Origin of the sequence: Sphingobacterium sp. lm-10 (genome assembly GCF_023554555.1) — a bacterium.
Lineage (GTDB): Bacteria > Bacteroidota > Bacteroidia > Sphingobacteriales > Sphingobacteriaceae > Sphingobacterium.
Genome location: NZ_JAMJWC010000001.1, coordinates 1499459 through 1557129, shown reverse-complemented (window position 1 = coordinate 1557129; position 57671 = coordinate 1499459). Strand labels below are relative to the sequence as shown.

The 57671-nt window shown below is 42.6% G+C and carries 52 protein-coding genes, 5 tRNA genes and 1 riboswitch (2 of these 58 running past the window's edge); of the genes, 30 read left to right on the top strand and 27 right to left on the bottom strand.

Annotated elements, in window-relative coordinates; translation table 11 throughout:
• Positions 1-719: the 5' portion of a 3-methyl-2-oxobutanoate hydroxymethyltransferase gene (panB, locus tag M8998_RS06215; RefSeq protein ID WP_249991413.1), read on the bottom strand. It extends 97 nt beyond the left edge of the window; 719 of the gene's 816 nt are visible here — the first part of the coding sequence; it begins with the start codon at positions 717-719; its stop codon lies beyond the left edge, outside the window.
• Positions 720-836: 117 nt separating this feature from the next.
• Here panB and M8998_RS06210 point away from each other — a divergent pair, with 117 nt between their 5' ends.
• The 4 genes from M8998_RS06210 (at position 837) to M8998_RS06195 (ending at position 3837) form a co-directional block, all read left to right on the top strand.
• Positions 837-1580 carry an RluA family pseudouridine synthase gene (locus M8998_RS06210; protein ID WP_249991412.1) on the top strand — a complete coding sequence of 248 codons (744 nt, stop codon included), beginning with the start codon at positions 837-839 and terminating at the stop codon, positions 1578-1580.
• A 14-nt stretch (positions 1581-1594) separates the two neighbouring features.
• Positions 1595-2200, top strand: a complete 606-nt coding sequence (locus tag M8998_RS06205) for a TlpA family protein disulfide reductase (RefSeq protein WP_249991409.1) — start codon at positions 1595-1597, stop codon at positions 2198-2200.
• 5 nt (positions 2201-2205) lie between these two features.
• A complete protein-coding gene (gene pyrF / locus M8998_RS06200) occupies positions 2206-3039 on the top strand; it encodes an orotidine-5'-phosphate decarboxylase (protein ID WP_249991405.1) in 834 nt (277 codons plus the stop codon).
• Between the two features lie 69 nt (positions 3040-3108).
• The gene (locus M8998_RS06195; protein WP_249991404.1) at positions 3109-3837 is read left to right on the top strand and encodes a hypothetical protein; all 729 of its coding nucleotides are present in this window, start codon (positions 3109-3111) and stop codon (positions 3835-3837) included.
• A 4-nt stretch (positions 3838-3841) separates the two neighbouring features.
• Here the strand turns inward: M8998_RS06195 and M8998_RS06190 are convergent, their stop codons facing one another.
• The 5 genes from M8998_RS06190 to M8998_RS06170 form a co-directional block, all read right to left on the bottom strand.
• Positions 3842-5176, bottom strand: a complete 1335-nt coding sequence (locus tag M8998_RS06190) for a hemolysin family protein (RefSeq protein ID WP_249991403.1) — start codon at positions 5174-5176, stop codon at positions 3842-3844.
• 367 nt (positions 5177-5543) lie between these two features.
• Positions 5544-6128: a hypothetical protein gene (locus M8998_RS06185; RefSeq protein WP_249991402.1), complete on the bottom strand. Its 585-nt coding sequence runs from the start codon at positions 6126-6128 to the stop codon at positions 5544-5546.
• A 71-nt stretch (positions 6129-6199) separates the two neighbouring features.
• Positions 6200-6796 (bottom strand): Crp/Fnr family transcriptional regulator, encoded by a 597-nt coding sequence (locus tag M8998_RS06180; protein WP_249991400.1) that lies wholly within the window; start codon positions 6794-6796, stop codon positions 6200-6202.
• Positions 6797-7034: 238 nt separating this feature from the next.
• On the bottom strand, positions 7035-7772 hold the full coding sequence (locus M8998_RS06175) for a 3-keto-disaccharide hydrolase (protein ID WP_249991398.1): 738 nt from the start codon (positions 7770-7772) through the stop codon (positions 7035-7037).
• A 55-nt stretch (positions 7773-7827) separates the two neighbouring features.
• Entirely contained in the window at positions 7828-9114 is a 1287-nt protein-coding gene (locus M8998_RS06170; RefSeq protein WP_249991396.1) for a Gfo/Idh/MocA family protein, read from the bottom strand.
• 260 nt (positions 9115-9374) lie between these two features.
• On the opposite strand from M8998_RS06170, the gene M8998_RS06165 reads away from it, so the two are divergent.
• From M8998_RS06165 to M8998_RS06155, 3 genes are read left to right on the top strand one after another with little or no spacing between them, the layout of a single operon-like run.
• Entirely contained in the window at positions 9375-10355 is a 981-nt protein-coding gene (locus M8998_RS06165) for a formylglycine-generating enzyme family protein (protein ID WP_249991394.1), read from the top strand.
• Between the two features lie 27 nt (positions 10356-10382).
• Entirely contained in the window at positions 10383-11699 is a 1317-nt protein-coding gene (locus tag M8998_RS06160; protein WP_249991392.1) for a Gfo/Idh/MocA family protein, read from the top strand.
• A gap of 3 nt (positions 11700-11702) precedes the next feature.
• Entirely contained in the window at positions 11703-12692 is a 990-nt protein-coding gene (locus M8998_RS06155; protein WP_249991390.1) for an FAD:protein FMN transferase, read from the top strand.
• Positions 12693-12793: 101 nt separating this feature from the next.
• Here the strand turns inward: M8998_RS06155 and M8998_RS06150 are convergent, their stop codons facing one another.
• Both M8998_RS06150 and M8998_RS06145 read right to left on the bottom strand, forming a co-directional pair.
• Positions 12794-14674 (bottom strand): RagB/SusD family nutrient uptake outer membrane protein, encoded by a 1881-nt coding sequence (locus M8998_RS06150; RefSeq protein WP_249991387.1) that lies wholly within the window; start codon positions 14672-14674, stop codon positions 12794-12796.
• Between the two features lie 10 nt (positions 14675-14684).
• Positions 14685-17912 (bottom strand): SusC/RagA family TonB-linked outer membrane protein, encoded by a 3228-nt coding sequence (locus M8998_RS06145; protein ID WP_249991385.1) that lies wholly within the window; start codon positions 17910-17912, stop codon positions 14685-14687.
• A gap of 760 nt (positions 17913-18672) precedes the next feature.
• Here M8998_RS06145 and M8998_RS06140 point away from each other — a divergent pair.
• Positions 18673-19788, top strand: a complete 1116-nt coding sequence (locus M8998_RS06140) for a phosphotransferase enzyme family protein (protein ID WP_249991383.1) — start codon at positions 18673-18675, stop codon at positions 19786-19788.
• Positions 19789-19793: 5 nt separating this feature from the next.
• The gene (locus M8998_RS06135; protein WP_249991381.1) at positions 19794-20429 is read left to right on the top strand and encodes a carbohydrate-binding family 9-like protein; all 636 of its coding nucleotides are present in this window, start codon (positions 19794-19796) and stop codon (positions 20427-20429) included.
• Between the two features lies 1 nt (position 20430).
• On the opposite strand, the gene M8998_RS06130 is transcribed toward M8998_RS06135, so the two are convergent.
• Complete coding sequence (locus M8998_RS06130; protein WP_249991379.1) at positions 20431-20778, bottom strand: hypothetical protein; 348 nt, start codon at positions 20776-20778, stop codon at positions 20431-20433.
• A gap of 116 nt (positions 20779-20894) precedes the next feature.
• Here M8998_RS06130 and M8998_RS06125 point away from each other — a divergent pair, with 116 nt between their 5' ends.
• The gene (locus M8998_RS06125) at positions 20895-21776 is read left to right on the top strand and encodes a tyrosine-type recombinase/integrase (protein WP_249991377.1); all 882 of its coding nucleotides are present in this window, start codon (positions 20895-20897) and stop codon (positions 21774-21776) included.
• Positions 21777-21790: 14 nt separating this feature from the next.
• On the top strand, positions 21791-22132 hold the full coding sequence (gene hpf / locus M8998_RS06120) for a ribosome hibernation-promoting factor, HPF/YfiA family (protein WP_249991375.1): 342 nt from the start codon (positions 21791-21793) through the stop codon (positions 22130-22132).
• 92 nt (positions 22133-22224) lie between these two features.
• Here the strand turns inward: hpf and M8998_RS06115 are convergent, their stop codons facing one another.
• Positions 22225-22572 carry a hypothetical protein gene (locus M8998_RS06115; protein ID WP_249991373.1) on the bottom strand — a complete coding sequence of 116 codons (348 nt, stop codon included), beginning with the start codon at positions 22570-22572 and terminating at the stop codon, positions 22225-22227.
• Positions 22573-22743: 171 nt separating this feature from the next.
• Here M8998_RS06115 and M8998_RS06110 point away from each other — a divergent pair, with 171 nt between their 5' ends.
• Positions 22744-23394, top strand: a complete 651-nt coding sequence (locus M8998_RS06110) for a DUF4136 domain-containing protein (protein ID WP_249991371.1) — start codon at positions 22744-22746, stop codon at positions 23392-23394.
• An 85-nt stretch (positions 23395-23479) separates the two neighbouring features.
• The gene (locus tag M8998_RS06105; RefSeq protein ID WP_249991369.1) at positions 23480-23620 is read left to right on the top strand and encodes a hypothetical protein; all 141 of its coding nucleotides are present in this window, start codon (positions 23480-23482) and stop codon (positions 23618-23620) included.
• 642 nt (positions 23621-24262) lie between these two features.
• Here the strand turns inward: M8998_RS06105 and M8998_RS06100 are convergent.
• Together M8998_RS06100 and M8998_RS06095 are read right to left on the bottom strand one after the other, a co-directional pair.
• A tRNA-Val gene (locus M8998_RS06100) sits at positions 24263-24337 on the bottom strand.
• A gap of 44 nt (positions 24338-24381) precedes the next feature.
• Positions 24382-24454: transfer RNA gene (locus tag M8998_RS06095), tRNA-Phe, on the bottom strand.
• 309 nt (positions 24455-24763) lie between these two features.
• On the opposite strand from M8998_RS06095, the gene M8998_RS06090 reads away from it, so the two are divergent.
• The 3 genes from M8998_RS06090 (at position 24764) to M8998_RS06080 (ending at position 26450) form a co-directional block, all read left to right on the top strand.
• Positions 24764-25303, top strand: coding sequence for a DUF1572 domain-containing protein (locus M8998_RS06090; RefSeq protein WP_249991367.1), 540 nt, complete (start codon positions 24764-24766; stop codon positions 25301-25303).
• Between the two features lie 53 nt (positions 25304-25356).
• Positions 25357-25818: a GNAT family N-acetyltransferase gene (locus M8998_RS06085; RefSeq protein ID WP_249991365.1), complete on the top strand. Its 462-nt coding sequence runs from the start codon at positions 25357-25359 to the stop codon at positions 25816-25818.
• Between the two features lie 71 nt (positions 25819-25889).
• A complete protein-coding gene (locus tag M8998_RS06080) occupies positions 25890-26450 on the top strand; it encodes a GNAT family N-acetyltransferase (RefSeq protein WP_249991363.1) in 561 nt (186 codons plus the stop codon).
• A gap of 316 nt (positions 26451-26766) precedes the next feature.
• On the opposite strand, the gene M8998_RS06075 is transcribed toward M8998_RS06080, so the two are convergent.
• A tRNA-Phe gene (locus tag M8998_RS06075) sits at positions 26767-26839 on the bottom strand.
• Between the two features lie 189 nt (positions 26840-27028).
• On the opposite strand from M8998_RS06075, the gene mnmA reads away from it, so the two are divergent.
• Positions 27029-28120 carry a tRNA 2-thiouridine(34) synthase MnmA gene (mnmA, locus tag M8998_RS06070; protein ID WP_249991361.1) on the top strand — a complete coding sequence of 364 codons (1092 nt, stop codon included), beginning with the start codon at positions 27029-27031 and terminating at the stop codon, positions 28118-28120.
• A gap of 116 nt (positions 28121-28236) precedes the next feature.
• Here the strand turns inward: mnmA and hisD are convergent, their stop codons facing one another.
• Together hisD and hisG are read right to left on the bottom strand one after the other, a co-directional pair.
• Positions 28237-29535: a histidinol dehydrogenase gene (gene hisD / locus M8998_RS06065; protein ID WP_249991359.1), complete on the bottom strand. Its 1299-nt coding sequence runs from the start codon at positions 29533-29535 to the stop codon at positions 28237-28239.
• Positions 29536-29537: 2 nt separating this feature from the next.
• Positions 29538-30389 (bottom strand): ATP phosphoribosyltransferase, encoded by an 852-nt coding sequence (gene hisG / locus M8998_RS06060; RefSeq protein WP_249991357.1) that lies wholly within the window; start codon positions 30387-30389, stop codon positions 29538-29540.
• Between the two features lie 352 nt (positions 30390-30741).
• Between hisG and M8998_RS06055 the strand changes: the two genes are divergently transcribed.
• Positions 30742-31656: a carbohydrate kinase family protein gene (locus M8998_RS06055; protein WP_249991355.1), complete on the top strand. Its 915-nt coding sequence runs from the start codon at positions 30742-30744 to the stop codon at positions 31654-31656.
• Here M8998_RS06055 and M8998_RS06050 read toward each other — a convergent pair.
• The gene (locus M8998_RS06050; protein ID WP_249991353.1) at positions 31653-32249 is read right to left on the bottom strand and encodes a sugar O-acetyltransferase; all 597 of its coding nucleotides are present in this window, start codon (positions 32247-32249) and stop codon (positions 31653-31655) included. The two genes, M8998_RS06055 and M8998_RS06050, sit on opposite strands and share 4 nt — an antisense overlap.
• Before the next feature lie 119 nt (positions 32250-32368).
• Here M8998_RS06050 and M8998_RS06045 point away from each other — a divergent pair, with 119 nt between their 5' ends.
• Positions 32369-33823 (top strand): aminoacyl-histidine dipeptidase, encoded by a 1455-nt coding sequence (locus M8998_RS06045; protein ID WP_249991351.1) that lies wholly within the window; start codon positions 32369-32371, stop codon positions 33821-33823.
• A gap of 80 nt (positions 33824-33903) precedes the next feature.
• Here M8998_RS06045 and M8998_RS06040 read toward each other — a convergent pair whose 3' ends face one another.
• The gene (locus M8998_RS06040; RefSeq protein ID WP_249991349.1) at positions 33904-34536 is read right to left on the bottom strand and encodes a nitroreductase family protein; all 633 of its coding nucleotides are present in this window, start codon (positions 34534-34536) and stop codon (positions 33904-33906) included.
• A 118-nt stretch (positions 34537-34654) separates the two neighbouring features.
• Between M8998_RS06040 and M8998_RS06035 the strand changes: the two genes are divergently transcribed.
• Positions 34655-35488 carry a patatin-like phospholipase family protein gene (locus M8998_RS06035; protein WP_249991348.1) on the top strand — a complete coding sequence of 278 codons (834 nt, stop codon included), beginning with the start codon at positions 34655-34657 and terminating at the stop codon, positions 35486-35488.
• On the opposite strand, the gene M8998_RS06030 is transcribed toward M8998_RS06035, so the two are convergent.
• Positions 35478-36245, bottom strand: a complete 768-nt coding sequence (locus M8998_RS06030; protein WP_249991346.1) for an alpha/beta fold hydrolase — start codon at positions 36243-36245, stop codon at positions 35478-35480. The two genes, M8998_RS06035 and M8998_RS06030, sit on opposite strands and share 11 nt — an antisense overlap.
• A 224-nt stretch (positions 36246-36469) precedes the next feature.
• On the opposite strand from M8998_RS06030, the gene M8998_RS06025 reads away from it, so the two are divergent.
• Positions 36470-36543 (top strand) — tRNA-Arg (locus M8998_RS06025).
• A 143-nt stretch (positions 36544-36686) separates the two neighbouring features.
• Here the strand turns inward: M8998_RS06025 and M8998_RS06020 are convergent.
• Together M8998_RS06020 and M8998_RS06015 are read right to left on the bottom strand one after the other, a co-directional pair.
• The gene (locus M8998_RS06020) at positions 36687-37865 is read right to left on the bottom strand and encodes a homoserine dehydrogenase (protein WP_249991344.1); all 1179 of its coding nucleotides are present in this window, start codon (positions 37863-37865) and stop codon (positions 36687-36689) included.
• A 32-nt stretch (positions 37866-37897) separates the two neighbouring features.
• Positions 37898-39202 carry an O-acetylhomoserine aminocarboxypropyltransferase/cysteine synthase family protein gene (locus M8998_RS06015; protein ID WP_249991343.1) on the bottom strand — a complete coding sequence of 435 codons (1305 nt, stop codon included), beginning with the start codon at positions 39200-39202 and terminating at the stop codon, positions 37898-37900.
• A gap of 245 nt (positions 39203-39447) precedes the next feature.
• Positions 39448-39559, bottom strand: a riboswitch (SAM riboswitch).
• Between the two features lie 388 nt (positions 39560-39947).
• Here M8998_RS06015 and pckA point away from each other — a divergent pair.
• Positions 39948-41498 carry a phosphoenolpyruvate carboxykinase (ATP) gene (pckA, locus tag M8998_RS06010; protein WP_249991341.1) on the top strand — a complete coding sequence of 517 codons (1551 nt, stop codon included), beginning with the start codon at positions 39948-39950 and terminating at the stop codon, positions 41496-41498.
• A 16-nt stretch (positions 41499-41514) separates the two neighbouring features.
• A complete protein-coding gene (gene fbp / locus M8998_RS06005) occupies positions 41515-42525 on the top strand; it encodes a class 1 fructose-bisphosphatase (RefSeq protein ID WP_249992428.1) in 1011 nt (336 codons plus the stop codon).
• A gap of 61 nt (positions 42526-42586) precedes the next feature.
• Here the strand turns inward: fbp and M8998_RS06000 are convergent, their stop codons facing one another.
• Positions 42587-43129 carry a porin family protein gene (locus tag M8998_RS06000; protein ID WP_249991339.1) on the bottom strand — a complete coding sequence of 181 codons (543 nt, stop codon included), beginning with the start codon at positions 43127-43129 and terminating at the stop codon, positions 42587-42589.
• 349 nt (positions 43130-43478) lie between these two features.
• Here M8998_RS06000 and M8998_RS05995 point away from each other — a divergent pair, with 349 nt between their 5' ends.
• The 4 genes from M8998_RS05995 to M8998_RS05980 all read left to right on the top strand — a co-directional run bounded on the left by M8998_RS05995 (position 43479) and on the right by M8998_RS05980 (position 47030).
• Positions 43479-44969, top strand: a complete 1491-nt coding sequence (locus M8998_RS05995) for an amino acid permease (RefSeq protein WP_249991337.1) — start codon at positions 43479-43481, stop codon at positions 44967-44969.
• Positions 44970-45087: 118 nt separating this feature from the next.
• Positions 45088-46338, top strand: coding sequence for a DEAD/DEAH box helicase (locus tag M8998_RS05990; RefSeq protein ID WP_249991335.1), 1251 nt, complete (start codon positions 45088-45090; stop codon positions 46336-46338).
• Between the two features lie 139 nt (positions 46339-46477).
• Positions 46478-46747 (top strand): hypothetical protein, encoded by a 270-nt coding sequence (locus M8998_RS05985; RefSeq protein ID WP_249991333.1) that lies wholly within the window; start codon positions 46478-46480, stop codon positions 46745-46747.
• A 46-nt stretch (positions 46748-46793) separates the two neighbouring features.
• Positions 46794-47030 carry a hypothetical protein gene (locus M8998_RS05980; RefSeq protein WP_249991332.1) on the top strand — a complete coding sequence of 79 codons (237 nt, stop codon included), beginning with the start codon at positions 46794-46796 and terminating at the stop codon, positions 47028-47030.
• Positions 47031-47233: 203 nt separating this feature from the next.
• Here M8998_RS05980 and M8998_RS05975 read toward each other — a convergent pair.
• From M8998_RS05975 to M8998_RS05950, 6 genes are all read right to left on the bottom strand, one after another.
• Positions 47234-47307, bottom strand: a tRNA-His gene (locus M8998_RS05975).
• Positions 47308-47524: 217 nt separating this feature from the next.
• Positions 47525-50701, bottom strand: a complete 3177-nt coding sequence (locus tag M8998_RS05970; RefSeq protein ID WP_249991330.1) for an efflux RND transporter permease subunit — start codon at positions 50699-50701, stop codon at positions 47525-47527.
• 22 nt (positions 50702-50723) lie between these two features.
• The gene (locus M8998_RS05965) at positions 50724-51782 is read right to left on the bottom strand and encodes an efflux RND transporter periplasmic adaptor subunit (protein ID WP_249991328.1); all 1059 of its coding nucleotides are present in this window, start codon (positions 51780-51782) and stop codon (positions 50724-50726) included.
• Positions 51783-51812: 30 nt separating this feature from the next.
• Positions 51813-53198, bottom strand: coding sequence for a TolC family protein (locus M8998_RS05960; protein ID WP_249991326.1), 1386 nt, complete (start codon positions 53196-53198; stop codon positions 51813-51815).
• 2 nt (positions 53199-53200) lie between these two features.
• Positions 53201-53809, bottom strand: a complete 609-nt coding sequence (locus M8998_RS05955; protein ID WP_249991324.1) for a TetR/AcrR family transcriptional regulator — start codon at positions 53807-53809, stop codon at positions 53201-53203.
• Between the two features lie 161 nt (positions 53810-53970).
• Positions 53971-54633: an NUDIX hydrolase gene (locus M8998_RS05950; RefSeq protein WP_249991322.1), complete on the bottom strand. Its 663-nt coding sequence runs from the start codon at positions 54631-54633 to the stop codon at positions 53971-53973.
• 152 nt (positions 54634-54785) lie between these two features.
• Between M8998_RS05950 and pfkA the strand changes: the two genes are divergently transcribed.
• The 3 genes from pfkA to gap form a co-directional block, all read left to right on the top strand.
• Positions 54786-55769: a 6-phosphofructokinase gene (pfkA, locus tag M8998_RS05945; RefSeq protein ID WP_249991320.1), complete on the top strand. Its 984-nt coding sequence runs from the start codon at positions 54786-54788 to the stop codon at positions 55767-55769.
• A 37-nt stretch (positions 55770-55806) separates the two neighbouring features.
• Positions 55807-56655: a hypothetical protein gene (locus M8998_RS05940; protein ID WP_249991318.1), complete on the top strand. Its 849-nt coding sequence runs from the start codon at positions 55807-55809 to the stop codon at positions 56653-56655.
• 78 nt (positions 56656-56733) lie between these two features.
• Positions 56734-57671 carry the 5' portion of a type I glyceraldehyde-3-phosphate dehydrogenase gene (gene gap / locus M8998_RS05935; RefSeq protein ID WP_249991316.1) on the top strand. It continues 58 nt past the right edge of the window, so only the first 938 of its 996 coding nucleotides appear in the window; its start codon is at positions 56734-56736; its stop codon lies beyond the right edge, outside the window.

The window sequence follows — 57671 nt, the reverse complement described above, 5'->3', positions numbered from 1 at the left end:
CGACGAAGAAACTTAGGTTTAAAGTCTTTGGTTAAGCCCAGTAAATCGTTTACCACGAGCACTTGTCCGTCACAGCCATTACCAGCACCAATACCGATCGTCGGGATCTTTAGTGCTTGAGATACCTCAGTGGCTAAACGGGCAGGTATTTTTTCCAGTACAACGGCAAAACATCCGGCCTCCTGCAGTAGTAAAGCATCTGATTTTAATTTCTCCGCTTCGGCCTCTTCTTTGGCACGTACGCCGAAATCACCGAACTGGTAAATCGATTGGGGAGTTAAGCCCAAATGCCCACAAACGGGAATGCCCGACTGCACAATTTTTCGAATATTATCGATCACTTCTACACCGCCTTCTAGTTTCAGTCCATGCGCTCCGGATTCTTTCATCATGCGAACGGCTGCGTGGTATGCATCGTTTACAGCACCCTGGTAGGATCCGAAGGGTAAATCGGCGACCACCATAGCGCGCTTCGCTGCACGGACTACCGAGGATGCGTGATAGATCATCTGATCGAGTGTGATGGGTAGGGTAGTTTCATGCCCCGCGAAGACATTCGCTGCTGAGTCACCTATTAGTAATATGTCCAAGCCAGCTTCATCTAATACTCGCGCCATGGAGTAGTCGTACGCCGTAAGCATACTGATTTTCTCGCCGCGTTGTTTCATGGTTTGTAAGCTGGCTGTAGTGACTCTTTTGATGACGGTATGTACTGACATGTAACGTTATGTTTAAAAAAGAATTAAGGAAGCCATATACCGACTTCTTGGTACAAGCAAAAGTAGGTATTTTGGGAAGATAATCTAAAAGTCTCTGCTTATTTGTATTTTTGCGGCATGATACAAGCCGACGCACGTCTTTTTAAATTTCCAAAATTTGAGGATCTGATTATCCATGAAGATGAGAATCTGATTGTAATCAATAAACCGCCCTTTGTGTCTTCACTTGATCAGCGAGAGGGCGATGAAATCAATATCTTACGCCTGGCAAAACGGTATCATGCCGATGCTCAAGTTTGTCATAGGTTGGATAAGGATACGTCTGGCGTATTATTGATTGCTAAAAATCCGGAAACTTACCGTGCGGTGTCTATTGAATTTGAGCGTCGACGGGTGCGCAAAGTGTATCATGCCATTATCGAAGGAACGCATACTTTCGAAGATTTATTGGTCGATCTTCCTATCCTGAATCAAGGAAATAAGAATGTATCGATCGATCGTGCAAATGGAAAACGGGCGGAAACCTTTTTCAAAAGTATTCAATATTTCAACCATTACACTTTAGTGGAATGTCGGCCGGTCACTGGTCGTATGCATCAGATTCGCATTCACTTGGCTACACAACGGGCTTCCATCGTAGGAGACGCCATGTATAAAGGCAAGCCGGTGTACCTGTCACAGATTAAAAAGCGTGGTTTTACGATGTCGAAAAGCCAGGAAGAACAACCTATTATGAAGCGTTTCGCCCTTCATTCCAAGTCGGTTGCTTTCTCTATAGAGGGCAAAGACTATGTGTTTGAAGCCGATTATCCGAAAGATTTTGCTACTTTGCTGAAACAGTTGGAGAAATTTGATCTTTAAAAAAGTTTTTGATTATGAGTAATAGGCCTCGATTTTCTTTAGGAAGTAAAATACTGTATGCCATACTGGTGGTGCTGATTTTGTTGATGTTCTGGCCAGCCAGCAGAGCCGTATTGCAACGAGGGCTGATGAAAATCGGCTTATTCAAGCCAAAGGTTGAAAATGCTCAACCATCAGATGCCACAGATACTTCAGGTCCAATGGCTACACATGAAGGCGTGACGCTCGCTGATGTAGATGGTAAATCTATCCATACCGCGGATCTGAAAGGTAAAGTCGTATTTATCAATTTCTGGGCTACTTGGTGTGGCCCCTGTGTGGCGGAGATGCCCTCCATCCAGACCTTGATCGAGCGCATTGGAGAACAGGATGATATTGCCTTTCTGTTGGTTGATGTAGACGGCGATATGGATGTAGCCAAGCAGTTCTTGAAAAAGCAAAAGCTGGATTTACCTATTTTTGTGCCTCAAAGCGATATCCCTTCTACTTGGATGAGCGGAGCGATCCCGGCTACTGTTGTATTGGATAAGGAAGGTCAGCGCGTATTTTCCCACAAAGGCATGGCCGACTACAGTGACCCCGAATTTGTTGATTATTTAAAGAAATTAGCTTCCGAATAAGTTGTATGACTAAAGAAACGTTGTTTCAAGAGATTGTTGCCAAGAAAAGCTTTTTGTGTGTCGGGTTGGATACCGATCTAACTAAGATTCCAGAACATCTCTTGGACGAAGAAGATCCTATTTTTGCCTTCAATAAAGAGATTGTGGCAGCTACAGAAGATCTGTGTGTCGCCTATAAACCTAATATCGCTTTCTACGAATGTTACGGCGCCAAGGGATGGGACTCGTTGCGTAAAACAAGTGAGATCCTCCCTAAAAATACCTTACGCATTGCAGACGCCAAACGTGGCGACATTGGGAACACCTCTAAAATGTATGCACAGGCATTCTTTGATCCGGCTGTATCCGGTTTGGATTTCGATGCTATTACCATTGCACCTTATATGGGCGAGGATTCCGTGACACCATTTTTGGCTTTCGAAGATAAATGGGCAATCGTGCTGGCACTTACCTCGAATGCAGGCAGTAAGAACTTTCAAAATTTTTCGGACAAAGCCGGCAAGCAACTCTTCGAAGAGGTGATCGATCAGGTAAATGGTTGGGGCACCACCGATAATCTGATGTATGTGGTAGGAGCGACACGTGGAGAAGCATTCTTAAACATTCGCGCTCATGCGCCAGATCATTTTCTTTTGGTACCCGGTGTGGGAGCGCAGGGTGGATCGCTGGAAGAGGTGTGCGAATACGGTATGAATGCACAATGTGGGTTGTTGGTGAATAGTACCAGGGCTATTATTTATGCTTCCTCGGGGCGTGACTTTGCGGAAAAGGCCAGAGAAGAGGCGCTTAATGTGCAAAAGCAGATGGAAGCAGCATTAATTCGTAAAGGAATTCTCTAGCGATTAGATACCCATCAGGGGATTTGGCACAGTATTTCGGTAAGGTAGCGCATTACCTCAATCGCTTATATGAAGAATAGTTTTTGTGTCTTATATCTGGCTGCTGCGTTCATCGTATCAGGATGTAGTTCTATTTATCAGCCCAATGTACCGGCTACGCCCATGTTTGCCAACCAAGGCGAAGTTTATGCCGCTGCCCATGCAAATATAAAAGGCAATGCCAGTGGCAATCTTGCTGTAGCTGTAGGCAAGCACGTAGCGGTAATGGCCAATGGCTCTTATGTAGATAACACATCCGGAAATCAAGAATACAAACAGTACATGTATGAGGGTGGTCTTGGCTACTTCACCAGTTTTGGTAAAAATTCGGATCGCATCTTTGAACTCTATGCCGGATACGGACTAGGGAATGCACGTGATGCAGATACCCGTGCAACTACAACGGGCATGGCTCCGACAGAGATTCGTGAGATGGATTTCGAAAAAATCTTTGTGCAGGCCAATATTTCTAGAAAACGCGAAGACGTACGTTTGTTTGGACGATCCAGAGAATTCAGTTACGGAACGGCGATACGGGGTAGTTTTATACGTATGAAAGACTTTTGGATCGACGGCTTACCATCCCCTCCAGAAGAGAATCTTTTCATAGAACCTATTTTCTATACCCGTATGCAGCTCAACAAATCCTTTCAGCTACAGTATACCAACGGATTTAATATTGGTGTGGTAGATAATAATTTTTTGAAAGCAGGAAATGCCGTGTTTAGCTTAGGCTTGATCTATAAATTTTCGAAATAACATTTTATTCTCTCGTGCCGTGAGCTTCTTCCTGATGATCTGACTTTTGATTGGAGACGCTGACCGAAAGTTTATCAATGCGGTGAGCATCCATATCAATTACTTCAAAAGATAGGTTCTTGTACGACACCATATCGCCTTCTTGCGGAATCTGATCTAACAAGAGAAACACCAGGCCCGCCACGGTGGTAGTACTGCCTAGATCGTTCTGTTCTTTTTCCGAGATACTTATGTCGAAAAAAGAGAAAAAATCATCTATCTGATAGCTGCCATCTACCATATAGGTGCCATCGGTACGCTGGCGGATGTATTTGTTTCCGCTCACCTCCTCCACGGCCAATCCGCCAACCAAAGTTCCCATAATATCATACATTGTAATAATACCTTGCGGGCTTCCGTACTCGTCTACCACAATGGCTTGAGTAACCTCCGACTGGCGTAATGTCTCGAGAGCGGCATAGGCCAGGCTGTTTTCATGTACGTAAGGTATGGGGCGTACTAGTTTTGCCAGATCCGGTTCGCTCCCATTGAGGTAGGCTCTGAACAGCGCTTTGATGTGTACTACGCCTCTAACTTCATCAAAAGAACCGTCACAGACAGGGTATTCGGTGTGTTGTGCCTCAAGGATAAACGCTTTGTTCACTTCAAAGCTATTGTTAATATCTAAGTACGTGATTCTGCTGCGATGCACCATCAGGTTGATCGCTTTTTTGTCGCCCAAGCGTAGGATGCGATCTACCAGATCATGTTCTATGTGCTCAATAATGCCGCTGCTAACGCCTTCATCCACTAATGCTTTTATCTCCTCTTCGGTAACGGTTTCGCGCACGGTGCTAATCTTAAAAAGGCGGCTGATAAAATCCGCGGATCCATTAATCATCCAAGTGAATGGACGGACTAATTTATTTAGGGACATCATGGGTTTTGCAATCCACGCGGCATACCGCTCTGGATTGGCCGTGCCCATTCTTTTAGGGACCAATTCGCCAATTACCAATGCCAGATAGGTAGTTGCCAGCACGATCAAAGCGATGGCTACAGGGAAATGATAAGGTGCTATCCACGGAATATCGACCAGAAGGTTGGCAAGGTAAGTGGCAATATTGCCGCTGCTCACCACACCGATCATAATGCCAATTAAGGTGATGCCAATTTGTATGGTCAATAGAAATCGATTGGGATTGTTTTTTAGTAAAAGTACAGCCGCTGCGGTACTTCTGTTTTTGCGTGCGCCAACTTGTAACCTGGATTTTCGACTGGCCAATATGGCCGTTTCGGAAGCCGCCAGTATCGCATTAAAAAAAATTAATAGTAAAATGATACAAATCTCCGTTATCATGGGTTAGTTTACGATGTATATATTAGGGACAATGTTTTCTACAGATTGTTTGTTCAATCTGCAGGAAAGGTTAGAAGTCCAACCTCACTAAGATATGCAAATGATTGCATTATGCTTTGGTTTTCCCTAATTCATCATTCACTAGTAAATAGCGGTACCTACAAAATCTTCTTCTTAGCTATCTTAGAGACTAAATTCGCGATACCTATCTAACAATCAACTTTCATTTTATTGGCGCAAATAGGATGAATGACCTATACAATCACGGACGGAGTGCTTGCAATTCGATTGAACATAATCGCCTTCGCGTAAAAGTGATTTACTGTAATCGGAATGTTATATACATTTATAAATATAGCTTTTAGAGCTAAAACCGCCAACCCAAATGCACTGCTGGAAATATGGAGACAGCTGATGGCTGGTACGTTTCCGAACCAATAATCCTATCCTGAGTATTAGTTGCGAAAATAAGCGCTACCCAAGGATTAATATAAAAACCTTTGTAATCATTTTCTGCTTTTCCAAACATAAACCGATAACCAGATCGTAAGCCGATGTTCAGTCCCTTGATAGCCTGTTCGATTTGCGGGTCACTCTTTAGTTTTACCTCGTCGTTACCGTAAGTAAACTGAATACCTGCATATAAACCTTTTGTATTCTTGAAAAGATAGTCGGTTTTGAGATCGAAACCTGAGCTATACACTGAAAAATTATCATTGTTTACAAAAAATGAGGGCTGTTTAATCGCAAAAATGCCAACACTTGACCGGAAGCTACCATAGTTGAAGCCTGCATGTAACGAATAGCCGTTTAAAACGTAGGCCAATGGATCCGCCTCTAGTTCGAAGGCTACTTTAGATTTCGATTGCGCGTAAAGGTTTGTATTTGAAAGTAATGTATACACTATACAGTATACAACGCCACGAATGATGGGTTGGGTAAATTTGCTCATGATTGAAAAATGCTGTTCGCTCAAAAGTAACGAGAACGTAAAAGCAGGCACTTAACAAAAGATAATAAAAATTATTTCTTGCTCAACCGTTGCCTGATGCGGCTAAGTGAGACAGGAGTAATGCCCAAGAAGGATGCGATAATGTTTAGAGGAACTCGTAACAACAAATTTCCATAATGCTTTTCAAAGTCGAGATAGCGCTCTTCGGCCGTACGAGTTATATGTCCCATAAATATTTTTTGAGAATTGATGAAACGCTGATCGGCAATGGCTCTGGTCAACTGGTTCATCTTCGCGAGATCTACGTGAAGACGGTGGAAGGATTGATAATCTATTCGGAGCAAAGTACAATCTTCTACAGTTTCCAATGCCTGTTCAGAGAGCTCTTGAGTCAAAAAGCTCTGATAGCAGCTCACAAAGGTATTCTCTGAAAATAAGAAGATGGTAATTTCCTCGCTTTTCGCATTAATACAATACAGTCTTATCACGCCTTTGACCACAAAATACAGAGACTTTTCCGTTGTACCTATTTCCGTTAATTTTTGCCGTGTAGGCACGTTTACTATTTTGAATTGACTTTGTAAATGTTGCCATTCACTATCGTCTAAATCCACAAATTTTTTAATAACTTTCTGAAGGGCATTATACATAGGTCGAAAATTACTCATAATATTTGTTGTTGAAGCACTTGATGTTTCTCTCACCAAAATATATGAAAAGCTTTTTCAAGCATGATAAGTTATGCAAGTTGGTCATTGTTAAAACTTTTTTGCTGACAATTTTATTTCCTCTGAAATGGTAAAATAATCCACAAATAGATCATATCAAATAGCTATCCTATAAAAACATAAAGGTCGTGAACCATACGTTCACGACCTTTATAATATACTAAGTAACCGATCAGAATTACAAAGGACGGATCCAAATATTGCGGAAACGTACCAAGTCACCGTGATCTTGTAGGATAATCGGACCCGGTCCGTGCGGCTTCATTACCGGCAAGCCGATGTATTCTGTCGTACCATCTAGCTGGGTGTTGTTTTGTACCAATACGCCGTTGTGCAACACGGTGACTGTACCCTTAGCAATCAGCATCCCGTCTTTATTGAATTGCGGAGCTTTATAAATAATATCATACGTATGCCATTTAGATTCGCCCGACCGCACCTCTACCAATGGTGGTCGCTGTTTATAGATGCTTCCTGCCTGCCCGTTCACATAAGTAGGGTTATCTTCGTTATCTAGCACCTGCACCTCATACAAACCTTGTAAAAAAATGCCACTATTGCCGCGACCCTGGCCTTCCCCCTTAATTACCGCAGGACTTTGCCATTCTACGTGCAGTTGAAAATTCTCAAACTCCTGTTTGGTCTGAATATCGCCGCTGCCCGGTTTCACTTCCAGCTGTCCATCTACTACCGTCCATTCCGCGGTATGATTAGGGTCTTTTTGGCTGACCCATTGCTGCAATCCTTCTCCGTTAAAAAGAGAGATCGCATCGTTAGGTACACCATTGGTAGCAAGCCTAACCACCGGGGGTTTAGGGGAATAAAATTCGGTATCTTCCGGCTTAAATTTCGTCTGCGCCATAAGTGAAGTAGTCGCTGCTATAGTAAGTAATGTACAGATATAAGGTGTCTTCATGTATCAAAAAATTTAGTTAGCGCTAAAATTAACGTAATCTGGGGACTTTAACGCGCTATACTTGCGGAAGTTTATACCCATTTTCATAATTAGCTGCCAGAAAAGCGTTTGCTGATTCGTCGGTAAAGCTCCTGTTTGCTTTGTCCCAATATAATTTTTTTCCGGTTCGGTAAGCAATATTACCCATCTGCGAAAAGATAGCAATGTTTGCACCGGCTTCCACAGGCGCATTCAATAACGTAGGGTCTTTTTTGCGTACTGCATCCACGAAATTGACCATGTGTTTTTCGAGGCCATTGTCCTGAGATTTTTGCAATGGAACCGCTTGCATTCTATCGCCTTCCGAAATAACTTCCCAGCCTTCGCGGTTCACTACTAATGTACCATTGTTTCCGATAAAGGCTACCCCATGATTGCGGGCATAAGGACCAAGGTCGATACCATTGGCATGTTCCCATTGAATATTGAAATCATCAAATTCGAAAACGGTAGTCAAGGTATCTGGTGTTTCGGCCGCATCTGTCGGGTAGGCGAATTTCCCTCCGGAAGCCATGATAGATTTGGGATCTGATGCTTGCATACCCATCAAAGCATAGTCGAGCATATGTACGCCCCAATCGGTCATCAATCCGCCGGCATAGTCCCAGAACCAACGAAATTCAAAATGAAAGCGATTCGGATTAAACGGGCGTTTTTTCGCAGGGCCAAGCCAGCGATCATAATGTACCCCTGTCGGGACAGCTTCATCCGGTTTCACCGGGATACTTTTCATCCATCCCTGGTACGCCCAAGCTTTTACCAAACGGATTTTTCCCAATTTACCAGAGTGCACAAAATCTATCGCATCTTTGAAGTGCTGCTGACTGCGTTGCCATTGGCCTACCTGCACCACGCTTTGATGCTTTTGCGCAATAGCGACCATCGCTTCGCATTCTTTGATCGAGTTACCGATCGGCTTTTCTACATACACATGCTTACCGGCTTTCACCGCGTCGAATAGCTGTAGGCAATGCCAGTGATCTGGCGTGCCGATGATGACCACGTCTACCAAATCTCCCTTCAACATGTCTTGGTGGTCGATGATTCGTTTTACCTGCGCCGTTTGCAGTTGTTGTAACTCCGTTATGCGCTTGTCCAACACCCGTTCGTCGACATCGCATAAGGCGGTGCACACCACATTAGGCACTTTCAATAAAGCCGTAAGATCGGCCCAGCCCATACCACTCACTCCAATAAGTCCAACTTTGAGTGTCTGTTGTTGATGCGCAAACAGGGGCGTATTCAAAAGAGCGCCCGAGGCCGCTAAAAGGGTGGCATTTCGCAAAAATTCTTTTCTTTTCATAGGTAATCTATCATCGCAGAGCAAGAAGCTCCAGTTTATGAATTGTTAGTTGTTCCTCTAAGATAGTCAATACTTTGTTACTTTTCTTATCCCCGGGTATATCCTGCTTTCTCATCGGCAGACAGGTTGTAGATATCACGGTACGTAAAAATTTTGTTAGAATCCCTTTCATTGGTGTTTCAGGGATAAGATCCTGCTCATTCATTTTATGGGTTCCTAAAAATTCCCTATATTGAAGACTGTTCATTAAACCTAGTGAAATGATAACCAATATATTAAAGAAATCATGGACGGCAATTTGTTTGATTTCTATTTTATGCGCCAACGCACAAACGAATCATGAGCGCTATGTACAACAACTGGAAGGAACCCGGTTGCAGTTTTCTATGGAAGCTATTCCGGGAGGGGAGTTTGTCATGGGTAGCAAGAGTGGAGGAGCTACAGATGAACAACCTGCCCACCGCGTGCAGATAGCGCCATTTTGGATGGGTACCTTCGAAGTAACCTGGGACTTATTTGAGCCTTTTGTATATAAGGATTTTGAAGCCGCCAATGCGACGCAAGAAAAAGTCGACCCAAAAATTGATGCGGTTACGCGTCCTACCAAACCCTATTTAGATATGACCTTTGGGATGGGCAAGCAAGGCCATCCGGCTTTAGCCATGACACATTACAACGCAATACAATTTTGCAAATGGCTGTATGTGCGTACTGGGGAGTTTTATCGGTTGCCTACCGAAGCGGAGTGGGAGTATGCCTGCCGCGCTGGATCTCAGACTGCTTATTATTTTGGAGCCGATGCATCGGAGTTGGGAGAATACGCCTGGTTTGCGGACAACAGTGGGGGAGAAACAGCTGCTGTAGGCAAGAAGAAACCGAATGCTTGGGGACTATTTGATATGCTAGGCAATGTATCCGAATGGACTTATGATCAATACCACGCTGATTTCTATCAACAATTCAAAGACGGTGTAGCCGATAATCCGGTGGCAGTTCCTACTGAGCTATACCCACACAGTGTGCGGGGTGGCTCGTTCGAAAGTGGTGCTGCCGAATTGCGTTCGGCGGCACGCATGGCCTCCGATCCGGTATGGAAACAGCTCGATCCGCAGATTCCCAAATCTAACTGGTGGTTTCCCGAAGCGCCTTTTGTGGGTATGCGCCTTGTTCGTCCGGTGCTGAAACCCTCCCACGAAGACATTATGGCCTACTATGACAAAGCACCTATCAAAGACTTCTAACTATTTAATATAACTATACACCTACACATGATGAATACATTCAACCGTCGTGATTTTATGAAAGCGGGCACGACCTTGGCCGCTACGACACTATTAACTTCGAATTCTTTTGGTCGTATTTTCGTGGCCGGATCGGACGAAATTAAAATTGCATTAATTGGCTGCGGCGGTCGGGGTACCGGCGCTACATTCGACGCTTTTGCTTCCGGACAGAATATAAAGCTGGTCGCGATGGCCGATGCGTTTCAGGATAATCTGGATGCCACGTACAACACGCTCAAAGAGAAATTTGGAGAAAAGATCGATGTGCCCGATAGCCGTAAATACGTCGGCTTTGAAGGATACAAAGCCGCAATCAAGGATGCAGACGTGGTACTCCTGGCTACACCTCCGGGGTTCCGACCTTTGCATTTTGAAGAAGCAGTAAACGCAGGAAAGCATGTGTTTATGGAAAAACCGGTAGCGGTTGATATTCCTGGCATTCGTAAGGTATTAGCGGCTGCGGAGGAAGCGAAGCGAAAAAAATTAAACGTGGTGGTAGGTTTGCAACGACGCTATCAGACAAATTATCGGGAAGCTATTAAGCGCATTCAGGATGGTGCGATTGGCGATATTTATTCTGGACAGGTCTATTGGAATAGTGGGGGTGTATGGGTACGTCCGCGGCAACCCGGACAATCTGAAATGGATTACCAAATGCGTAACTGGTATTATTTCAACTGGTTATGCGGCGATCATATCGTAGAGCAACATGTGCATAATATTGATGTGGCCAATTGGGTCAAAGGCAAATATCCAGTTTCCATTCAGGGCACAGGCAGCCGCGCACACCGCACGGAGAAGGAGTATGGGGAAATTTATGATAATTTCGCAGTAGAACTAACCTATGATGATGGGACGGTGGTGTATAGCCAGTGTCGTCATTTTGAGGGGATTTCGAATCGTGTGGACGAAACTTTTCAGGGTTCGAAAGGCCGTGTATACCTGTCTGCTGGAAATCAAGCGGTCTTGTGGGATGCACGAGGCAACGAGATCTATCGCCACGATCCTAAAGGAAATCCCAATGCCTACCAGCAGGAGCACAAGGAATTGTTTGAAGCGATTGCTAAAAACGAATACAAATTTGATAACGCAGAGTATGGTGCGTACAGCACGCTGACCGGTATTATCGGACGTTTGGCTTGTTACACCGGTAAGGTGATTAAATGGGATAAGGCACTTACTTCGGAGATCGATTTATCTCCGGCTACGTACGCTTGGGATGCCCAGCCAAAAGTACTGCCGGATGCCAATGGCCTATACAAGGTGGCGGTTCCAGGTATCAATACCGAACTATATATCTAGCCCATGCGCTATAAGTCTTGGACTATACTTTTGTTTTTTGGGGTGGTTTGCTCTGCGATGGCACAGCAAACCACTTTTTTTCTTTCCGGAAACGCGCAGGGCACGACCTATCAGGTGCAGTATGTTGCCGAAAATGCGATGGTTATTAAGGTGTCTGTGGACAGCATTATTGACCAGATTGATCAATCCATGTCGCTGTATCAGCCGCATTCCTTGATTTGTATGTTCAATAGAGAACTCCAATACCATAGAGCGGTCGATACCCATATGGAAAAGGTGATTCGTAAGGCTATTGAGGTGCATCAACAATCGGGCGGACTGTTCGATATTACGGTAAAGCCATTAGTAGATTTGTGGGGCTTCGGATCCGAACGTATTAAACAGTTTCCCCAAAAGGAGGCAGTAGATAGCGTTCTGTCTTTTGTGGGCATGGAGAATATCTGGTTAGAGGATAATAGGTTACACAAACGAGATCTACGGATAGCCATTGATCTTAACGGTATTGCACAAGGTTATACCGTGGATGTGTTGGCGCAATTTTTAGAGGTATCTGGCATAGAAAATTATCTGGTAGAACTTGGTGGAGAGATACGGACGAAAGGCACTAAAGTAGGAGGAGCCGACTATGAAATTGCGATTGAGCGTCCTAATGGGGAGCAGTCATCCAGTTTTGTGCTAAACGTTCCGGGTCGGGCGGTGACAACTTCCGGCAATTACCGTAAGCAGGCATACTATCAGGATAGAAAGATTCACCATCATATCAACCCTAAAACAGGTTATCCTATACAAAATAGCGTAGTGAGTGCTACCGTTATCGCACCCACGGCAATGGAGGCAGATGCCTATGACAATGTATTTATGGCCTTGTCTCCATCGGAAGGTAAGGCATTAGCCAATAGGCTTCCTGGTATTGAGGTATACCTTATTTACGAGGAAAGCGGGGTGTTTAAGGAAGCCTTTTCAGATGGTTTCAGGGATTTCGTGAAGCATTAATTCAAAGCATTATGACAGTAGTCACTATGCTGATCTCCTTTAACAAGCGAGGCCTGAAAGATGTATCTTTCAGGCCTCGTTGATTTAATAGCGACTCTCGCTTAATCGTAAGCAGGATTTTGTGCTAATTTAATATTCCGGTTAGTTTCATCGCGATGGAATGGCATAAAATACATCTTATCCTGCCACTGGCGGTTTTCAATCCCCGGCTCAAGCTCCACAGGTGTGTAGGTGTAGGTATAGTTGTCGGTGTTGTATTGGTAAGTACGTACCTGTACACCCGGTTTTAAAGCACCTACTACACGAATCAGCCTAATCTTAGCGCCGGTAGTTTGTGGAGCAATCATCCATCGGCGGGTATCAAAAAAGCGATGCTCTTCAAAAGCTAGCTCGATACGTCTTTCATTCCGGTAACGTGTGCGCAACTGATCCCCCACCTCGGTGATGGCAGGCATTCCTGCTCTGAAACGAATCTTATTGAGCCAGGTTTTGGCTTCTGCATCTTCCCCTAACTCTATACAAGCTTCCACATAATTCAACACAGCTTCTGTGTATTTCAATACAGGCCAAGGAATAAATTGCCTTGTGTTTTGATCCACTACCGCTGGATCCGGATCAGTAAATTTACGGAAATAATAGCCGGTATAAGACCCGTTCCAGTCTTCTATCGGACTGTTCCTGGTATCCAATCCAGGATGCGCGACTACGGCACCGGCGGCATTAGTAATCTGGTAGCGGCCTGTTTGGATTTGGTTGAAAGGGTCGCGTCCGGCGACATCGGCGGTGCGTGGTTTCCAATCTGCACCATCATACAAAATCGTCGCATAAAAGCGTGGATCTCGATTTTGATATGGGCTCGCTCGATGTGTTGCGTTTTCCCAGCTGAATCGTGATCCGTCTACCATTTCATAATCATCTACCAGGTTCTGAATTGGGGTGTTGCCCGCCCAATTGTGGTAACCATTCGGGCCATTATTACGGCCAATATAATTTCCGGCTTCATCTTTTAGGTCAATGAAATACCGGCCCAGTAGCAATTCTTGCTGACCATCGGAAGATACTGTTTTGCTACCGCCTCCCAGAGACAGCACCATGTAGTTTTCTGTTCCCTCTGCTACACTGGCTGGCGCACTCAAATTTAATTCGTATCCAAAATTTGTTAATCTTACGACTTCGAATGCCGCCTCTTTTGCTTTTTGCCAACGCTCGGCACGGCTACCGCTGGAGTACCCCAGGAACTGTTTTTCATTATAGCCCGCAATGCTGGATGCCCTCCCGGATGCGGTCGGGATATCATGTAAATCACTCGCCGCATATAACAATACGCGGGCTTTAAGCGCCAAAGCAGCTACGCCGGTGGCGCGACCTTGTCCGCCACTTGTTCCAGCCAGTAATTCTGCTGCACGGTCACAATCGTTCACGATAAAATTAACACACTCTTCATAAGAGTTTCTGGCTGCAGAGTAATCCGCTTCGCCTAATTCGTACACGCGGTCAATCAAAGGAATCCCTCCATAAAAGCGAAGCAATTGCTGATAGTAGTACGCTCGTAAGAAATAGGCCTGACCCAATAAATTATTGGCCCGAGTCGGGTCAGAAAATAAAGGTTCTGTGAGGTTTTCGATAGCAATATTGCATGCGCGAATACGTCCGTATAGTGGCCCATATCCGTAAGAATCTTTGATCATTCCTTGATCAGCAGGGTTAGAGCGTGATTCGGTAATGGTATTGATACCGCGACCGGGATGGGTAAACATCGATTCGTCTGTTAAGGACGACTGCATTTCTTCATCAAAACCTCCCTGGCCTAAACCATTGTATATGTCGAATACAAATGCTTCTGCTAGCGCAGGATCACTCCAAGTCACTTCTTTAGGAACTTCTCCTAAAGGTTGTGTGTTTACAAAGTCGTCGTTACAGGAAATAAACGATTGCATAAATATGCAGGCAACTAGCGTATATATTATTTTTTTAGTGCTCATGATTCGATGGTTAAAAGGTGACGGATGCGCCAAAATTAATGACACGTGCTTGTGGATAATACTGCCCTGTTTGTGTGACAGACTCGGGGTCGTAGGCCGTCATTTTACTGATCGTGAATAGATTCAGACCGTTGGTGTACAGTCTTAGGTTATTCATCCCAAATCTTTTGGTCCATTCTACCGGGAAATTATAGCCTAACTCCACATTCTTTAATCGGATATAATCCGTGCTTTCTAGCCAATAGGTATTTCCACTGGAATAATACTGATCGCTTCGGTCAGTAATGCGCGGATGCTCGCTGCTCGGATTGTCCGGTGTCCATCTATTTTCATAAAATTGTAATAGATAGTTTCCGATGGCACCAGATTCCTCCGTACTTACCGGCATTTCGGCGCCTGCTGCCCCTTGGAATAGCACCGTCAAATCAAAATTCTTGTATTGTAATCCAATATTGACGCCACCTTGGAAGGTGGGAATATTGCTTTTGTCCCTACGTACCCGATCGTCTGGTGTGATTCTACCATCTCCGTCGTAGTCGATAAGCTTCATGTCTCCCGGACGTAGATTGTTGGTTATGGCGCTATAGTCCAATGTATTGGCGTCGATCTCAGCTTGGTTTCTGAATACGCCATCGTGGATGTAATACATCTGGGCATTCAACATTCTTCCTGTAGTGCGTTGCCACTCCGGTGCACCAGCGGCTTCATCCCAAAAGAGAATCTTGTTTTTTGCATAACCTCCATTCACATTCACGTTATACCGCAATTCGCCTACGCTACCATTGTAACCGATATTGAGATCGAACCCTCGATTCTCCATTCGCCCAATGTTTTCGGCCGGAAGCGTCATGCCCGTACTTTGGGGTATAGACGCATTTCTTTGCCACAGAATGCTACTGCGACGATTGAGAAATAGGTCGAACTCAAAGTTAACCTTCCCGTTGAACAACTGACCATCCAAACCAATGTTGTAATTATTGGCCACCTCCCAAGTGATAAAATTATTGGGTACACGACTTTCAAACAGAGATTTTACCAAATTACCGTCGATTATATAGGTGTTGAATCCATAGGTGGAGAAATACTGATATTCCTGCAATTCATCGTCAAAAAAGATATTATCATTACCCATCTGACCATAAGAACCGCGTAGTTTCAAGAAGTTGACAAAAGACACGTTATCCTTCCAAAAGCTTTCTTCCGATATACGCCATGCAGCGAGTACTCCTGGGAAAAATCCATACCGGCTGGCTTGTGGAAACATGTACGAGCCATCATAACGCCACAAAAATTCGGCAATATATTTTTCCTGATAGTTGTAGCCTACTCGGCCAAAATAATTTAGTCGTGCTCTTTCCCAGGCGCCTCCGCCATTGTCTTTTTCGGCATCTCCTCCGGCAAACATTTGGTCGATTGCTGACGAGATAAAATAACGCCTAAAAGCGGAGAAGTTGTCATTGCGGATCGTTTCCCGATTCACACCAGCCATAATATTAAAGCTGTGATCGCCGAATTTACGATCATAATTTGCTACTGCTCCCAACAAGATGTTGAGCTGATCTTCATTTCCCTGATTCAATGCAGGATCCGGTTGTGGGCCTCGAAGTCCTGCTACGAGTTGTGGCGTCACGCCATCTGCTTCAAAACCACCTTGCCAGGTGTAGAGATACCAAGGAATTTCCCAGCGCTTGGTTTGCTGAATGAATTTATCTGCTGATGCTGTACCAGTAAATTTAAGCCCTTCTACACCAGGAATCTTGATGTCGATCTGTCCGTTGGTCTGAAAGTAATAACGTTTATTCCGGTCATAGCCAGTTTGATCTGTCGTGATGACTACCGGATTTTCTCCGTTTTCAATATCCGGGCCGGGCAATCCATTTGGCCAGAATGCGGGTTGCGTTGGGTTGCCACGCATAAGCATCCGAAAAATGGTGCCTGCACTTTTTGTCGGAAAATTGCGGTCTTCTTGTCGTCCGAGTACGCCAACTCGTACGCTCACATAGTCATTGATTTCGCCTTCTAGGTTGATGCGTAGATCGTATTGACTATAGTTCGTAGCAGAATTTTTGTAAAATGCATCCTGGGTTTGATAACCGACAGATGTGAGGTAACGAAAGTTATCTGAGCCCCCGCTGAGTTGCAAGTTGTGTTGCGATTGAGGAGTCCAGCTTTTTAATGTCGCTCCATACCAATCGGTATTGGGGTGCGTCCAGGGATTAGATCCGTCCTGAAACATACGGATATCATCGGGCGAAAAGGGCGCTGTAATAGAACTTCCGTTACTTCGTTCGAAAATCCCCTGTTCGCGGAATCCTCTATTCGCAGCCGTCCATTCACTCACTGGAAGTTTGAAAACTTCCAGTTCGTTACGCATTTCTGCGTATTGGGCTGCGTCTGCCAGTTGAGGGATATAAGTAGGTTGGGAAAACCCTTGATTAAAGGTGTATGAAATCGTTGGCTTTCCTTCTTTTCCCTGCTTTGTGGTGACGAGAATTACCCCATTGGCCGCGCGTGCACCATAAATCGCAGCGGCGGCATCTTTCAGCACGGAAATATTGTCGATATCTGCCGGATTTAAGCGTTCAAATCCTCCCTGACGGGCAGGTATACCATCAATAACAATTAGAGGGTCTGAGTTACCGAAGGTATTGGTGCCACGAATACGAATGTTCGAACCATCATTACCAGGCTCGGCACTACCTTGTGTTGCGGTGATCCCCGCCATACGGCCAGCTAATGCATTAGACACATTCAATGTCGGAGATTTCACCAAGTCGGCGCTTTTAACGGTCGCTACCGCACCAGTAATGGTTTCCTTTTTCTGCGTGCCATACCCAACCACCACGACCTCATCTAAATCAGACAAATCGTCTTGCAATGAAATGGATAGGGTACTTCGTTGATTTAATGGTTCTTCCAAGGTTCTATAACCTACCATAGTAAACACCAGCGTGGCATCAGCGGGTACATTATCTAGAGAGAAATAACCTTCCGTATTAGTACTGGTTGCGATTTGGGTACCTTTAACTGTAACCGATACGCCAGATATGGCTTGATTTCCAGACATAGAATTTACTCGTCCAGTAACGGTAACTTGCTGAGCAATCGATCTTTCCTTTTTATTGGGCAAAAATTTTAAAGGAGAATCAATTGCCTGAGCCTTTTGTAGCGGTAGTGCTAAAAGCAGAGCCAACATGGGGCTAAAAGTCTTTTTAAAGACTTCATTACGAATATTCATAGTATAACGATATAGGTTTATATGTTAGTGTAGCTTATAATTTTGTTAGTGCAAAAAAGAGAACAAGCAATGTAAAACCTTGCTTTCACTTTTTATTGGTTGTCATAAACTTAGGGAATGTCGATTAACAATACAACAATATTTTAAAATATTGTTGATACTTTTCCTGATGCAATGAAAAATTTTTCAATAAAAAAGGTGAAATTTTATGGGAATGTCAACGTATAAAATGGATCGATTTTTTTTATAAAACCTACCTTTTGATGCATAAAGGAGGGTGCAGGTGCCATTTTTTTGAAAAAATGCAGTATATTTTTTTTCTCTAATGAAGTCCGTAAACAATCACGAGGATATATAATCCAATTCTTAATGCCGTACCAAAGTGATTTTTATTACATTAAGTAAATTAATAAGTATATAAAGGGCACAAAAGAGCCTAATATTTGATAACTTACTTTTTTGCTAGGAGCTATATTGAAGTCAGTAATAATTTAAAGCATTACACCTAAAACGTATTTTGAACAAAATCTTTGTTTTATGAACACACATACATCCCATAACAATTTGTTGATTTGAGGCACTGGATTTTAACAACTATTTGTTTGAGCTGGACTTAGATTTAGACCGTTTGATAAATTTATGCAAACGATTGCATTGCGCTTTTGTTTTTATAAGTCTTATGATTTGTTCATCTTGCAGTACGCATTTATTGACCAATTACTGGCGTAGCTTCTTTTAAAAAACATACCAATAAATAGGCATGGGGAACAATACTGATAGGATACTAAATATAGCGGAACACTTTCAAATAGCAGGAAAGATGGAGCGGGCGCACCGTTTTGGTTCTGGACACATTAATGATACGTATAGACTTGATACCAGCGAAATGGTAGGGCCTTCCTATTTATTGCAGCGTATTAATCACTTTATTTTTCCAGATGTTCAAAAACTGATGGAAAACATGGTTTTGGTATGTGAACATTTGCAGGGTAAGCTGGCACATTTAGGTCAGGAAGAAGTACAGAAAAAGTCGCTCACGATTATTCCCACCAAGGATGGTAAATTGTACTACGAAGACGAAGGAGGCAATAGCTGGCGGATGCTCCAATTGATCAAAGATACGCACAGTGTGGATACCGTGAAATTGTCGGAACAAGCGTATGCCGGAGGTGCAGCTTTCGGAGAATTTCAGCGGCAGCTTTCGGATCTGGATGCGCGAAAGCTACATATCGTGTTGCCCAGGTTTCACGATATAGACTATCGTTTGGAAAATCTAAATAAAGCATTGCTTGCTCATCCAGTAGGCAGGGCGACAGAGCCGGATGTACAACGACTGCTGAAAGAAATTGGGTCTAGGGAAAGTGTTATGCGTCAGGAATTTCAAGAATACATCGTGGAATCTTCACCACTGCGAATTATTCATAACGATACAAAATTTAATAATATATTGCTGGATAAAAACGATGAGCCACAATGTGTCATCGATCTGGATACCGTAATGCCAGGCTTTGTAGCTTTTGATTTTGGCGATGCCATTCGAACCATTATTAACCGGGGCCAAGAGGACGATCCTGACTTAAACCATGTGACGCTTAATATACCACTATTCGAAGCGTATGCCCAAGGGTATTTGCAGGAGGCTGGCTCGTTTCTTACCGATGCGGAGATCGACTCTTTGTTTTATGGTGTATACCAGCTTCCTTTTATGCAAACCCTTCGATTTCTTACCGACTACATCGAAAACGATCCTTATTATAAGATCCAGTACCCAACCCATAATCTGATACGTGCTAAAGCACAGTTTAAGTTGCTAACCGAGTTGGAATTAAATCGTACCGAATTGCATTCTATCTTACTAAGATCCGTCATTTCCTAACTATTATGCTCCAAGTAATTCGTAAATCTGCCGATATCCGAGAGTGGCAAAGCTATCATGATGCTATGTCAATATTTTCAGAAGCCAAGTGGCATGCAATAGATATGATCAATTGGCCAGATCAATTCCCTTACCAACCATCGGTACGTTTTCAGGTGGTGTATACGTCAGATTTTTTGGTACTGCATTATGACGTAGAAGAAGATTTTGTGCGGGCTAATGCGGTACGGCACAATGAAGCCGTATGGGAAGACAGTTGTGTGGAGTGTTTTATCTCATTCGACGCAGGAAAAACGTATTACAACATCGAATTTAACCTGCTTGGCACTGGGCTTATTGGGTATGGCAGCCGTATCCGTCAAGAAAGAAGACGGTTAGGTGCTGATATAGTGGAACGGGTAAGCACCTTCACTCATGTGCGACAAATGGGTGGAAGAAAAACTTGGCAAATGGTGTTGGCTATTCCATTTGCGATCTTGGGGCAGGAGGGGAGAACCCTTTCCGGCGGATTTGCCGCAGCAAACTTTTATAAATGCGGAGATAAATTACCGGTGCCGCACTACCTTTCCTTGAACCCGATTAATTCCCCAGTACCGAGCTTTCATTCGCCGGAGTATTTTGGTGAAATTGCTTTTTTGTAGATTAATCTTTGGTAAGAGTTAGTGATCCCGTGGTGCCATATGCCGTAATAACAATACCAGTCACGATAAAAAATAGTCCAACGATCTGTACCCAGGAGAGCGATTGCTTAAAGTATAGTGCCATGCCAAACTGTACCGTCACGAAAGTGCCGCCAGCACAGAGCGCAATCACAATCGGTTGTGGGAAATAACGAAACAATTGAATTAGAAACCAACTCGCAGAAAGCAAAATTACATTGCCCGCTATAAAAGCATGCCAGTGGTACTTAGGAAATAATCCCCCATACTTGAACAGGACGCTTGACAGCAGTTGACAAGCCCAAAAGGCAATAAAGTATAGCGCATTCATACGTTAGTATTTTATATGACAAACCTACGGGTTTTCACTGATATTTGATATTATCGGCATAGGCCTATTGTAAATCCATTCATTCTTTGTTAAATTACAAAAAACGAATCGGCATTATGCAGCGAGCGAGATTTTTGAGTTACCTAACCCATGAGCGTAGGTTTTCAGACCATACGGTCACCGCCTATGCGCTGGAATTGGAGCGATTCGAGAATTTTTTGGAGTTTGAGAAGACTGCGATCGATCAGGTGGATTATCGGGTGTTACGCTATTACATTAGCTTGCAGAAAGAATCCGGAAGAGCATCTACCTCTGTGAACCGAACGATTTCGGTATTAAAGTCCTTTTTTAAATACATGCTTCGAGAAGAACTGGTGTCACAGAATCCAGCTACGGCCTTGAAATCATTGCGTACACCAAAGAAACTTCCGGTGACGGTGGAGAAAGAACGATTGGTAGCATTGCTGGAGCAGCAAACGGGCGATGCGCAAACTTTTGTGGAAAAACGTGACCTACTTGTGATGGAATTATTATTTGGTACTGGAATACGGCTGTCAGAATTGCTGGCTATTACGGATTCTGATATCGATGGGTATGCGCGGCAGATCCGCGTATTGGGTAAGCGTAATAAAGAAAGACTTGTGCCGGTTCACGATTTGCTTTTTCAACAGATTACGAACTATCAAGCGGAAAAGAAAAATGCGTTTTCACAAAACATGTCGCCCCATCTGATCGTTACCAATAGAGGGAAGCCTGCTTATGCATCGATGATTTATCAGATCGTAAAAAAGTATCTGACGCTCATCACTTCACAGAGCAAACGCAGCCCGCACGTGTTGCGGCATAGCTTCGCTACATCGCTGTTAGACAATGGAGCTGATTTAAATGCGATAAAAGAAATATTAGGTCATGCCGGCTTGGTGGCCACGCAAGTGTACACACACAATTCGGCAGAGCGATTAAAGTTAATTTATAAACAAGCCCATCCAAAGGCTTAAAAAAAGGAGGAAAAATGAATATTACTGTACAATGCATTAAATTTGATGCAGACCCTAAGTTAGTTGAGTTCATTAATAAGAAAGCGGAAAAGTTAGACCAGTTTCTGGACAACATTATCGACGGACTTTGTAACTTACGTGTGGAAAGTGTTGGAGGTGAGGCCGACAAGTTTGTAGAGTTCAAGTTTAATGTCCCTGGGAATCAATTATTCGCTAAGGCACAAGCCAAAAGTTTCGAAGAGGCAGTTGATATCGCTTTGGAATCGATTCGCCGACAGATTAATAAACATAAGACCAAGACGCGTACCAACGCCAGTAATCATAAAGAAGTGATTAACCAGACGGAGGAGTTTTAAGAATTAGATAACGCAGTGATGCGTACAATCATAATAAGAAAAGGGAACGTTTACGTTCCCTTTTCTTATTATGTATATTGGAGAGGAGTAGTTTAAATGTCCTTAACGTCGTCCTTCGCTTTATTCGGATCCTCTGTATCTGGTAAATCTTCTGGCTCACCTTCTTCTGTGTTAGGCACATCGATATTCTCATCTTCCTTCTCTGGCTTGTCTACTTCTGATTTACCTTCCTTCTGTCCTTTTTCAACGCCCTTGTCATCCCGAATGCGCTGATCTTCGGTTGGCTCTACTTCCGACCGGTAATTAATTGGTCGATTATGGCTCATTGACCATATTGTGCCCTCAGGTGTAGGGTGATGTAAAGGGTTGATATACGAAAGAATTGCGCAAAGCATGATCGGGTTTTCGGACGATTGTTGTAAGATCTGAGTATTTACCATGATATAAATAGTTTAGGTATGTATTGTTTAATAAACAGGATAGTTCGTTTAAAGTTTTATCCGACCCTGCATACAGGTAATAATATTGACCAGCTAGAAAACAATCTATTTTCTCTGCTGTTCAATAAAGTAAAGGTATTTAATTGACTGTTAATTTTTATTTAAGAAATCATGAAAACTAATGCGGTTTGGAGTTTTGGTCTGTTTACATTGATGACCATGCTAATCAGTTGCGGAACTACTAACAATATCACCGGCACTTGGAAAGCGCCAGATGCTAATCTGAGACAATATGAAAAAGTGTTTGTAGCAGCACTAACTTCCGATGTGCCGGTTCGGCAAACGGTAGAACGGCAGTTGGCCGGTTGGCTGACAGATAATGGTATAGGATCTATTCAAAGTCTTGAGGTCTTACCTCCTGACTTCGAAAGTAAGGAGTTGGAAATGACTAACGTGGTGCTACAGAAAATTCAGGAATCTGGAAGTGATGCCATCATGACGGTCGCGTTAATTGATCAAACCTCCGAAGAACGGTACGTGCCTTCGGGAGGTATGTATCAACCCATGAATCGGTTTGGTTATTACAATACATTCGGTGGTTATTGGGGAAACTGGCATGGTAACTTGTATCAACCGGGATACTACACGACAGACAAAACATATTACATTGAGACGAATGTATATGATGCCAAATCTGGTAACTTAGTTTGGTCTGCGCAGTCTGAAACGGTAAATCCTTCCGAGTTGGATTCATTTTTAGAAGCCTATAAATCTTCGATGTCAAAAAAGCTGAAACAAGATGGTCTATTAGCTAATAGATAGCAACAGGCCTTTTGCTGTTCGAATCTATGCTATTAGATCGAAAAGAAAGCCTGTTACGATTTTAGTAACAGGCTTTCTTCTTGTTATGAGAAATTTAAACTCCAGTCTACAATTGAAAGATGGCACGAATATAAATGCACCTGCTAAAGTGGCAAACCCCGAAATTCTTAATATTTTGTTACCCACTAGTAACGAATGGTTATTTGAGCGCTTAGGTGGTGGATAAATATGAGCTTTTGACATGGGTAAGTTACGAGGAATTAAACTTTAATATGTAGGTTAAACCGTAAATTATCGATGTTAATAATTAGGAATTTGCGTTATGAGGATAACAGCACAAGATTTTATAATTTTAGCAACACTAGAATGTCTGGACGAAAGTATACAGGGGAAAGGAATCAAGCTTTTGTGTGACATCGAGTATGATTTAGGAATGAAAAATAGCTTCATACAATTTACACGTAAGGATGGTAAACCAATGGAACCAAATGATGCTTTTTGGATAGGATATTTGGTAAGGGAATATGTGTAGGAGGCATTTATATTTGGGGAATTATTAATCGTAGTAGCAATTTTATGAGTAAACACCCGCTCTTTCGTCAAGTCGTGATCATTGCTGTCGTTGCAATTTCAATATTTAGCATTTACCTTTTTCTCGGATCCAACGAATCTACAGATGTAAAACTTGGCGCTTTTGTGAAATTATTAACCAGTATTGTAGGGGCGTTCTTTTTGGTAATTATGTATATCCGATTTAAGCAGGAAAGGGGGAGGTAATCAAGTATTCTATTTCTTGCAGTGTAAAGTACAAAAAAAGCAACTTAGTCATTTAAGTAAGTTGCTTTTGAAAACTTGGGAAGTTGTTCCGTGGGAAATATTGGGTTCGAACCAATGACCCCTACCTTGTCGAGGTAGTGCTCTAAACCAGCTGAGCTAATTTCCCGAAAATGTTTTAATTGTGATGATCTAAGATCGACTTTTAAGAGGTGGTGCCAGCTGGATTCGAACCAGCGACACAAGGATTTTCAGTCCTTTGCTCTACCGACTGAGCTATGGCACCTTAAGTTTTTATTTTATATCTGTTACTTTCAGATTTAGGGTGTTGTACAGCGGTTATTGCTGATAACGTTACAAAGGTATAAAAGTGCAGATAAATTGCAAATGCTTCCGGAATAATTATTCGTAAGAGGCATCAAATCACCACAATAAATTTGGTTTTGTGCAATTGCCGATGATAAAAATCACCTCTATCTGTGTATAGATTGAAATTTTAAAGAATTTCACTAAATTGCTGAAACGAACGTGATTGATCTTTGCTGCTCGAAATGGCGCAATTCCCTATTTATTTATATAAACGTAATTAAGGAAGATGACAACGAATTATTTGAAAAGTGTTAAGGGGCAGTTTGCGTATTACAAAGGATTGGGCGACGCTACGTTTGACCAGCTCGCGGATGACCAACTTTTCGAGAAGTATCATGAAGAAAGCAATAGCATCGCAATTATAGTAATGCATATGAGTGGCAATATGATGTCCAGATTCACAGATTTTCTAACGACTGATGGTGAAAAGCGTTGGAGAAATAGAGATGCAGAATTTGACACTCGATTGTTAGCTAGAACGACTTTGTTAGAGAACTGGGAGAAGGGTTGGAATTGTTTGTTTCATGCCCTAGACTCCTTGAAAGATTCGGACCTTAATAGAGAAGTTTTTATTAGAAATGAAGCGCATTCCGTTATGGAGGCAATTAATAGACAGTTGGCGCATTATCCATATCATATTGGACAGATCGTATTCATCGGGAAAATGCTATGCAACAATAAGTGGCGATCCCTATCTATTCCAAAAGGAAGATCAGATGCATACAACGCTAACCTATTTTCAAAACCAAAGTCAGGCACAAAGTGATATAACATCCAAATGCCAAATACTATTTTAACACTACCATAGCTTTTAGATACATGAAAATAGCAAGAATAGATAAATCACAGTACGAATCAGTGGTGGATTTATTTAATGATTATCGCATATTCTACCAACAAAAATCGGATAAAGAATTGGCGAAAATATTTATACGCCAACGGTTGGAAAATAATGAATCTGTGATCTTTTTGGCTACGGATTCCACTTCGGGTGCAGCTATGGGATTTACACAGTTGTATCCTAAGTTCTCCTCCATGCGTGTTACTAAAAATTGGATACTGAACGATCTATTTGTCGATCCGAACTATCGCAAGCAGGGCATCGGCGAAAAGCTTATTCATGAAGCGATGGCGTTTGCCAGACAGGATGGTGCTACACGCTTATACCTTTCTACAGCAGTAGACAATCTGACTGCGCAGCGATTGTACGAGCAGGTTGGATTTGAGAAGCAGGGCATTGATACGGCATTTTACGATTACAGCATCGCTTTGACAGTATGATCACTTATTTGACAATCATATACTTCGTCAAAACGGTACAAGAAGGTAAGTGAGAAGATTTTAAACGCATTGTGGACGGGAATTATAAATTTAAAGAAATACATGTGGTGTTGAAGAATGGTAAGCAAGTTGCCATTCGTAAAACCGAATTAGCGGATGCAGCACATCTTTTGCAAACTATTCGCAGCTATCTTCCACAGAGCAGTTTTATTCCCAAAATGGAACAAGAGCTTACGATGACCATATCACAAGCGGAAGAATGGATTAGTAGTTTTATAGAAAAAGAAAATTCATTGCAGTTAGTCGCCGTATATGAAGATCAAATCATTGGCAATATCGAGTTAACCGGCAGCTCTCGAAAAGTGATGGCGCATAGCGCTATGATCGGAATGGGTATGATTGGAGGGTGGCGCAACAGTGGTTTAGGTACTGCGTTAATTCGTGCTGTTATCGATTGGGCACAGCAATCTCCAGTTTTGGAATTACTATGGCTACAATTATATTCAGAAAACGAGTTGGCATTGGCACTCTATCGCAAAATGGGATTTGTAGATGCTGGCTTGATAAAGGGATTCTTCAAAAAAGACGGTCGCTATTCCGATTGCCTTACCATGACTTTGATGGTGAAGTGACAATATATCCACTATTCGTAGTAAAAAGATATCCGCAAAACGAACTTTCCTTTTCTGTCGTCTTCGCGAGGAAGCATGACGACGCGATCTAGTAGTATTGCATTTTTTTGTCGCTTTTTTTAGATTGCCGCACCCTCGTACCTTGGGTTTGCAATGACGTGGAATTTAAAGCTATGACAATCGCTGAAGACATCTTCTAAGGAAAATAGCGATAAATATGCGAGAAGAATCAATGGTCGCAAAAATCTCTTCAGCGAAAATTATCAAATAATTTTTAAAAAAAATACGTGAAAAAAATAAGAAGGGAAAATTTTTGTGGTGCCAGCTGGATTCGAACCAGCGACACAAGGATTTTCAGTCCTTTGCTCTACCAACTGAGCTATGGCACCTCTTGCTACGCATCTTTTAGAGATTTGTTGCGATGCAAATGTAGGTTCTTTTTTCTGAAATTGAAACATTTCGGGTAAATATTTCCCTGTCGTGAAGCAAATGCCTGATTTGTATGTAGATAATTTTTGACAACAAATAAACATCCGGAAAGATTATTAAGGGTATCTTTGTGCCTCCATTGAAATGCTATGAGTAAAAGAGGAAGAGTATTGGTAGCGATGAGTGGCGGAGTAGATAGTTCCGTCGCTGCGGTGATGCTCCATGAACAAGGATATGAGGTAATCGGGATCACCATGAAAACCTGGGACTATGCTGCTTCTGGCGGTTCGTCCAAGGAAACAGGGTGCTGTAGTTTGGATAGTATCAACGATGCGCGATCTCTGGCGGTTAGTTACGGCTTTCCACATTATATATTGGATATCAGAGGTGAGTTTGGTGATTTTGTGATCGATAATTTTGTCGATGAATACATCGCTGGCCGCACGCCGAACCCTTGCGTATTGTGTAATACACACATTAAATGGGAAGCGTTGATGAAGCGCGCCAATATGTTGGATTGCGAATTTATCGCTACTGGGCACTATGCTAATATCCGATTGCACGATAATAACCGCTATGTGATTTCTAAAGGACGCGACGAGAACAAAGATCAGTCCTATGTACTTTGGGGTGTTACGCAAGAAAACTTAGCCCGTACGCAATTCCCATTAGGCAGCTTTACCAAAGCAGAAATTCGGCAAATGGCTTTGGATATGGGGCAAAAGGAATTGGCTTCTAAATCGGAAAGCTATGAGATTTGCTTTGTACCGGAGAATGATTATCGCGCTTTCTTGCGACACAAAAAGCCTACGCTGGATCAGGAAATTGGTCCTGGAAACTTTCTGTTGGCAGATGGTACGGTCGTGGGTCAGCACATAGGATACCCTTATTTCACGATCGGACAACGAAAAGGATTAGGTATTGCGCTGGGTAAACCCATGTTTGTCTTGGAGATCTTGCCAGAAAGTAATTCTGTGGTGTTAGGGGAAGAACACGAGTTAGAGAAATCGCAAGCCTTCGTGAAAGATATCAATCTGGTAAAATACGCTTCATTTGATCAGCCAATGGAAGCGGTAACTAAGATTCGGTATAAAGATGCAGGCATGCTTTCTACGCTTACACAACAAGGAAGCATGATGCAGGTAGATTTTATGCATAATGTGAAAGGGATTGCGCCTGGTCAGTCTGCCGTTTTCTATGAAGGCGACGATTTGTTGGGTGGTGGTTTCTTAATGAAATAAAATAATTTAGCGGCATAGGTGTTTGAAATAAATCTGGCACCTCTTGGCTTCATTAAATAAAAAACGCCCTTTGCTATTCATCGCAAAGGGCGTTTTTTATGTCTGACAAGCAATACTTAGGATTCCAGATCTTTTAACCGGATACTCACCGCATTTTTATGCGCTTGCAGTCCCTCCAGTTCAGCCAGCGTTTCAACAGTCGATCCGATCTGGCGTAAGCCATCAGAGGATAATTGCTGAAACGTGATTTTCTTGACGAAAGAATCTACAGAAACTCCAGAATAGGAACGCGCATAACCCGAAGTAGGCAGTGTGTGATTGGTGCCTGAAGCATAGTCGCCCACGCTTTCCGGCGTAAGGTGCCCTAAAAATACCGATCCAGCATTCAGCACACCCGAAACCATGCGTTTCCATTGATCCGATTGAATGATAAGATGCTCCGGTGCATATTTATTCGAAAATGCTAAAGCAGCTGTGATATCGTCGGCGCAGATTGCATAGGAATTTTCTAGGGCTTTTTTTGCAATAGCAGCGCGCGGAAGATCCGCAAGTTGCTGTTCCAAGGCTTGGTTAACCCTTTCGATAAGCTCCAACTTTGTGGATACCAGCACAGCTTGGCTATCCGCTCCATGCTCCGCTTGTGCCAGTAAATCAGCGGCAATATACTCGGCATTTGCCGATTCGTCCGCGATCACTAACACTTCTGATGGGCCGGCAGGCATGTCGATACTCACTTGGGTAAGGCTTTGAATCAAGGATTTTGCCTTGGTCACAAATTGATTGCCCGGCCCAAAGATCTTATCTACACGCGGCACGCTTTCCGTTCCGAAAGCCATGGCAGCTACGGCTTGCGCACCACCGATTAGGTAGATTTTTTTGATTTGCAGCAACTTTAGGCAGTACGCGATAAAGCCATTCACCTTGCCGTCTTTTTGTGGTGGGGAGCACACCACAATTTCCTTGCAACCAGCGATACGAGCGGGTACACCCAGCATCAGTAGTGTAGAAGGGAGTACCGCAGAGCCACCAGGAATGTATAGTCCTACTTTCTCAATCGGACGAATCTCACGCCAGCAGCTCACGCCGGGCATTGTCTCGATCGTACGTTCTTTCTTGAGCTGCGTAGCATGAAATTTATAAATATTCTGAAAAGCAATCTCCAATGCCCGTTGTTGTTGCCTCGAAATCGTAGAAGCTAATGCTTCGATCTCTGCTTCTTCTAAATATAAGGCATCTAATGAAATCTGATCGTACTTCAATGCAAACTGTCGAAGCGCATCGTCGCCTTCTGCCTCGACTTGTGCAATAATCTGCTCCACCGTACCCTGAATCTCATTGTTGGGATCGGTATTACGCAAGGTGAGACGATCCATATCATCTGCCGACAGCTGTTCGTATTGATAGGTCCTTAACATGCTTACAAGATGATTTTTTCAATAGGCATCACCACAATACCCTGTGCGCCGGCAGACTTCAACGTGTTGATTTTTCCCCAAAAATCTTCTTCAGGAATCACTGTATGCACGGCTACCCAACCCTCTTCTGCTAAAGGTACAATTGTCGGTGATTTCACCCCCTGTAATAACTCTGTAATCTGCGGTAAATTGGTTTTTTCTACATTTAAGACTACATATTTTGTTTCCTTGGCGCGTAGCACCGATTGGATGCGTTGCAAGAGTTCGCACAGAATTGGATTTTCTGCCAATCCAGACCGGCCAATCAAGATAGCTTCCGAAGTACTTACATCAGCAAAAGGCTTCAATCCGTTGTTTTTCAACGTACCGCCAGTAGACACAATATCACAGATGGCCTCACTAAGGCCCAATCCTGGCGCAATCTCTACAGAGCCAGAAATAGGATGTATTTCTGCGGATATTTGCTTGTCTTTTAAAAACTTGCCAAGAATATTAGGGTAAGAGGTAGCGATAGATTTGCCATCCAAGTCTTTGATATCGTCGTAGTTGGCGTCTTTAGGTACCGCCAACTTTAGCGTGCACTTTCCAAAACCCAATCGTTGCAAGTAATCCACATTCGCCAGCGACTCGTCAATCACATTTTCACCTACAATACCCAAATCAGCAATACCTTGCTCCACATAATCAGGAATATCATCGTCTCGCAAAAAGAGGATTTCTAGGTTAAAATTAGAAACAATGGTAATTAGAGAACTCTTATAGTTTTCGAAATCCAGGCCACAATTTTTAAGCAATTGTACTGATTTCTCATTCAGTCTACCCGATTTTTGGATAGCAATCTTTAGATTTTTCAAAATATTTATCAATTATTTGTTGAAGGATACTAATTATTATTCGAACACCCATGGGATGGAATGCTTCACGTAGAAACACATACATTTATCTATCGCCACAATGGCGATGATGGACAGGTACGTGATATGAGACGAATAAAATCATGTGTATTAATTCACTGGTAAATATAGGAGTTAGCGATCGTAAATCCAAAATACCAATCTGTCAAATCTGAAATCAGTATAATTATTTTTCGATAAAACAGGGGCGGATATAAGGAATATGACAGCGAGATTCCGGTAAAATGTGTAATTTGTGACTGGATTTTTCATACATAAATACGTCAAAAAAAGGCGAGCATAAACATTAACAATGCATCAACAAAGAATATCGAAAGTGACCTGTTTTGGCGAAATTCTGTGGGATCTATTTCCGGGGAAAGACAAAACTGCGGGAGGAGCGCCTTTCAACGTAGGCTATCATCTGCACCAAATGGGCGTGGAAGTACATATGATCTCTGCGGTAGGGCAGGATGCATTGGGAGACGAATTACTGAAAAAACTGGATAGCTGGGCGATGCCTTCTAAAGGTATTCAACGAAATGACGATTTTCCGACGAGCACGGTAGTAGCTACCATTGATGACGATAACGAGGCGCATTATGAAATTAAAGAAGGTGTAGCCTGGGATCATATTCAACGATTAGACACCGATGTGAAGCTGCTGGGCAATACGCAAGCATTTGTTTTTGGTTCTTTAGCTGCAAGAAATAGGAAGTCTCGCGAAACGTTGTTTGCCCTACTAGATAACAGCTCTTACCGGGTGTTTGATGTGAATCTCAGACCGCCTTATATAGATCAAGAGTTGCTTCTGCAATTGCTTAAAAAGTCGGAAGTAGCCAAATTTAATGCCGCAGAATTGCAATTAGTCCTATCTTATTTAGGAAAAAGATATGCTGATCAACAAGATGGTGTATTCTATCTGCAAGATTATTTTGATATCCCGGAAATCATTTTGTCGCGTGGCGCCGCTGGAGCTGCGTATTTCTGTGACAGAGAAGTATATAGTCTTCCGGCTGCGAAAGTGACTGTGAATGATACCGTAGGAAGTGGAGATTCTTTTCTCGCAGGCTTTCTTTCTGCTCACCTAGCCGGGATGAATCCAGAGGAAGCATTGGAGCAAGCCATTTGTCTCAGCGGATTCGTTACCTCGAAATCGGGTGCCTGTCCAGACTATACCCAGCAGGATATAGAACAGATGAAAGAAGCTTATCGTGTCAAATCCTAAAATTTCCGGTCTTTATAATAGTATGCTTTATCTTCTTCGGTAATCGTCTTGATCACGCGGCAGGGGTTACCTGCTGCGACCACATTGGCTGGAATCGATTTGGTAACGACAGAACCAGAGCCGATAACCGTATTTTCGCCGATTGTAATGCCGGCGTTAATAACCGTGTTGCCTCCAATCCAGCAATTATTGCTTATGTGTATGGGTAGTGCATATTCCCACCCTGCCACACGTGGTTCAGCATGAATGGGATGTCCGGCCGTAAATAAAGATACATTGGGTCCGATCATCACATTGTCACCGATACTGACCAAAGCACAATCCAACACCGTCAGGTTAAAGTTGGCGTAAAAGTTTTCGCCGATATGGATGTTATACCCATAATCACATCGGAAGGGTGGCTCAATCCAAAAAGCCTTTCCAGTGATGCCGAAGAGATTCTTGATGATACGTGCACGATCCTTTATGCGGGATGGCGCTAGATTATTGTATTCCATTAGCGCCTCCTTTGCTAGCAGGCGTTCGTCAAACAATTCTCGACCATCTGCTCGGTAAGGCTCTCCGGCAATCATTTTTTCTTTCGCAGTTTTCATAAGAATTTAACCTGATTTTGCATTCGAATATACAGTTTTGCGGTGTATTCTGCACGAAAGTTGACATTTCCTGCCTGAACCAGTACATTTGATCTTATAACAAAACTTGAATAGTATTTATGAGTATACATACCCTTGAACCTACTGCGATATGGTCGCATTTTGCAACGATTAATGCCATTCCGCGCGCGTCCAAGAAAGAGGAAGCAATTATTGAATACATGTTGTCTTTTGGAAAATCCTTAGGACTTTTTGCTGAGCGTGACGAGGTCGGCAATGTCCTGATACGTAAGCCGGCCACATCGGGATATGAATCCAAGAGTATCATCGTATTACAAGCGCATCTGGATATGGTGCACCAAAAAAATGCAGAAACGGATTTCAATTTCGAGACATCCGGCATTCAAATGCTGATCGATGGCGACTGGGTACGCGCAGATGGCACCACACTGGGAGCCGATAATGGAATAGGTGTAGCCGCTATCATGGGCGTATTGGCTTCTTCCGATATTCCGCATCCTGCTATTGAAGCGTTGTTTACTATTGATGAAGAAACGGGCATGACTGGCGCGAAGTCCTTAGCACCCGGTTGGTTAACGGGATCTTATTTACTTAACCTGGATACCGAGGACGATGAGGAGATCACGATAGGATGTGCCGGTGGTGTGGATGTAACAGCTACCGGAGCATTGCGCGAAGAGGCGACTACAGCTTATGATACATTAGTACATATTGCAGTGAAAGGCTTGCAGGGTGGGCATTCGGGTATGGATATTCACAAAGGACTCGGTAATGCCAATAAATTGTTGATGCGTGTGTTGGATTCCGTGATTAGCGAAGCAGATGCTCGATTGTACACGGTGGATGGCGGAGGACTACGTAATGCTATTCCGCGCGAAGCGACAGCAACATTGGCCTGTCGTTCGGCTGATGCAGCTGGGATTCGTGATATGGTAAAAAGAACGCAGCAAATCATCGCGAAAGAATATGCAGCTACAGAGCCTAGTTTAGCTATTAGTACCACTCAGGAAAATGCCGATGATGAATTAAGTGTGCTTACTGTAGAGTCGCAGCAGAAGTTTGTGGCGGTGTGCAACGTGGCGCACCATGGCGTATTTCGAATGAGCGCGGTATTCCCTGATCTGGTAGAAACATCTAATAACGTAGCGCGTATCGTCTTGAAATCTGGGAAGTATACTATCCTTTGTCTGACAAGATCGGCTATTCAATCGTCCAAGGAATACTTGGCAATGATCTTACGATCTACTTTTGAGATGCTGGATGCAGAGGTTGCTTTTTCTGGAGATTATCCTGGCTGGGAACCAGAGCCTGAAGGAGAGTTGGTACAGTTGACAGCCGATACGTACAGACGATTATTCAACTCCGAGCCATCCGTGTGTGCAGGGCATGGTGGTTTAGAATGTGGGCTGATTGGGAAGGTATATCCAAACCTTAAAATGGTATCTGTAGGACCAACGATTCGCGGTGCGCATTCGCCAGATGAACGTGCATCCATTTCGTCGGTAGCCAAATTTTGGAATTTCTTTTTGGAGCTGCTGAAAAATACACCTTAGTAGTTCACAAAGTTTTATATAAGGCTTGAAAAAACCTCCTGAAATATGATTTCAGGAGGTTTTTTCAAGTCTGCAATAGCTTACTTGTATTGGATCACAAATTCGGACTTCTCTGTACGAACCTTTTTCATATTGACCAACCAGTCATTGGCTTCATCGCGATATCCTAACGCCAGAATCGTGACAGACTTTAATCCTTTTTCAGAAAGTCCTAGTAGCTCATCAAGCTGTGCATTTACAAAACCTTCCATCGGTGTTGCATCAACTTGTAGTTCTGCCGCAGCTGCGATTGCCATGCCAAAACCAATGTATGCCTGTCTGGCGGCATGGTTGAAGTGATCATCTTTAGTTTGGGCTTCAAAGCCCTGCTTTAACATATTTTTATAGTCGTCACTAGCACCAGAAGGTAAGCCTCTTTCGGTTTCCTGTTGTGCAAAAACCTGATCCACACGCTCTTCTGTGTATTCGTCAAAAGCCGCAAATACCAGTAGGTGCGAAGCATCAGTGATTTGTGACTGACCGTATGCTATAGGTTGGATTTTTTCTTTCAATTCTGTGTTAGCTATTTCAATAACACGGAAAGGTTGTAGGCCTGAAGAAGTAGGAGCGAGCCGGGCCGCTTCTACTATATAATCTACTTTATCTTGTGACACTGCCGTGCCATTCATCTTTTTGGTGGCGTATCGCCAGTTTAGTTGCTCGTGAAGATTCATATCTTTTAGTTTTGAATAACGCTACAAATTTACGGCCAATAAATGATGTTTAAACATGTAATTTTTCTTTGTACATAAATATGACAATTTATATTTTGATTAAAATCACTTATTTTAGATGATGAGCATTTTCAAAAGCAAGCGAAAGGTTTCTCTCGTATTGGGAAGCGGCGGGGCACGAGGTCTAGTGCAGATTGGCGTTATTAAAATGTTGCTTGAAAAGGGCTATATCATCGATGAAATTATAGGATGCTCCATCGGATCCTTGATTGGTGCTGCCTATGCACAAGGAAAACTAGATGACTTAGAGGAGTGGTTGAAAGGGGTGACCCGTATGAAAGTATTCCAATTAATGGATTTTTCTAATCCGTGGTTTGGTATTTTAAAAGGAACAAAAGCCCTAGACTCTCTGAAATTGGTATTTCCCGACATCGCGATTGAAGATCTGCCTATACGTTATGTGGCCATTGCGACTGATCTTACGAATGAATGTGAAGTGGTGTTTGATAAGGGAAGTGTCTACGACGCCATACGTGCATCCATTGCGATCCCTGCCGTATTTACTGGTGTAGATTCTGAAGGTCGTTACCTGGTAGATGGAGGTGTGCTCAATCCTCTACCCATCAATTATGTTAAAAAAAAGAGGCGAAATATCGTTGTGGTAGTCAATCTCGACGGACGTCCTAATCCTGAATTTGGTGCTGTGGCGTCTGGTGGCAAGTATACCTCGGTAACCGTGTTGCAAGAGGCATACTTTGCTATGCGTCGGCGCATGAGCCAGTTATCTATCGATATGCACTCGCCAGATTATGTGATTACAGTGCCACATAATACGGCTGGAATCTGGGATTATCACCGCACCCTGGATCTAGTCGAAAAAGGCATGCAGTGGACCGATCTTTTGCTTCCTGATGTGAGTTCAAAGCGCGATAAAGCAGGTGTCAAATTGTAGTTCCGCTCGGAAGACGATTTAGATAGGCTGATAATGCAGCGTTAAATGCAGCTGGGTTTTCCAGATTTGGGAGATGTCCAGATCCTTCTATACTTACGAATTCTGACTGCGGTATATGATCCTTCATCTCGAGCATAAGCGTTTCGGGTGTTATTTTATCGTGCTGACCACGAACTAATAAAGTCGGGATGGTAATGTTAGGAAGTAAATCGGATGTATCAGTACGCGATGCCAACGCCAAAAGTGTGGCACATATACTCGTGAGGCTGTTTCGTCGAATACTACTTTTTATAAGCTCAACGGCTTCTAGATTTTCTTCCGCCCGCGGCTTGGCAAAGATGTTTTCGATAAATCCGATGGCAAAAGGACGGCGACCATGCGTTAATACCGCCTGTATAGAGTCAAATCTTTTTTGCTTTGCTATTTTATCGTCCGCCTTGCTGTGTGTGTCACTCAAAATTAATCCGGAAAAAAGCGTAGGCGCCAATTCATACGCGCGCAGAGCTATATACCCACCCATCGAAATACCGCATAGAATCACCTGTTTCATTTCCATTTTTTTAATAAATGCGATGAGGTCTTTAGCAAACAAGTCGATGGATAAGAAGCCATGTCCGGATGTGGTGTTTCCATGTCCACGAATATCTAACGCTATTCCTGTCGTCGAATCATCTAATGCCTCCAGCTGCGCTTTCCACATATTCTTATTAAACGGAAATCCATGCAGAAAAAGAATTGTCCTATGTTCTTTTTGCACCGCTTTTTTTATAAAAAAAGAGATACTAATATCACCAATTCTGATTTTATTGCTTTTAATTCGCTCGGCCATATGCTAGTGTGCTATGTAAATGTTTTGTTTTCAGTTAAATAGGGTTTAAGCCCTGTTTTTCTGTCCTTAAAGTTTAGAAAAAGTTTGCAATAATCGAAAAAGTAACGATATTTGCCTCACCAAAAACGGTATACACCGATTGGTAAAAGACTGCGCTCATAGCTTAATTGGATAGAGCACCTGACTACGGATCAGGAGGTTAGGGGTTCGACTCCCTTTGAGCGCACTTTTTTATTTCCCTGCTATCTTTTCCGCTTTATTTCTCGAAACAAATCTTCGCTTTTTAGCTTTTCGGAGTCGTATTTATGCAAAGAAAAATTCCTGTACTACTCCAGCAAACATACTAGAGCAGCACAAGAATACATATTATTATGCTAATTCTGCCAGAAAGTAGCCGTCGCGGTGAATCAATTCACGGTGAGCAATGATTTGTTGTAGGTTGATCTTTCCGATCACATATTTAAAATCTTGTCCGTAGAAGCGTTCGGAGATACTATTGAAGCCCAGTGTTTCCAGAATTTCTTCGTCCTGATAGCGTAAGTAAACGTTCAATTCGTAATCGGTAGAATAGGTAACCTGCTGAGATTTTGAGTGTTTTTTAAACTCATAACGATAACCATATCGAAGTGCCGTGATATCAGATAACACCGCCGATCCGGTTGGATGACCGCCTGCACCTTTTCCGAAGAAAAACTGCTCGTCTGCAAAAGCAGCTTTTACCACCACACCATTATTTTCATTCTCCACACCGTATAGTAGGTTGTCTTTGCTAACGAACTTCGGCAATACATATAAGATAATCTTACCATCTACCTCTTTTGCCAATGGAATCAGCTTGATTTTGTAGTTTTTCTCACGTGCATAGGTAATATCTGCTAAGCCAAGCTTATTGATTCCCAAATTGAGAATATCTTCTGGTTTGACATAGATGCCGTAAGCGTGATTGGCAACGATTGCCAGCTTGTACTTAGGGTCGTAGCCTCCCACATCCAATGTGGGATCCGTTTCTGCAAAGCCCAATTCCTGTGCTTTCTTTAGCGCGCTATCGTAATCTTGATTTTCGTTAAAGATCTTCGATAAAATATAATTGGAAGAACCATTGAAAATTCCGCTTACGCTATGCAGGAGCTCATTGTCATAATATTCCTCCAGGTTGCGAATGATTGGAATCGATCCACATACCGCACCTTCGTAAAGTAACGATTTGCCGGTTTCTTCCTGTATAGTCGCTAATTCTTCCAAATGGGTTGCGATCATCTTTTTATTGGCAGATACCACATTTTTACCAGCATACAATGCGCGTTTTGTGATTTCAAAAGCAGCATCGGCATCATCAATAAGTTCCAGTATCGTATTTATTTCTGGATCATTCAACACGCTGTCTGCATCGGTCGTAAAAAGGTGTTCAGGAAGCGATCGTTGTTTCGTTGGGTTTTTAATGACAAATTTCTTTATTTCTAGATTTAGATCTTTGGTTTTGATAATGTCGTACAGTCCTTGGCCAACTACTCCAAATCCAAACATCCCAATCGTTAATTTTTCACTCATTTTATATCAAATTGTTTTTTAGTTACGCAAATTTATAGTGCTTCAAAAGCTTGTTCCAGATCAGCTTTGATGTCGTCAATATGTTCGATTCCTACAGATAATCGAAGGACACCTGGGTATACGCCAGAGCGTTGTTGTTCTGCCGTACTTAGCTGTTGGTGTGTGGTTGTAGCAGGGTGTATGATGACCGTTTTCGCATCGCCAACATTCGCCAGATGACTGACCAATTCTAAAGCATTGATAAACTCGTTGGCTTTGGTACTACCTCCGCGAATAGTAAAAGACAATACCGCGCCATAGCCATTTTTTAAATACTTTTGGGCGGCATCATGATAGGGATGGCTCTTCAGTCCGGGATAACTTACAGATTCTACCTGTGCATGGTTTTCAAGCCATTGGGCAATTTCCAGCGCATTATCCACATGCCGCTGTACGCGCAATGAAAGTGTTTCCAATCCCTGTGTCAGCAAGAAAGAATTGAAAGGGGAGAGGGCAGGGCCGAAGTCACGCAATCCCTCTACGCGCGCCCGGATGGCAAACTGTATATTGCCAAAGTTGCTATTTTCTCCAAACACTTCCGAGAAGATTAGCCCATGATAACCCTCGGATGGCTCAGAAAATTGCTTGAACTTACCATTACCCCAATTGTAATTGCCACCATCGATAATCACGCCACCAATGGTCGTGCCGTGGCCGCCGATCCACTTCGTGGCTGACTCCACTACAATGTGAGCACCATATTCTAAAGGCTTGAAAAGATAACCGCCTGCACCAAAGGTATTGTCTACCACAATAGGAAGGTCATGTTTTTTGGATAGGGCAGAAAGACGTTCGAAGTCAGGAATGCTATATGCGGGGTTTCCGATGGTTTCTACATAAAGCGCTTTGGTACGGTCATCAATTAATTTCTCAAATTCGTCTGGATCACCCTGGTCTGCAAAGCGTACTTCAATGCCTAGCCTTTTAAAGGCAACTTTAAATTGATTGAATGTGCCGCCATAGAGATGGGAGCTCGCCACAAAATTATCTCCGCTTTCTAGGATATTATTCAGTGCGATAAATTGGGCTGCTTGGCCGGAAGAAACCGCCACTGCCGCTAAGCCACCTTCCAGCGCTGCTATTCTCTTTTCAAAGACATCCGTTGTCGGATTCATAATCCGAGTGTAAATATTTCCAAACTCCTTCAATGCAAAAAGGTTGGCGCCATGTTCTGCGTTGTTAAAAACGTAAGATGAGGTTTGATATATCGGGAGTGCGCGTGCCCCAGTAGTGGGATCGGCTTCCTGTCCTGCATGTATTTGCAGGGTTTCAAATTGTAACGGTTTTTTGTAGGCCATAGTAACTTAATTATTGTGGAACATAAAATCAGGATTAGTCTGTACGAAAGGAAAGAGTCGTTTATAGGTTGCGGTAGGCCAAATCGATGTACAGGTCATCGCTTAAGACTAATCACAAAAAACGACTATCGCATTCGTGAGTGGCAAGCAACCAATTGCAGCCAATGACAAATCGCTGTAGAAATTAAGTGTGGACGATCTTCCGAAGAAGGGAATAAGTTGATTTTTTCGTTCATCTGTTCTATTATTTATATACTCCAAAACATGGTTTTGGACAGGAATTGGCACCTTTTCAACGCTCTGTTGTTGGTTGCCAGCGGGTCATCGAGCCAGTCTCTCGCCGCTTCTTTATAAATCAAGACCTGATCGCTTTGGTGTAGGTGTTGATTTGTATTATCGAATGATATACATAGCAAATATAGGGTTTTTGTACAGCCATGCAAATATATGATCAAATCTTTTTGGAAATGTTTCCTAGCTGAGATACTATTAAAGTTGGTTAATCAAGTGTATTGGGAGTTGTTTATCCGCATCTCCAACTCCTTTTGTTTAGTGCCTTGAAGATGAATATTGTTGTTAAAATAGGCTAAAATGTTTTAGCATTTAAATTATTTTAATCATCAATTTAATTAGTTGATATACAGGTTTTTATCCATGTGTATTTGCTACAATAAGCGTTTTTATAATTTCCCGACAATTGGTTTATGGTTAATTTTGTTTCATAAAATCAAACGAATAAACTGTAATGCAAAAAATTCTTCAAGACTACCAAATTGAACTTGCTTTAGAGCCTAAAGGTGAGGTGTTTAGTGAGTTAACACCCGCCGAATTAATTGAGCATGCCATTTTGAATAAGGAAGCGACACTTTCTGCTTCCGGTGCGCTGAATATTATGACAGGAACTTTTACAGGACGCTCTCCTCGTGATCGCTATCTGGTGCGTGATGAAGTCACGGAGGATACGGTGCATTGGAATGATACCAATCAACCCGTCAATCCGAGTGTATTTGAGGCACTTGAACAACAAGTGAAAGTTTATTTAGATTCTTGCAAATCACTTTATACACGCACGGCAAATATCGCAACGTATGCTAAATATAGCAGGAGAATTCACTTTGCGACGGAGCTGGCTGCACAAGATTTGTTTATCAGTAATATGTTCCTTCCTAAGCAAGAAGTGGAACAGCAAAAGGATTGGACGGTGTGGGTGGCATCTCTATTAAAAATCGAAAATTATGAGGAACTGGGTCTTCGAGCATCGAATGCGGTGGTGCTTGATTTTACCCGGCGTAAAGTGCTAATCATTGGAACGGCATATACAGGAGAAATCAAAAAGAGCATGTTTTCTATGATGAATTTTGTGTTGCCACAAGATCATGGTGTCTTTCCAATGCATTGCTCGGCTAATACAGGTAAAAATGGAGAAACAGCCTTGTTTTTCGGTTTATCTGGCACAGGGAAAACCACCTTGTCTGCAGATCACGATCGTTATCTGATTGGTGATGATGAGCATGGTTGGTCGGACGAAGGAATCTTCAATTTAGAGGGAGGTTGTTACGCCAAATGCATCAACCTAAAAGTCGAAAGCGAACCCGATATATTTGGTGCTGTGCGGTTTGGGGCATTAACAGAAAATATGCTTTACATGCCAGAAAGTCGCTATCTGGATTACGAAAATAGCGCTGTCACAGAAAATATACGGGTGTCATACCCTATCAATTACATACCACATGTGGTAAAGATCAATCACTCCGCTTCGCCAAAGCACATATTTTTTCTGACGGCAGATGCTTTTGGCGTGTTGCCGCCATTATCCAAGCTTACGGTGGAGCAATCGATGTATTACTTTCTAAATGGATACACCGCGAAAGTGGCGGGTACCGAGGTAGGAATTGCAGAGCCCGTGGCTACCTTTTCCGCTTGTTTTGGTCAAGCATTCTTGCCGCTACATGCAAGGCGCTATGCTGAAATGTTGCGTGATCGATTGCAACAGGATTCTTCTACACAAGTTTGGTTAGTAAATACAGGCTGGATAGGAGGGCCATATGGTGTGGGACGCCGTATCCCGCTATATCACACACGTGCTATGATCCGTGCCGCGATGTCAGGTGCATTGAAAGATGAGCATTATGTACAGCACCCGGTTTTTGATCTTTCGATGCCAACCGCTTGTCCACTCGTGCCAGATACCATTTTGAATCCTCAATCTCTTTGGCAAGATGCGGAAAGCTACACGCACAAAGCACAGGAATTAAAAGACCTGTTTGAAAAAAACTATCAGAAATACACCTACTAAATCGGCGCGATCTTACATTATGGAATTTAAAACCTTAGGGCAGTTCATCATTGAAAAGCAGGAAGAGTTTCCGTTTGCCAAGGGAGAGCTTTCCCGTTTGCTACGGGATATTGGTATTGCTGCGAAAGTGGTAAATAGGGAGGTCAATAAAGCCGGGCTTGCTGAAATTCTTGGTCCTTACGGACAGTTCAATGTACAGGGCGAAGAACAGCAGAAGTTGGATGTATTAGCCGACAAGGAGTTTATCTCAGCGCTGAAGCGCGGTGGAGAATGTTGCTACATTGCTTCCGAAGAACATGAAGAGGGGTTGGATCTATCATCGGAGGGTAAATACATTGTATGTATTGACCCCCTCGATGGATCTTCCAATATTGATGTCAACATTTCGATAGGAACAATATTCTCTATTTATCGTCGTAAATCTTCGTCGGGCCGCGTATCCGAAGAAGATGTATTACAGCAAGGTGTGCATCAAGTGGCTGCCGGCTATGTACTGTATGGCTCATCGACGATGTTAGTGTACACTACTGGTCATGGAGTAAACGGTTTTACATTAGACCCCAGTATTGGCGAATTTTGCTTGTCACACCCGATGATGCGTATTCCCGAAAATGGCAATACCTATTCGATTAATCAAGGTAACTTTATCAACTTCCCGCCTGCGATAAAAGAGTATGTCAAAATGTGCCAGGAGGAGAATTTGGAATCTGGTCGTCCGTACTCGCTACGGTATATCGGGTCTCTAGTCGCAGACCTACACCGTACAATACTCAAAGGTGGTATCTTTATGTATCCTGAAAGTGTTCGGCATCGTAAAGGAAAGCTGCGCCTCATGTATGAATGTAATCCCATGGCATTTATTCTAGAACAGGCCGGTGGTCGAGCTTCTACGGGAAAAGAGCGTATTTTGGAAATACAACCGGATGAATTGCATCAACGCACTCCGTTGGTGATCGGAAGTTCAGCTATGGTGCTGGTGGTCGAAAAGTTGTACGCTGATATAGGTAAAATAGCTCAAAGCACATAGATAAGCACTACTCGAAAATACAATACCTCTATTCACATAAGTAGCGTTTTATTAGCATATCTTAAAGTAAGCGAAAGCGAAGACCAATTTGCAATTGTTGAATAAAGGTATCACTTGGCTCATTAATACGACTAATGCGATGCTGACGGCGGTATCTAAAGTAGAGTTTGCTCCATTCTATACCAAGTGCATATCCTGAGGTTAGCTCTGTCCTGAACGCGGGTAAACCATTATGGAGACGGTGTTTTTCTTCGTTAAGTAATTTGCTGAATTCTATACCCGCAAGTAGTGCAAATTGTGGTGTGATGGTTAGTTTGGCCAACAATGGAAGGTTAAAGTAATCAACTGACCGCGTTGCTTTGCTAACGCCATTAGGTAGCGAATGGGTAGTTTCGTTAGTACGTAAGCGCGAAACATTATAGCCTGGCTCCAACTGTAACGCAAAATATCTGCCCAATTCATACGTAATGAAAGCACCGAATTGGAAGCCTATTCGATTAGATGAACGAAACTCGTCGCCAATTGCTTTGCTAAAATTACCTCCACCGTGTACACCTAATTGTACTTGTGCTTGTGCAGAAAAAACAGTGATGCAGTATAGCATGCAAAGGAGTGCGAGTCTATTTTTGTTTTTATGTAAGGTACTGCTGCTTGTTAGAGTCATGTCATGCGTGAGTGAAGAAGCAAAAATATGAAAAATGACCTCAAAGAATATTGACTTTTGTAACATTTTAGTCAATTGTTCATGTTTTGTAATATGAGACTTAATAACGCCAAACTGTGAGGTATTTGCAGATTAAATTGGTGTTTCTACGAGTTATGCAGCTGTTATCGTATAATATATGAGATTTTAATCGTTTATTTTGATCAAACATGGAGAATTTATGCCTGTAAGCAGTCTGTTTTTTGTATTTTTTTGTACGTTTACGGTGTCTAATAAATTAATCTAAATCATGTGGTATAAGAAGTCCATATCAAAGTTGGTTGCGGAGGCGCAGCAAAGTGGAGAAGGAACGCTAAAAAGAACATTAACGAGTACCGGTCTCGTAGCCCTTGGCGTGGGTGCAATTATCGGAGCCGGGTTGTTTTCATTAACGGGTATCGCGGCAGCGGATCACGCTGGTCCAGCGGTGACCATCGCCTTTGTGATTGCTGCAGTTGGTTGCGCATTTGCAGGTCTTTGTTATGCTGAGTTTGCTTCCATGATTCCGGTTGCTGGGAGTGCGTATACGTATTCTTATGCTACCATGGGTGAATTTATGGCGTGGATAATCGGTTGGGATTTGGTATTAGAGTATGCGCTAGCCGCCGCTACGGTATCTGCCAGTTGGTCGCAGTATGTCAATCAATTGGTGATTACCATGTTTGGACAAGGCCTACCCGAAACTATTTTGCACGGGCCATGGGAGGGAGGTTTTGTGAATCTTCCCGCTATTATCATTGTGGTTTTGATCTCTCTTTTGTTGATGCGTGGTACACAAGAATCGGCATTAGTCAACAATATATTAGTGATCTTGAAAGTAGCTGTGGTATTGGTATTCATCATTATAGGATGGAGTTTTATCAATCCGGCCAATCACGATCCCTTCATTCCTGTCAATGAAGGGGAAGAGTTGCTGCGAGCTGGCAAGATCGGAATGTTCGATTTTTTCAGTGAGGGTTACTTTGGTCATTATGGAATTAGTGGTATTCTGAGAGCTGCGGGTGTGGTATTTTTTGCATTCATAGGCTTTGATGCGGTGAGTACTGCGGCACAAGAAGCAATAAATCCTAAAAAGGGTATGCCTATCGGTATTATCGGTTCACTGATAATCTGTACGTTGTTTTACGTAGCATTTTCTTATGTATTAACGGGTTTAGCGAATTATAAAGACTTTCAAGGGGATGCTAGTCCGGTAGCTACTGCATTTGCTGCAACGGGCTATACGTTTTTAAATACTGCTATGACGGTTACGATCATCGCTGGCTATACGTCTGTGATTTTGGTGATGTTATTAGGTCAAAGTCGCGTGTTCTACACGATGAGTAAAGATGGTCTTTTGCCAAAAATGTTCTCAGACCTTTCCAAGCGTCAAACTCCGTGGAAAACGAACATGATCTTTATGATATTCGTGAGCATCTTTGCGGGCTTTGTGCCGGTGTCGGATTTGGGACACATGGTGAGTATTGGTACTTTATTCGCGTTTAGCTTGGTCTGTATTGGTGTGGTTGTGCTTCGTTACAAGAACCCTACTGCCGAGCGTCCGTTCAAAACACCTCTAGTGCCTTTAATTCCAATCTTGGGCGTATTAGTGTGTGTGGCAATGATGGCTTCACTACCTATTGAGAGCTGGGAACGTTTAGGGATCTGGATGTTGCTTGGTGTGGTGATCTACTTCATTTACGGCAGAAGTCGTAGTGTATTACGTAAAGAGATTGAAAGTGGAAGATACGAACAGGATTAATTCTTAATCACAGCTTTATAAAACAAACGCTGCCTGATACAGGGCGGCGTTTGTTGTTATATACCACAAAAAATTAGTACATTACGGCAGTTTTAATTTAACACCAAACATTACATATTTGAAATTTACCGAATTTGGTTTCGTTCCAACATTGGAAGAGGGACTAGAAAGTATGGGATTCCAGGATGCAACTCCAATACAGGAACAAACCATACCCGTTATACTAAAAAATAAAGACCTGATTGCTTGTGCGCAAACAGGCACAGGAAAGACCGCTGCTTATTTACTGCCTATCCTCAATAAGATTTGTGAAAATCCTAAAGAATTTGTCAATACGATCATTTTGGTACCCACGCGCGAGTTGGCGTTGCAGATTGACCAACAGATTATGGGCTTAGGATATTTTACAGGAGCCACATCTATTTCTGTGTACGGTGGTGGGGATGGAATGGGGTATGAACAGCAAAAACGTGCCCTTCGTGATGGTGTTAATATTATAGTGGCCACACCGGGTCGCCTAATTAGTCATATGTCTTCCGGAAAGTTTGATTTTACGCAGCTGGAACACTTGGTCTTGGATGAAGCAGATACCATGTTAGATATGGGATTTCACGATGATATTCTTCGGATTATCAGCTACCTTCCTAACAAGCGGCAAAGTCTATTATTCTCGGCCACCATGCCGGGTAAGATCCGTACATTGGCGAAAAAAATTCTGGAGGATCCACAAGAGATTAATATTGCTATTTCCAAACCTTCTGCCGGAATAGATCAGCATGCGTACATGACGTATGATGATCAGAAAGGCAAGTTGATTCGACACATTCTGTCGAACGAAGCCTATACTAGTATCATTATTTTTGCTTCGAAGAAGGAGATTGTAAAAACCTTAGCTCGTGATCTTTCACGAAGTGGCATCGAGGCAGAAGGGTTTCATTCGGACTTGGAACAAGCTCAGCGAGAGTCCATCATCAATAAGTTCCGCTCAAAGCGCCTACGAGTATTGATTGGGACTGATGTTATTAGTAGAGGAATTGATATTGTGGGCATCAGTTTGGTCGTCAACTACGATGTACCACCAGACCCGGAGGATTACGTACATCGCGTGGGTCGTACGGCACGGGCTTCTACCACAGGTACAGCGATCACCTTTATCAATGAAAAGGATCAATCTCGTTTTTCAAGAATCGAAAGCCTTATAGAATACGAAATCAAAAAGATGCCGCTACCAGAGGGATTCGGAGCAGCGCCGACATATAATCCACGATCATCAGCACCGCAAAAACGAAATAATTTTCGCAAGAAAAAAAATAATGGCAGAAAAGCGAGTCCTTCACAAGGATCCGCCGGTACGAACAAAGCTTCTTAATTTTATCTTTCTTCTGAAATCTGTAGCTTGTTTGCTGTAACCTTGTTCTTGACATCCCGACCCAAACAATATTTGGGTCGGGATGTTTCTTTTAATAACCTTTGAACAACAAGTAGAATTATGTATTAATACCATTGTTATGTTTATTAAAAAAGACCTTTTACAAAAAATTGAACAGTATCGTGCGGAATTTGTGGCTATGAGTAGCGAGGTGACAGATTATTCTGCCGAGGAGATCTTTGATACGTACTTCTACGAAGAAAGTGATGAGTTGCCTACTGTAGGCTTCAATCCTCAATCTGGTGAGCATTTACGTGTGGGGGAGAAGATTTATTATCATCCTGATAAAAGCCATCTGGTGCCGGAAAATTTGCGGCAGGAGCTTCGGGAAGCCAAATTGGACGATTAAATAGATAGTAAACTGTTATATTTAACATATTAAACATTTTTATATTATGGGTTATAATAGGAAATTTAGCCACAGTGTCAATGGTGATTCTGTAGAATTTGACGTTACATACAATACTGAAAATCATTATTTTACGGTGCTTGAATCTGGTTTGTCGGATTCTTATCTGCTAAAGTTTGATATGGCGACCCGTACATGGAGTACGGATGGAGGGGCGGAATCGAAAATTGCTGCGGAAGATTTGGCAATATTAGTGCAAAAGCATTTTGGAAGATCCGTGTAATGAATACCCGCGTTGCCAGTATTATACTACAATCGCTTACCCACCACATAATATGCGTAAGCATGTAAAAAGCGAAGATACTATCTTCGCTTTTTACATTAGTTGCTATGCGTAAACCTGGACTCGACTCGCTTGCCTCAATCACAGATTCTCAAAATTTCCTAAAAATAAAAAAGCCCTTTAAGATATCTTAAAGGGCTTTGGGTAAATGATGGGGCTCGAACCCACGACCCTCGGTACCACAAACCGATGCTCTAACCAACTGAGCTACATCTACCGTCTTTTCGTGTTACAAAAATAGTATAATTATGTAATTGTAGCAAGTATTCTTTTTGAAATTAATGAGTGGCAGAATAACTTGATGATTGCTAGGATATTAATTTTTATAATTTCTTTAATTCACGAACTTGCCTGCCAAAAAATATGCCTTGATGTATGTTTAAAATACATCAAGGCATATCATGTGAGTTATCGACTATTCGAAAATTCCATTTTTAAGAGTGTTTTATATCCATCTCATCCACGTAATCTTCGCGCATCTTAAAGTCTTCGACCATAAGATCTACGTAGTTTGCATTTTCTTTACTGCCGAAGCGACGTTGTAAGCCATCGAAGATGGAGTATACGACGGGCACGATCACTAAGGTCAGGAATAGAGATGATAACAGTCCACCGATGATGACAATGGCCAAACCACGGTTGGTATCCGCCCCATCACCTGTAGCAATAGCAATCGGAATCATCCCAAATACCATTGCGATGGTGGTCATCAAGATCGGCCGTAGACGCGCATGGTTTGCTGCTACGAGCGCATCGAATGTGCTGGCACCAGATTCCTTTTTGTGGTTCGCAAAATCCACTAATAGGATCGCATTCTTGGCTACCAAACCAATTAACATAATAATACCTAAGATGGTAAAGATGTTTAACGATTGATTCGTCAATGCCAAGGCTAATAAGGCGCCGATAAAGGATAGTGGAATGGAGAATAAAACGATGAATGGCGTAGCGAATGAATCGTACAAGGCTACCATCACCAGGTAAACCAATAGAACGGATGCAATCAAGGCGATACCCAAGGTGCCGAAGCCTTCAGATTGGTTCTCCATATTACCGCCCCATAAATATTGCACCCCTGGAGCACGTTCCATTTGCGAGAAGTTTGCTTCCCAATCGGCTGCTACAGCACCACCCGAACGCCCGATTACCTGGCCTTCTACGGATACCGCAGGCGACTTATCACGACGCTCCAAAAGGGTAGGACCAGAGCTGTACTTCACCGTAGCAAACTGCTCTAGCTTGACAGCCTCTCCATTATTATTAATGAATTCTAGATTCCGTACGTTGCCAATATCATAACGACCTTTATCATCAAACTGGATGTTGATTTCGTACTCATTATCGCCTGCACGGAACTTGTTGTCTGTGTTTCCGGCATAGGCTGTTTGCATGCTCATACCGATGGTAGAGATGTTTAAACCCAACGAAGTCATCTTTTCGCGATCCACCTCTACATTGATTTCTGGATTACCTGTTTCGGAAGTAAGCTTTACGCCCACAGCACCCGGCACTTCACGTAGAGCATCAGCAGCACGTTCGGCAAATTCCAGTGCGTCTTCCATGCTGGATCCGATAATGGTTAGCTTAAGCGGCGCTTGTTCTGCACCGATCAAGCCCATGGCTACCATTTTAATTTTTGGCCCAATCAAGCGTTGCTCTAATTCACGTTTCAGCTGCGCTGAATATACCCGCGAATTAATTTGCGTTTTGTACTCGTCTTTGATAAAGACTTGGATCTCCGATTTATAACGTGAACCACCAGTAGACATCACCCCATCACTGGATTGACCAACAGAAGTAATCATCCGGTCGATCTCAGGCTTGGTAGCCATGTAAGCTTCTGCCCGTTGCGTAAATTGATTGGATACTTGCAAAGAAGCGTCTTTCTCTAGCTCTAGCTGTACCAGGAATTCACCACGGTCACTGCTTGGGAAGAAGTCGGATCCGATAAAGCCTAATGGTAGTAGCGCTATCGATGCGGCAAATAATACCAAGGCGATCAATAAAGTAACGATCTTCGTTACCCAGTTTTTAATAGACCATTTCAGCAAATCAGAAATCCAATGAGTGAAACTGGTTAATCCACTTTCAAAAGCATGAATAATACGTCCGAATAACGAAGTTTTGCTCATGTGGTCTAATTTTCCAAAACGTGAGTACAACCAAGGCACGATGGTAAAGGAAACTAAAAAGGATAAAGATGTTGCAATGATAACCGTCACACAGAACTGCTTCAAGATATCTGCCACTAATCCAGATGAAAGCGCAATCGGCAAGAATACCACAACGATTACCAAGGTAATGGCAGATACCGTAAACCCGATTTCACTAGCGCCATCATAAGCGGCACGCACCTTATTTTTGCCCATCTCCATGTGGCGGTGAATGTTTTCCAATACCACAATAGCGTCATCCACCAGGATACCTACCACCAGCGATAAAGCCAATAGGGACATCAGGTTTAGGGTGTAGCCCATAATCAATAGACCGATGAATGTTGCGATCAAAGATAATGGAATAGCAACCATGGTGATGGCGGCATTACGCAAACTATGCAAGAAGAATAGCATGATAAAACCAACTAAGACAATCGCTATCATTAAATCGTGTACCACATTATTCGCCGAGCTCAACGTGAATTCAGAAGAGTCAGATGCCAAGAAAATGTTGATATTGTTTTCTGCATAATCTGTTTGTACCTGTGCGATGGTTTTTTGCACCAATTCAGATACTTCTACGGCATTGGCATCAGATTGTTTAAACACCTGCATTAAGATGGTGTTTTGACGATCTAAACGCGCAATTTTTTCGATTTCGGCAATACCATCCTGTACGTCCGCAATATCGCGAAGGTAGATGATCGATCCAGCCGAAGTAGTGATCGGTAGGTTTCTCAACTCATCAATAGTATTTACCTTACCCGCCAAACGAATGGTCGTGCGCTTTTCATCCGTAGTCACACTTCCTGTCGGGAAATCCAGATTGGAAGAAGCAATCATCTGTTGCACCTGGGTCAACGGTAGGCGATAGCCTTGCAGTTTATCCGGGTCAATACGCACCTGAATTTGACGCTGTTCACCACCAACCATGTCGACTTTTGCGACACCATTGATTCGTGCAAAAACAGGTTGTATTTTCTGATCCAGTAAGTCGTACAAATCTTTCTCTGATAAGTTGGACGTGACCGCCAAACTCATAATCGCGACGTCGTCTAATGAGAATTTATTTAACGAAGGCGGGTCTACATCGTCTGGAAGATCATTAAGTACCGCGTTAATTTTACGCTGCGCATCTGTCAATAAGAAGTTGACATCTGCTCCCGTGTTCAGTGTAATCATCACGATAGAGACGTTCTCCATAGAAGTCGCTTCTACCTTCTTGATACTTTCTAGAGAAGATACAGCATCCTCGATCACGCGCGTAACCGTATTTTCTACTTCGGTAGGAGACGCTCCGGGGTACACAGTTTGTACCGTGATTACGTTTGTTTCAAATTTTGGAATCAACTCATACCCCAGTTGGGAGTAAGAGAATATACCACCCAGCGTCAATAGTATAAAGAGTACTATGATGATGCTCGGTCGTTTGATGGAAATTTCACTTATTTTCATGCCAAATATTTTGTGCGATTGCTTACTTAATAATTTCGATCTCGGCGCCGTCCATCAAGTTGATTTGACCGGAGGTTACGACCACATCACCTGGCTGCAAGCCGGAAAGCACTTCAATGTAGTTGCCGAAATTACGGCCAGATACTACCTTAGTGTCCAATGCTTTACCGTCGCGCGCTACGAATACTCTATTATCGCTTACCGAACCTACAAAAGCGGTGCGTGGAATAATCAATACATCTGCCTGCTTGTTAGCTCCGAAGGTAGCTGTTCCGTACATACCTGCTTTCAATGCTTGGTTTGCCGTATTTTGAACTTCAATTTCTACTGGGAAGTTCAAACTACCATCTGCTACAGGTGCGATGAAAGTAATCTTACCTGTGTACTTATTTTCTGGATATACACTGGCGGCTACTTCTACCTGTTGTCCGACGCTCAATGTTGCCACATTTTTTTCATCTACATTCACACGAAGCTTTAGAGAGCTTACATTGACAATGTCAAAAGCAGCTGTACCCGGACTAACGTAGGTGCCCGGTTCAATTTTGCGATGGTTTACAATCCCGCTCACGGAAGTCTTGATCGTTACGTCGCCTGCGTTTAATTCGGCGGTGCGGTAGTTGTTTTTTGCCGTCTCGTATTGTGATCTCGCTTGCTCCAATTGTTGCTCGGTAACACCGCCAGATTTGAAGGCACTTTCGTATCGATCCAAGTCGCGTTTTGCTTGATTTAAGTTGACGTCGGCATTGGCGACATTCACGTTGATGCGATCTGACTCTACTACGGCTAGCGTTTGTCCGGCGCGAACCTGACTACCTTCGTCTACGGACACGCGTACTACACGTCCTTGTGTTTCGGCAGATACGGTTACCATTTGCTTCGGTTCGAAAGTGCCATTTGCTAGATAGGCCAGATTCATCATCCGGTTAGTTGCCGTGTCGGTACGTACGGATACTTTTGGATTGGTAGCAGCGGCCTGCTGGGTTTCCGACTCGTTTTTTGCTTTATTCTTCTGTAATAAATAAACGATGCCCGCTAGTGCGGCGGCTATGATTAGTACTGTAATAATGGTGCGTTTCATTTCTATAAATAGTGGTTATATGATTCGTTCTTATTCGTTAATTAGTGATCTCAATTCTCCTTTTGCTTTGATAAGCTGTACTTCGGCAACTTTATAATCCAATAGGGATGTTGTATAGTTATTTTGCGCATCCGCGAATGCTTTTTCAGCGTCTAATAGCTCTGTTAAGGTAGCTAAGCCGTTTTTATAGTTGTTCTCGGTGTCGGCTAGCACTTCTTTGGCTAGCTTCACATTGTCTTCGTTAGAGCGGATTACTAATATGCTGTTTTTCAATTGTGATTTTGCATTTTCATTAGCAAGGTCTAATGCCAGTTTAGTATCCATGCGGTCATAGCGCAACGTTTGTAATTCTACTTCTGCCTGACGTACTTTACTCCGAGTCGCAAAACCATTGAAAATAGGGATATTAATGGTTAATCCAATGGCAGAAAAGTCGGCCCATTGCGACGATCTTGGGCTGGTCAAGAAAAAGTCTCTAGAGAACCCCATTACCCCATAGTTTGCGTTCATAGAAACCGTAGGATAATACTCAGCGATGGTTGCTTTTTTGTTTAATTCCAACAATTCTGCTTGTTTATCCATGAGAAGAATTTCTGTTCTAAGCTCCGAATTAGCCTCTTCAAAAATTTTGGATATGTCTACCTGAAAAGTTTCCTCTGGAAGTACGATGTTTCTTGATATATCCATTCCCATAGCGAATTTTAAGGCGTTATTCTGTAATTCTAAGCCATTTAAAGTTTGCTGTTTTTGTGATTCGAGGTTCGTAACCGCTACTTGCATACGATCTAAATCAATCTTTTTTTGCAACCCAGATTCGTATAATCCTTTGATAATGCCTAAGCTTTTGCGAGTGTTATCGAGGTTGGTTTGTACCGTTTTTAACGTTTGCTGAGTCTGAAAAACCTCATAATAAGCGTTGGCAATTTTTTCGATCAGTTGCTCCTCGGTAAGTGCGTGGTTAATGCGATAAAACTCACGGGATGTCTTTGCTGCTTTCAATCCGGTGAACAACGCTTGGTTGAAAATCTGCTGATTTAACGTAACCGTATTAGAAGATACCCAAGGTGTACCAAAAGCTACGAGTACTAACTGGCCTGCGGTGCCACCCACGACCGGTGCTTCGCCTTCGGTGGGAGGGGTTACACCACCTAGTGCGCCAATATCAATCGCGTTTTGCTGAATAATCGGGTTGTAGGTGAATCCGCCATTGGCACTGATCTGCGGAAGTGCACTGGATCTGGTTTCATCGATCTTATTTTCTGCATTGGCAATATCCAGCTTTGATTTCTGCGCATCAACTTTGTGCTCCAGCGCGTAGCGGATAGCCTGTTGCAGGGTCAGTTTTTCCTGTGCAAATAAGGAAGGTGTGGCCAATAAGCCCGACACCATAATGGCGATCAGTTTTATACGTTTCATTATTATTTTTTACTAATTAATTTTCCTTCTAATATAAATTTCGCAGCCCGCTTCTGGCTGGCTAATATTTTGTCTGTATTATCAATGTTGGGAATGCCGGTAATAATGTCGGAAATGCGGTGAAACATAGATAGACTTTTAATAATTTCGTGGAAGGAGATCGTAGCGATCTCCATGTCATGCAATATCAATTCCTCTGCGTCGATTGCTCGTTGAAAAAGAATGCGTAGATTTTCGGTGTTTCGCTGATCAAATTCGTGCACCATGCATTGCATGCTTATCTCACGGATAATTTCTGCTTTCTCATATAAAGATAGCATATAATAATCTTTTGCGTAGCCCACATGTAGCTCAAACAAAGAGAAAATTGTGCCTAGTAAACCGCCTTCATAAGCCTGTATAATTTCATACTCCCGCTCTGTCATCTCATTGATGACCGACTTTATACAGTCGCTTAACAAAGTCGACTTATCGGCATAGTAGTAATAAAGATTCGCTTTCGTAATGCGCAAATCATCCGCAATTTCGTTCATAGAAGTTTTCTGAAAACCGAAGTGGGAAAATCGTTTCAGTGCTGCTTCTATGATCTGTTCTTTCTTAGTCTCTGACATTTTTGAACATTTATACGTTTTGACTTTTATTAAAAATTGTTCAAAAATATAAAAAGTAAGTGTATCAAGGGTAAAAAAAGATAAAAAAGACAATTGTGAGACAAATCAGCGCCTGAGTAGATGCTTTGTTAATAGTAACTTAACACAGACCTGGTCGGGATCTATCCCTGGCCGATTACTTTCTGAAATTTGCGGCGATCCAATTTGTACAGTTTGGCTGCGCGATAGGAAACACCTTTCTGGTATTCATCCAGGGGTTTTAGGTAACCCAGTGTATTTATTTTTTTGCGGAAATTACGTTTATCCAATGTTTTTCCAAGAATAGCTTCGTGCAGCTGCTGCAATTGGGTAAGGGTAAACTTTTCGGGAAGCAACTCGTATAAAGATGCGGAGTAAGAAATCGTATTCTTTAGACGATCCAAACTTTTAGTGACGATCTCCAGGTGGTCAAAGGCCAAATCTGGTAAATCATCTACCGCAAACCATTTTGCCTGTTTCATGTAGCTGGAAACCGGTTTAATCTTATTTTTGATGTTATCATACTGTACAAAAGCCAGGTATGCCACAGTGAGGATACGACCTTCAGGATGGCGTTTGACTCCGGCAAAAGCAGCTAGCTGATCCATCACGATATTTTTAAGCCCCGTCATCTCATGGCAAATCCTGTATACAGCATCTTCCATCTCTTCATACTTCTCTACGAAATAGCCAGGAATAGACCACCAGTCTTTATAGGGGTATTCATTTCGCTCGGTAAGTAATACCTGCAACTTCCCGTTGTCAAAACTTAAAATAACGCAATCGATGGTGAATTGAGAATGCACTTATCTCTCTTTTAAATACCTAGTATGGTGGTTGAAATCAAAGTAACAATTATCTGCAAAATATCCTGAAAACACAACAAATCTGAAAAAAAATTTAATAGTGTAATAAATACACATTATATTCGTGTATATTATTTTGAAGAGTTCTATCGATGACAAGCATAAAAAGAATAGGCGTATTGACATCCGGGGGTGATGCTCCTGGTATGAACGCAGCCATCCGCGCTGTAGTCCGTACCGCCATATATCATGATATTAAAGTTACTGGTATTTATCGAGGTTATGAAGGATTAATTGAAAACGATTTGTTTGATATGGACAGTCGTTCAGTGAGTTCCATCATTACGCAAGGAGGTACCATGTTAAAGTCGGCACGCTGTCCTGAGTTTCGGACGAAGGAAGGACGTGCTACGGCGTATGAAAATTTGAAAAATGCGGATATCGACGCATTGGTAACCATTGGTGGAGATGGAACTTTTACCGGTGCCGAGGTTTTTTCGGAAGAGTATGATATCCCAGTGATGTGTATTCCCGGAACGATAGACAATGATCTGTTCGGTACAGATTACACGATTGGTTATGATACGGCAAATAATACCGTAATTGAGGCGATCGACAAGATTCGTGATACGGCCGCATCGCATAGCCGTTTGTTTTTCGTCGAAGTGATGGGGCGCGACTCAGGTTGTATCGCGTTGAATGCAGGAGTTGCCGCTGGTGCAGAGGCCATTTTGATGCCGGAAAAAGATACTGCTATTGATGAGCTGATCGAAATGCTAGAAGATGGTAAGGGGCTAAATAAATCCTCGATGATCGTGATTGTAGCAGAGGGGGAGAAAAATGGCGGAGCCTACCATGTGGCAAAGCGCGTGAAAGAAAAATTTGATTTTTTTGACACAAAAGTTAGTATCTTAGGGCACTTGCAACGGGGCGGATCTCCTAGTAGTTTTGATCGTATTCTGGCAACCCGAATGGGCTATCATGCGGTTAAAGAATTGCTGAATGGGAACTCTAAGTCGACAATCGGATTCAAAGGAAATAAGATTGTCACTACGCCGCTCCACGTAGCTTTGCACAGCGATGTATTCAAGCTGGACGAGGAATTGTTAGAGATTTCTAAAGTGATGTCTATATAGCGGATACATCCGATAAACCGGAAGATAATCGTAATATATGATCGTAGTAGTATACAGTGGTTCCAAATTTGCAGATTGGCGAATAGCCGAGAAAGGAAGGGTGCTGTATGGTTTTAAAACAACAGGAATCAATCCTTATGTGCAAGACGAACGGACGATCTATCAGATATTCAATCGCAATACGCACCTGATCAATAACGCAGAGAAAATCCGACGAATTTATTTTTTCGGCGCCGGCGCCTCTTCGGTCGAAAGGCAAGAAAAGGTAGATCGCGTTTTTCAAGATTTTTTTAAAAATGCGAAGATCAAGGTTCATCACGATATCTTGGCCTCTGCTATTGCCACATTTGGTAATGAAAAGGGCATTGTTGGGATTATTGGTAGTGGATCCAATGCGGCTTATTATAACGGAAAGAAGATCGTTAATAATAATTATGGTTTAGGCTATATCATGGCCGATGAGGGTTCATCTAACTGGTTAGCACGACAACTGCTTCGCGATTTTCTTAGCGAAACCATGCCGCAAGGCTTTCGAGAAAAGTTTATACAAAGCCATCCCTTGGATCGGAAAACTATTATGGATAAGATCTATAATATGCCAAACCCCAACATATTTCTCAATTCCTTTTCAGATTTCATTTTAGAAAACAAAGAGGAGCCTTATATGTCTGCTATTATAAAGCGTGGATTGGAAACGTATATTAAAACATATCTCGTGCCGCTCTCTGAAGCATACCCCGACTCGGTCGTCAACTTTACTGGCTCTGTGGCTAGTAAGTACGCATCTTGGCTAATTGAGCTGGCTGCGGAATATCACCTGCCTGTCGGAACGATCATCCATGAGCCAGTACAAAATTTGATAAAGTATTATACCACTAAAAATTAATATTAAATATGTTAGATGAGGATGTGAAAAACATATGCTTGTCAAACACATGAAAATTGAATAATAAATTATATAGATATGAAAATTGGAATTAACGGATTTGGTCGCATTGGCCGATTGGCTTTTAGAGCTGCTGTAAAACGTGAAGATATTGAAGTTGTTGGAATCAACGATTTAGTAGAGCCGGATTACATGGCTTACATGTTGAAATACGATTCTACACACGGTCAGTTTGACGGTACAGTAGAAGTACAGGATGGAAATCTTGTCGTCAACGGTAAGACGATCCGCGTAACTGCAGAACGTGATCCTGCAAACTTGAAATGGAATGAAGTAGGTGCTGAAATTGTAATTGAGTCTACTGGTTTGTTCTTAACTCAGGAAACTGCTCAAAAACATATCGATGCAGGTGCTAAAAAAGTAGTAATGTCTGCTCCGGCAAAAGATGATACTCCTACCTTCGTGATGGGTGTAAACCACAAGTCTTTAACGGCTGAGCATACCATCGTTTCTAATGCATCTTGTACGACAAACTGTCTAGCTCCTCTGGCAAAAGTATTGAACGATAAGTTTGGTATTGCTGAAGGTTTAATGACTACTGTACATGCCGTAACAGCAACGCAAAAAACAGTGGATAGCCCGTCTGCAAAAGACTGGAGAGGTGGCCGCGGTGCTTACCAAAACATCATCCCTTCTTCTACGGGAGCTGCAAAAGCGGTAGGTTTAGTGCTTCCTGAGCTAAAAGGAAAATTGACAGGTATGTCATTCCGCGTGCCTACAGCAGACGTTTCTGTAGTAGATTTAACGGTTCGTTTGGAAAAAGGTGCATCTTACGAGGATATCAAAACTGCGATGAAAGAAGCTGCTGCTGGTGAATTGAAAGGTATTTTAGGATACACAGAAGATGAAGTAGTATCTACTGACTTTTTAGGAGATTCCCGTACGTCAATCTTCGATGCAAAAGCAGGTATTTCTTTGAATGACAACTTCGTGAAAGTGGTATCTTGGTACGACAA

Excerpts from the sequence above, each read along its gene's own strand:
- M8998_RS06210 (WP_249991412.1), top strand. The coding sequence starts at position 837 with ATGATACAAGCCGACGCACGTCTTTTTAAATTTCCAAAATTTGAGGAT.
- M8998_RS06205 (WP_249991409.1), top strand. The coding sequence starts at position 1,595 with ATGAGTAATAGGCCTCGATTTTCTTTAGGAAGTAAAATACTGTATGCC.
- pyrF (WP_249991405.1), top strand. The coding sequence starts at position 2,206 with ATGACTAAAGAAACGTTGTTTCAAGAGATTGTTGCCAAGAAAAGCTTT.
- M8998_RS06195 (WP_249991404.1), top strand. The coding sequence starts at position 3,109 with ATGAAGAATAGTTTTTGTGTCTTATATCTGGCTGCTGCGTTCATCGTA.
- M8998_RS06190 (WP_249991403.1), bottom strand. The coding sequence starts at position 5,176 with ATGATAACGGAGATTTGTATCATTTTACTATTAATTTTTTTTAATGCG.
- M8998_RS06185 (WP_249991402.1), bottom strand. The coding sequence starts at position 6,128 with ATGAGCAAATTTACCCAACCCATCATTCGTGGCGTTGTATACTGTATA.
- M8998_RS06180 (WP_249991400.1), bottom strand. The coding sequence starts at position 6,796 with ATGAGTAATTTTCGACCTATGTATAATGCCCTTCAGAAAGTTATTAAA.
- M8998_RS06175 (WP_249991398.1), bottom strand. The coding sequence starts at position 7,772 with ATGAAGACACCTTATATCTGTACATTACTTACTATAGCAGCGACTACT.
- M8998_RS06170 (WP_249991396.1), bottom strand. The coding sequence starts at position 9,114 with ATGAAAAGAAAAGAATTTTTGCGAAATGCCACCCTTTTAGCGGCCTCG.
- M8998_RS06165 (WP_249991394.1), top strand. The coding sequence starts at position 9,375 with ATGATAACCAATATATTAAAGAAATCATGGACGGCAATTTGTTTGATT.
- M8998_RS06160 (WP_249991392.1), top strand. The coding sequence starts at position 10,383 with ATGATGAATACATTCAACCGTCGTGATTTTATGAAAGCGGGCACGACC.
- M8998_RS06155 (WP_249991390.1), top strand. The coding sequence starts at position 11,703 with ATGCGCTATAAGTCTTGGACTATACTTTTGTTTTTTGGGGTGGTTTGC.
- M8998_RS06150 (WP_249991387.1), bottom strand. The coding sequence starts at position 14,674 with ATGAGCACTAAAAAAATAATATATACGCTAGTTGCCTGCATATTTATG.
- M8998_RS06145 (WP_249991385.1), bottom strand. The coding sequence starts at position 17,912 with ATGAATATTCGTAATGAAGTCTTTAAAAAGACTTTTAGCCCCATGTTG.
- M8998_RS06140 (WP_249991383.1), top strand. The coding sequence starts at position 18,673 with ATGGGGAACAATACTGATAGGATACTAAATATAGCGGAACACTTTCAA.
- M8998_RS06135 (WP_249991381.1), top strand. The coding sequence starts at position 19,794 with ATGCTCCAAGTAATTCGTAAATCTGCCGATATCCGAGAGTGGCAAAGC.
- M8998_RS06130 (WP_249991379.1), bottom strand. The coding sequence starts at position 20,778 with ATGAATGCGCTATACTTTATTGCCTTTTGGGCTTGTCAACTGCTGTCA.
- M8998_RS06125 (WP_249991377.1), top strand. The coding sequence starts at position 20,895 with ATGCAGCGAGCGAGATTTTTGAGTTACCTAACCCATGAGCGTAGGTTT.
- hpf (WP_249991375.1), top strand. The coding sequence starts at position 21,791 with ATGAATATTACTGTACAATGCATTAAATTTGATGCAGACCCTAAGTTA.
- M8998_RS06115 (WP_249991373.1), bottom strand. The coding sequence starts at position 22,572 with ATGGTAAATACTCAGATCTTACAACAATCGTCCGAAAACCCGATCATG.
- M8998_RS06110 (WP_249991371.1), top strand. The coding sequence starts at position 22,744 with ATGAAAACTAATGCGGTTTGGAGTTTTGGTCTGTTTACATTGATGACC.
- M8998_RS06105 (WP_249991369.1), top strand. The coding sequence starts at position 23,480 with ATGAGAAATTTAAACTCCAGTCTACAATTGAAAGATGGCACGAATATA.
- M8998_RS06090 (WP_249991367.1), top strand. The coding sequence starts at position 24,764 with ATGACAACGAATTATTTGAAAAGTGTTAAGGGGCAGTTTGCGTATTAC.
- M8998_RS06085 (WP_249991365.1), top strand. The coding sequence starts at position 25,357 with ATGAAAATAGCAAGAATAGATAAATCACAGTACGAATCAGTGGTGGAT.
- mnmA (WP_249991361.1), top strand. The coding sequence starts at position 27,029 with ATGAGTAAAAGAGGAAGAGTATTGGTAGCGATGAGTGGCGGAGTAGAT.
- hisD (WP_249991359.1), bottom strand. The coding sequence starts at position 29,535 with ATGTTAAGGACCTATCAATACGAACAGCTGTCGGCAGATGATATGGAT.
- M8998_RS06055 (WP_249991355.1), top strand. The coding sequence starts at position 30,742 with ATGCATCAACAAAGAATATCGAAAGTGACCTGTTTTGGCGAAATTCTG.
- M8998_RS06050 (WP_249991353.1), bottom strand. The coding sequence starts at position 32,249 with ATGAAAACTGCGAAAGAAAAAATGATTGCCGGAGAGCCTTACCGAGCA.
- M8998_RS06045 (WP_249991351.1), top strand. The coding sequence starts at position 32,369 with ATGAGTATACATACCCTTGAACCTACTGCGATATGGTCGCATTTTGCA.
- M8998_RS06040 (WP_249991349.1), bottom strand. The coding sequence starts at position 34,536 with ATGAATCTTCACGAGCAACTAAACTGGCGATACGCCACCAAAAAGATG.
- M8998_RS06035 (WP_249991348.1), top strand. The coding sequence starts at position 34,655 with ATGATGAGCATTTTCAAAAGCAAGCGAAAGGTTTCTCTCGTATTGGGA.
- M8998_RS06020 (WP_249991344.1), bottom strand. The coding sequence starts at position 37,865 with ATGAGTGAAAAATTAACGATTGGGATGTTTGGATTTGGAGTAGTTGGC.
- M8998_RS06015 (WP_249991343.1), bottom strand. The coding sequence starts at position 39,202 with ATGGCCTACAAAAAACCGTTACAATTTGAAACCCTGCAAATACATGCA.
- pckA (WP_249991341.1), top strand. The coding sequence starts at position 39,948 with ATGCAAAAAATTCTTCAAGACTACCAAATTGAACTTGCTTTAGAGCCT.
- M8998_RS06000 (WP_249991339.1), bottom strand. The coding sequence starts at position 43,129 with ATGCTATACTGCATCACTGTTTTTTCTGCACAAGCACAAGTACAATTA.
- M8998_RS05995 (WP_249991337.1), top strand. The coding sequence starts at position 43,479 with ATGTGGTATAAGAAGTCCATATCAAAGTTGGTTGCGGAGGCGCAGCAA.
- M8998_RS05985 (WP_249991333.1), top strand. The coding sequence starts at position 46,478 with ATGTTTATTAAAAAAGACCTTTTACAAAAAATTGAACAGTATCGTGCG.
- M8998_RS05980 (WP_249991332.1), top strand. The coding sequence starts at position 46,794 with ATGGGTTATAATAGGAAATTTAGCCACAGTGTCAATGGTGATTCTGTA.
- M8998_RS05970 (WP_249991330.1), bottom strand. The coding sequence starts at position 50,701 with ATGAAAATAAGTGAAATTTCCATCAAACGACCGAGCATCATCATAGTA.
- M8998_RS05965 (WP_249991328.1), bottom strand. The coding sequence starts at position 51,782 with ATGAAACGCACCATTATTACAGTACTAATCATAGCCGCCGCACTAGCG.
- M8998_RS05960 (WP_249991326.1), bottom strand. The coding sequence starts at position 53,198 with ATGAAACGTATAAAACTGATCGCCATTATGGTGTCGGGCTTATTGGCC.
- M8998_RS05955 (WP_249991324.1), bottom strand. The coding sequence starts at position 53,809 with ATGTCAGAGACTAAGAAAGAACAGATCATAGAAGCAGCACTGAAACGA.
- pfkA (WP_249991320.1), top strand. The coding sequence starts at position 54,786 with ATGACAAGCATAAAAAGAATAGGCGTATTGACATCCGGGGGTGATGCT.
- M8998_RS05940 (WP_249991318.1), top strand. The coding sequence starts at position 55,807 with ATGATCGTAGTAGTATACAGTGGTTCCAAATTTGCAGATTGGCGAATA.